Origin of the sequence: Pseudomonas sp. NPDC087358, assembly GCF_044900785.1 — a bacterium.
Classification (GTDB): domain Bacteria; phylum Pseudomonadota; class Gammaproteobacteria; order Pseudomonadales; family Pseudomonadaceae; genus Aquipseudomonas.
Window position 1 is genome coordinate 1 of sequence record NZ_JBJDOA010000021.1, and the last position, 57671, is coordinate 57671.

Genomic DNA, 57671 nt, shown 5'->3' on the forward strand with positions numbered 1-57671 from the left:
TGGACCGAGGTCTGCCTGAACTTCCCGACCCTCGATGCACTGGCGGAAGGCTACGAGGTGTACATCGTCACCGACGCCTCCGGCGGCACCACCAAAGAAGCCCACGACATGTCGGTGCAGCGGATGATTCAAGCCGGCGCCGTGCCTGTGACCTGGCAACAAGTGCTGCTCGAATTCCAGCGCGACTGGGCTCACAAAGAGACCTACGAAGCAGTGATGGAACTGGTACTGGAACACAGCGGTGCCTACGGCATGGGCGTCGACTACGCCTACACCATGGTCCACGGCGCGCCGCAGCGTAAGCTGGGTTAACCCTACGCAACGCTGGATTAACCCCGCTCGCAGGGGGTTAACCCCCTCACGCAGCTCAACCCCTGTAGCAGCACGGCTTGCCGGCGGTAGCGATCTCAACGACGCCACCGCCGGCAAGCCGTGCGGCTACAGGGGTTTTCCATGTGCTCGGTCAATAGGCTTCATCGGGCGAATGATGACCAATGGCTGGCCTCCGGAGGTCTAGACTCCACTCATACCTCACCGCCAAAAACCACCACCATGATCGGCGCCCAAGTCCTTACCCCGCACACCATGACCCTCGCCTGGCTGCTGTACGTGCCGATGCTGGTGTGGGCGCTCTGGCGCTGTCCCTGGGTTGAGTTGTTCACCGACAGTCGACGCCAGCACCTATTCTTCGGCACTGTCTTTGCGTTATTCCTGCTGTGGCTGATGCGTCGCGATTTCGATACCGGCGTGTCCTACCACTTTCTGGGCATGACCGCCGTGACGCTGCTGCTGGACTGGCCGCTGGCGATTATCGGCGGTTTGATCGCACAGCTGGGCATGCTGGCGATGGGGCGTCAGGACCTGGCTTCGCTGGGGGTCAACGGGGTGCTGTTGGTGGTGATGCCGGTGCTGATCACCGAAGCCTGCTCACTGGTCGTCGAGCGCGCCCAACCGAAGAACCCGTTCACCTACATTTTTTGCTCGGGTTTTTTTGCCGCTGCCCTGGCGGCGCTGATCTGTCTGCTGGTCGCGATGGGCTTGCTGTGGCATGACGGACTGTTTGCCATGCCCGAGTGGCTGGGGGATTTCGTCGGCTACCTGTGGCTGATCATCTTCCCCGAGGCGTTCATCAACGGGATGATCGTCACCGCGCTGGTGGTGTTTTGCCCCGAGTGGCTGGAAACCTTCAACCGCACGCGTTACCTGGCGGCGCCCTGGAAGGAGGATGGCGACGCTTGACGGGATGTTGTTACTGTTTTGAATGCCATTGATTCTGGCCGCAGGCCGTGGGCGTCCAGCTCGCTGACGATCTGCCGGGAACCGGCAGCAGACCAGGCGCATCGGCCGTATCAGGTAAAGCGTATCTGAGTGCTGCTGCGCGGCAGATCGCCCTGCGGACAAAAATCGGTAATCAATGCTGCCTTGGATCGAAATCGCCCGAGAACAACTCATCCTCAGCGTCCGGCGCCACCGGAATCGCGTGTTCCTCCGACGCCCAGGCGCCCAGGTCGATCAGTTTGCAACGGTCCGAGCAGAACGGCCGGAACTTGCTTTCCGGTTTCCATTCCACAGGGGCTCCGCAGGTTGGGCAATCGACGGTCATTGGTTGGCTCATCATTGGCCTCCACGCAAAGTTAGATAAAAGTGATGCAGTCGCTCGACTTCGCTTTTCAGCCACGCCGGATCGCGGTCATTGATGATCACGTCATCGGCTCGGTTCAGACGCTCCTGGCGAGTGGCCTGCGCCTTGAGAATCGCCCGCACCTGCTCCTCGTTGGTCTTGTCGCGCAGCACCGTACGCTGGATCTGGACTGCCTCCGGCACGTCGATTACCAGCACTCGCTTGACCATCTGATGCTGGGTGGTTTCCAGCAACAGCGGCGATACCAGAATCGCGTAGGGTGACTGCGCGCGCGCCAGGTACTGTGTGATCTCCTCGCGAATCAGCGGATGCAACAGGCCTTCGAGCCAGAGTCGCTGCGGCGGGTCCTTGAAAATCAGCTCGCGCAACGCTGCGCGGTTCAGCGTGCCGTCAGCCTGCAACACCCCCGCGCCAAACCGTTCAGCGATCTGCGCCAGGGCAGGGCGCCCCGGCTCGACGACCCAGCGAGCGGCATTATCGGCATCCACCAGATGCACGCCCAGGTCGACGAAGCACTGCGCCGCCGCGCTCTTGCCACTGCCGATGCCCCCGGTAAGGCCGAGGATCCACGGGGTTGCTGCGTGAGAAGTCATCTGAAACCGGCGATCTGCAAATACGAGGTGGTTATTTGATCACCCCAGAGCAATGCGATCCAGCCCGCGATGGCCAAATAGGGACCGAAGGGAATCGGTGTACTGGTCTCGACATTGCGCAAACGCAACAGAATCAGGCCCAACACCGCACCGACAATCGATGACAACAGAATCGTCAACGGCAGAATCTGCCAGCCACCCCAAGCCCCGAGCATCGCCAGCAGCTTGAAGTCGCCGTAACCCATGCCTTCCTTACCGGTGATCAGCTTGAACAGCCAGAACACCACCCACAACACCAGATAACCGAACACCGCGCCCCGCAGGGCATCCGTCAGCGAAGCGAACAGCCCGAACCCATTGACGATCAGCCCCAGCCACAGCAGAGGCAGCACGATCGCATCCGGTAACAGCTGATGATCGGCGTCAATCAGACTCATCGCCAACAGGCCCCAACTCAACACCAGCACAGCGCCGGCCTGCCAGCCGAAGCCGAAATGCCAGGCAATGAACGCCGACATCAAGCCACAGACCAGTTCCACCAACGGATACCGTTTGCTGATCGGCGCCTTGCAACTCGAACACTTGCCACCCAGCAACAGATAACTCACCACCGGCAAGTTCTCCCACGCGCGAATCTTGTGCGCGCAGTGCGGGCAGCGGGAATGGGGGAGGATCAGGTTGAAGGTCTCGGTTTGCGGTTCGGCTGGGAGTTCCAGCACCTCGCGAGCCTGGATCTTCCAGTCGCGGATCATCATTTTTGGCAGGCGATAAACCACCACGTTGAGGAAACTACCTACCAGCAGCCCCAGAACCAGCGAGCATAAAACGAAGGCCAGCGGGGAGCTGGCCAGAAGGTCGAGGAGGGGCATGGTTAGACGACGTTTCCGAGCTGGAATATGGGGAGGTACATGGCCAGAACAAGACCGCCTACAATTACACCAAGCACAGCCATAATCATGGGTTCCATGAGGCTGGTAAGGCTGTCGACCATGTTGTCGACCTCATCCTCATAGTAGGTTGCGACCTTGTCCAGCATTGTATCCAATGCGCCGGACTCTTCTCCGATGGAGGTCATCTGGACGGCGAGCATCGGGAACACCCCCGTGCTACGCATTGAGAAGTTCAGCTGCATGCCTGTCGAGACGTCCTGCTTCACTTTGTTAACGGCGTTTCTGAATACAACATTGCCCGTTGCGCCGGCTACTGAGTCTAATGCTTCCACCAAAGGCACGCCCGCCGCGAACGTGGTCGCCAACGTCCGAGCGTAACGGGCTACAGCAGATTTATAGGTGAGCGGACCAATGACAGGCAGTTTGAGCAAGAGTTTATCCATCCAGTCGCGAAACTTCTCAGAGGTCTTATATGCACGTCGAAAAAGGAACATGACTACAAACAGACCTGCGAGGATGTAGTACCAACTGTCCTGAACGAACTGAGAAAGCGCAACGACCATTTTCGTAAAAGCTGGCAGGTCCGCGCCGAAGCTGGTGAAAATGGCTTGAAATTGTGGGACGACCTTAATCAGAAGAATGCCGGTGACAATAAATGCCACGATCATCACCGCAATCGGATAGGTCATCGCTTTTTTGATTTTGGCTTTGAGTTGCTCGGTTTTTTCTTTGTAGGTTGCAACTCGGTCCAGCAGAGACTCCAGAGCGCCTGCTTGCTCGCCCGCATCTACGAGATTGCAGAAGAGGTCGTCGAAATATTGTGGTTTTCTCCTCAGCGCCGTAGCAAAACTATTGCCAGCTGCAACGTCTTGCTTTAGATCGTCGACCAATTTGCGCATGTTTGGATTGTCGGAGCCCTCGCTTATGATGTCGAAGGATTGAAGCAATGGTACGCCCGCTTTCATCATCGTCGCCATTTGCCGGCTGAAGAAGGCAATGTCCAACGGTTTGATCTTTTTGCCCGCGCCGAAAATCGAGATCGTTTTTTTTCTGACTTTAGTCGGGTTTATTCCTTGCTTGCGTAATTGGGCCTTGATTAGGGCCGGATTATGTCCAGACAGCTCTCCGGTTATCTTGGTACCTTTCTTGTCAAGGCCCTCCCAAGTGTAAACGCTGGCCTTTACTACTTTGGTCGCCATGTTCAGTCCTTGGTCACCCGGTTGATTTCCTCAAGACTCGTCAACCCTTGCATGGCCTTCATCAGGCCCGAGGTGCGAAGGTCATTAAACCCGTCCCTTCGCATTTGTGCGGAAATTTCAATGGAGTTGCCCTCTTCCATAATGATTCTTTCAAGAGCTGGGGTGTTTTTCACCACTTCGTAGATACCCACGCGGCCTTTATATCCTCCGTTGCAGTGTTCGCAACCTGCTGGAGAGTACAAGCTGAACGTGCCGATTTTGTCTTCCGGGAAGCCTTCCGCCAACAGTGTCTCGCGGGGTACGTCGATTTCCTTCTTGCAATGCGGACATAATTTGCGCGCAAGCCGTTGAGCAATGATCAGGTTGATAGCAGTTGCAATGTTGAATGCGGCGATGCCCATATGGTGCAAGCGGGTTAGGGTTTCCGCTGCGCTGTTGGTGTGGAGCGTTGATAAGACCATGTGGCCGGTCTGCGAGGCCTTGATGGCGATCTCGGCTGTCTCCAGGTCACGGATCTCGCCTACCATGATCACGTCAGGGTCCTGACGCAAAAATGCACGAAGCGCTTGTGAGAAGTCCATGCCTTGTCTTGGGTTTACGTTGACCTGGTTAATACCTTCCAGGTTGATCTCGACGGGATCTTCGGCAGTGGAAATGTTGATGTCCACGGTATTGAGGATATTAAGGCCTGTGTACAGGGAAACGGTTTTGCCGGAGCCAGTTGGGCCGGTGACGAGAATCATCCCTTGTGGTTGCCGAAGTGCCTGCAGGTACAGTTCTTTTTGCTCCGGCTCATAGCCTAGGGCATCGATACCCATCTGTGCGCTGGTAGGGTCGAGGATCCGCATGACAATCTTCTCGCCCCACAGGGTGGGTAAGGTATTGACTCGAAAATCAATCGCGCGTGTTTTGGAGATACGAAGTTTGATTCGGCCGTCTTGAGGTTTTCGTCGCTCTGAAATGTCCAGTCCTGCCATCACCTTCAACCGGGCCGCTATGCGTCCAGAAAGCTGTGTTGGCGGCTTGGCGACCTCATGAAGAATACCGTCGGTGCGCAGTCGTACGCGGAATGTTTTTTCATAGGGCTCGAAATGTAGATCCGAGGAGCCCAAGCGAATCGCATCCATTAGCATTTTATTGACGAATCGAACGACAGGGGCGTCTTCCGAATCCACTTCATCCAGCGTTGCTTCCTTGCTTTCGGCTGCGGACACTATCTCGAGACTGAGATCGACATCGGCCATCTCACTGAGGCCTCCGTGGGTGTCGAACAGCTTGTCGATGGCCACACTGAGTTTGTCGTCTTCTACAAGGATCGCTTCCGTGTTTAGGCCAGTGCTGAACTGAATGTCGGTGATCGCTTGATGATTCGTTGGGTCCGAAACGCCGACGAACAATTTGTTGCCACGGCGCCACAGTGGCATGGCGGAATGCTGGCGAACGAGTTTTTCGCTGACCAGCCCTTTAGGCTGGCTTTCCTTCTCAAGCGTGCTCAGGTCAAGAAACGGCAGCCCAAATTGCTCGGACGCCATTTCGGCAAGCACCAAGCTGTTTACTATTTTGTTCTGGACCAGATAGCTGACCAGCGAAACCTTGTCACGGCGTGCCTGTTGGTAAGCCTGCTGCGCAGTTTTTTCATTGAGTAGTTCAGCCACGACAAGCTGCTTAGCCAAACCAGTGAGTACAACATCAGTCATAAAGCCACCAAACGCAGACAGTGGTTGGTTTATAGCGTAGTCGGGCTTTGCTGCCAAATGCCCCAACCGCCACGTGACAAAAAATGTCAGTTTCTGCAGATTCGGGAACGGCCTAAAGAAGGCTCTTGCCGCGTCTTATCCTGTTTTCGTAAATAAAATTTTGGCACGTTCTGTGCTGTGCTCTTAGCAAGGCAAATCCTTTGACGCCTGGAGTAGTTGATAATGAATGCACAAAAAGGTTTTACGTTGATCGAACTGATGATCGTGGTAGCGATCATCGGCATCTTGGCTGCAGTGGCCATTCCGCAATACAGCGATTACACGTCGCGTGCGAAGGCATCCGCCACAATTTCCGATATCAGCGCCTACCAAAACGCTGTTAGCCTCTGCGCTCAGGAAACCGGATCTTTGACTGCCTGTGGCGCCGGCGGCACCGGTGGCGTTCCAGCTGCCGTTGACACCGCAAACGCAACCGGCTTGGCGGTTTCCGCAGCCGGTGCGATTACTGCCACCAGTACCGCTACAACAGCTGCTGGCGTGAAGCTGACCGTTATCCACACTCCTACATTCGCGGCAGGAGATGCCAACATCAAGTGGGTTGAATCAGGCACTATTTGTGATGTGAGCCGTGGTCTGAAAAAAGGTCAGGGTGGTTGCGCGCCTTAATCGGTCGACGGAAAGGCCTGACTTCGGTATAGCGCCGGCTTAAGATCTTTCCTATGCCGAAATAGCTCAGTCGGTAGAGCAGCGCACTCGTAACGCGAAGGTCGTAGGTTCGATTCCTATTTTCGGCACCAGAAACACAAAAAGCCCGGTCCTCGCGACCGGGCTTTTTCGTTTCAAGCGCTGCTGAACGTAGAAGTGAGCTTGCTGGCGATGGCGGTGTGTCAGGCTCATGTTCGCGCCTGACAGAATGAAATCGCGAGCAAGCTCACTCCTACAGGTGAAATCGCGAGCAAGCTCACTCCTACAGGTGCAATCGCGAGCAAGCTCACTCCTACAGGTGCAATCGCGAGCAAGCTCACTCCTACAGGTGCGATCGCGGGCTAGCTCATTCCTTTCAGGGAAAGGTCCTCAAACACTCAACCGCATCGACAGATCCACCGCCTTCACGTCTTTGGTCAAGGTGCCAATCGAGATGTAGTCCACTCCGGTTTCGGCAATGCTGCGCAATGTCGCGTCGGTGACGCCGCCGCTGGCTTCGAGTTTGGCGCGGCCGGCGGTGAGGCGCACGGCTTGGCGCATGTCGTCCATGCTAAGTTCGTCGAGCATGATGATGTCGGCGCCGCCGTCGAGGGCTTGTTGCAGTTCGTCCAGGCTTTCGACTTCGACTTCCACCGGTTTGCCGGGCGCGATCTTGTGCGCGGCGGTGATGGCCTGGGCGATGCCGCCGCAGGCTGCGATGTGGTTTTCCTTGATCAGGAAGGCGTCGAACAGGCCGATGCGATGGTTATGGCAGCCGCCGCAGGTGACGGCGTATTTTTGTGCCAGGCGCAGGCCGGGGAGGGTTTTGCGGGTGTCGAGCAGCTTGACCTGGGTGTCGGAGACCATGTCGGCGTAACGCTGCGCGCGGGTGGCCACGCCCGATAGCAGCTGCAGGAAGTTCAGTGCGCTGCGCTCGCCGGTGAGCAGGGAGCGGGCCGGGCCTTCCAGGTGGAACAACGGCTGGTTGGGTTTGACCCGCTGGCCGTCGGCGACCTGCCAGTGCACTGCGACGCGCTGGTCCAGCTGGCGAAAGACACTGTCGACCCAGGCGGTACCGGCGATCACTGCGTCGTCGCGGGAAATTACCGTGGCGCGGGCCAGACGCTCTGCCGGGATCAGTTGTGCGGTGATGTCGCCACTGCCAACGTCTTCAAGCAACGCACGGCGCACGTTGGCTTCGATTTCTGCAGTCAGCGCGGCAAGACATAGATTCGGCATATCGAACTCCACTTACTAAGTGGCCGGAGTATAAGGCAGGTGGCTGTACCAACCCACCCGCATTGCACCGCTCAAACGCGTGCATCTGCTGCACTCTGTCGGTTTTTTTACCGCTTGTGCGACAGAATGCGATTTTCGCGGTCTATCGGTGCACGTGCCGCTTCGTCGACTCCTATTATTCCAATCGAGACGAAGAGTCCGCTGGCGAGCGGACGATATTTGAAACATAATTCGCCTTGTATTTGACGTCATGGCTTTGACGTTCCGCCTGTACACCCAGGGACTACAAAATCGAACGCCGTTCAAGTAGAGGTCGATCCTCTGTTTGCGATCAGGTTTGGCTGTTGCAGTGGTTGTTGCGAGTGATGGTGGATGAGAGGAGTGCTTGATGCAGAACGACAGTAAAGTGGTGCCCTTGAGCAAGACGGGCCCGGACCAACCGGGATCTTCGCCTGTCGCTCGGCTGCCCGTCGTTTTGTTGCAGGTGCGTGACAAGGCCGCGCAGCAGCTCAAGGAGAGCCTGCAGACGCTGTTCGATAACGCCGACGACACCTTGTTCGAAATGGCTGACCGGGCGCACAACAACGCCGAGCAGAATATTTTCTTCGAGGCCATGCGCGATCTGCGGCTCAAGCGAAAGAGCATCGAGCGCAATTTCCTGGATAAATTCTTCGAGGCGTTTCTGCGCCTCGGTCAGTATGAGATCGCTGAGCCGATCCTCGCCGAACCCGTTTCCTTCGACAAACTCGCGCTGGTCCACAACGATGACCTGGAGCGCACGGTGGCCGTCGATGCCATGGTGACCAAGGTCGTCAACCGCGACGGTGTTGCGCTGAGTCAGTTGACCACGCGCTTGAACGAGCTGATCCCGCAGCCGCTGACCGACCAGACCAACCCGTTGGGCCCCACGCTGCTGTGCGATTTTTTCCTGCAGGCAGGTCGCAATCTGGGTGTCGAGATCAAGGTCAAGCTGATCATCCTCAAGCTCTTCGAAAAATACGCGCTGACCAATGCCGATGAGCTGTACGAAGAAGCCAACCAGTTGCTGATATCCGCTGGCGTGTTGCCCGAGCTCAAGGTCCTGCCATCGCGTCGTTCGACTGATCGCTCCGCTGCCCCGGCGCCCTCGGCTGAAGCCCTGCGTGCCGACAACGCTGCGCTGGTGCAGGCCGCCGAGAAGCTCGATACCAGCGTGCAGGAAGTGTTTGGCGCCTTGCAGGAGCTGTTGGTGCATGTGCGCGGCAACCTGACGCCGCGCCCTGATAACGCCGTTGAGGCCAGGGCGATTTCCAGCGCCGACCTGTTGCGTCTGCTGTCTCATCTGCAGCAATACGTGCCGCGGGCCGAGACGCCGGATGATTTCGATCTGCGCGCGCAGCTGGAGCAATTGATCGGCCGGGTGAGTGCGCGTAGCGGCAAGTTCCGCGTCGTCGGCACCATGGACGAGGACGTGATCAACCTGATTTCGATGCTGTTCGAGTTCATCCTCGACGACCGCAATCTACCGGCTTCCCTGCGCGCATTGATTGGCCGCTTGCAGATTCCGATGCTCAAGGTCGCGGTCATCGACAAGAGCTTCTTCAGCCGTGGCAGTCACCCGGCGCGGCGTCTGCTCAACGAGATCGCATCGGCGGCCTTGGGTTGGGGCGGGCGTGACGACAGCCAGCGCGATTCGCTGTACACCCGTATCGATCAGATCGTGCAACGCTTGCTGCATGACTTCGTCGACGACCCGGCGATTTTCACCGAGCTGCTGGTGGATTTCCTGGCCTTTACCAGCGACGAGCGCCGCCGCAGCGAGCTGCTCGAGCAGCGTACCCGTGATGCCGAGGAAGGCCGCGCACTGGCTGAGCTTGCGCGTCAGCGCGTGCAGCAGGCGCTCAATGATCGGCTGCTGGGCAAGACCCTGCCCGAGGTCGTGGTGCGCCTGCTGCAGGAGGCGTGGAGCAAGGTGCTGCTGCTGACCTGTCTCAAGCATGGCGAGCAATCCGGCGAGTGGAAGGCCGGCCTGCAAGCGATGGATGAGCTGATCTGGAGCGTCGAGTCCCATGACGAGCCGGATGCGCGTCAGCGTCTGCTGGAACTGGTGCCGGGGCTGCTCAAGTCGCTGCGTGACGGTCTGAGCAGTGCGGCGTTCGATCCGTTTGCCACCAGCGAATTCTTCAGCCAGCTCGAAGCGCTGCACGTGCAGGCTTTTAACCATGTGGCACGCGAGGCCGATGCCGAGACTACCGTTGGCGAGTCGGTCAACGGTACCTCGATGATGGCCGTGGTCGAAGAGATCGTGCTGGTCGCGCCGGGCGAACAAGTGCTCAGCGAACCCTCGCTGCACCTGCCCGAAGACGATGAAGGCTTGATGCAGGTCGATACCCTGCGCATGGGCAGCTGGGTCGAGATCCAGGAAGACGAAGACCACAAGTTGCGCTGCAAGCTGGCGGCGATTGTCGAGCCGAGCGGGCGCTATGTGTTCGTCAACCGTACCGGCATGAAGGTGCTGGAAAAAACCCGCATGGGCCTGGCCGTGGAATTTCGTCGGGGCACCATCCGCGTATTGGACGATTCGCTGCTGTTTGATCGGGCGCTGGAGTCGGTGCTCGGAAATCTGCGCAAGCTCAAAGGCTGACCCGGACAAATTTCCTGTGCCAGCCCGGTTTGCCGCGCAAAAGGTCCCCCGGACGCCAGCCCCGGCCACGCGCACTGCAGGCCGCTGCTCGCAGCAGCAAGCACAGCATTCGCGCCCCACATCCTTTCCCATCGCGGGCATACTGGCCGCTGTCGATTGATGCTCTAAGGACTTTCCATGCGATTGGACCCTGCCACGGGCTGGTGCCACGGCGCGCGCCATTGCCCCTCACCCAATTTCAATGCTCGCCCTGAAGCCGAGATTTCGCTGCTGGTGATCCATAACATCAGCCTGCCTCCCGCGCAGTTCAAGACCGGCAAGGTTCAGGCGTTTTTCCAGAACCGTCTGGATGTCACCGAGCACCCGTATTTCGAAAGCATCGCCGAGCTGCGGGTTTCTGCGCATTTTCTGATCGAACGTGATGGCGAGCTGACGCAGTTCGTCTCCTGTCTGGACCGCGCCTGGCATGCCGGGGTGTCGGTATTTGAAGGCCGTGAGACGTGCAATGACTTCTCCATCGGTATTGAGCTTGAGGGCACCGATGACCAGCCGTTCACCGACGCTCAGTACCAGGCGCTGAGCACGCTGACCCGCCAGCTGCAATCGGCGTGGCCGGCGATCACCACACAGCGCATATGCGGTCACAGCGACGTTGCCCCGGGACGCAAGACCGATCCGGGTCCATGCTTTGACTGGGCACGCTTTCGGTTGGCTTTGCAGGATTGAATCAAAGGAGCAGGTAATGAGTTTTCTGGTGTTGCTGTTGGCCGTGTGGATCGAGAAATTCTCCGCCCTGCGCCAGCGTGTTCAGCGCGATGGGCCGTGGCTGAATCAGCTCGGACGGCTTGAGTCCAACCCGCGCACGGCAAAGCGTGCGTGGTGGATTCTGACCCTGACGGTGTTGTTGCCGCTGTTGGTGCTGGCGCTGGTGCTGTGGATTGTCAGCTCGGTGGCCTATGGCTGGCTGGCGCTGCCGATTCATCTGCTGGTGTTGGTCTACAGCCTGGGGCGCGGCAACATCAAGGCTAATCTTGGCTCTTTCCGCGATGCCTGCCGACGTGGTGATCAGGAAGCCGCGGTACTGGTCGCCGATCGTGACCTGGGGGTTGAGGCCGACAATGAGGAGCAACTGCTGGGCGGTGTGCAGACGTACCTGCTGTGGCAGGTTTATCAGGGTTTTTTTGCGGTGATCTTCTGGTATTTCGTACTGGGACCTGTGGCGGCGCTGGCCTACCGCCTGTTGGCACTGGCCTCCGAACATGGCAAAACCCCGGCATTGAGCGAACGTGCCACGCAATTGCGGCATGCCTTTGACTGGGTACCGGTGCGTCTGCTGGCGGCGAGCTTTGCCCTTGTGGGCAACTTTGTCGCGGTCAGTCGGGTCATGCTCAGCGAGCTGCTGAACTGGAACATCAGCGCGTCGCTGCTGATCACCCGGGTTGGCTGCGTTGCGGGCGAGGTGCCTGCGCCGGTGGTGGGCGCAGAGGGCGTGAGCAGTCTGGACGTGCTTTGGGAGTTGCTGATCCGCGCCGCGATTGTCTGGTACGCCGGGTTTGCGTTGTGCACGTTGTTCGTCTGATTGCGTGGCCGTTGTCAGCGTTTCGTAAGCCAGCATATCGGTAGCAGCCGGCAGGCTGGCGAATGAGTCAGGTCAGAGGCATCGAGGCGCTGCTGACCCAGCGCTTTCGCCAGCCAGCTGGCTCCTACAGGTTCTACGCCGCATATCCAGCTGTTCGCCCGTGGCTTGATCTACATCAAGAGACTTCGACTAGCGAGCGTTATCCTGCTCGCGTATCAAGGGGGCATCCATCCATACGAAGTGGCAGTTTTCAGTCCGGTTTTAATAAAGTCGCTCGTTCTTTCGAAGTTATTAAGATGGCGTTTGGCTAGCTAGTCAAATGCCTGCCGTGCCTTGCTAAGTAAGAAACATTTGCTATAGCTAAAAGCCTCTCACTTCATCAACCGAGGCAACGGAATGTCAGTCGCAAAGAAAATGAGCGTGGGACAACTGACAATGTTGACAGCCGTCAACATGTTGGGATCCGGCATCGTATTGTTGCCTACCAAGCTTGCGGAAGTTGGCGGTATTTCCATCCTCTCCTGGCTGATCACGGCCACCGGCTCGCTGGCGCTGGCCTATGCCTTCGCCCGCTGCGGCATGCTCAGTCGCAAGACCGGCGGCATGGGCGGTTATGCCGAATACACCTTCGGCAAATCCGGCAACTACATCACCAACTACACCTATGGCCTGTCGCTATTGATTGCCAACGTGGCGATCAGTATTACGGCGGTGGGTTATATCCAGACGTTATTCGATATAAAACTGGGCTCCCTGCAAGTAGGCCTGGCGACCATCGCATTGTTGTGGATTACCACCTTCGCCAACTTCGGCGGGGCGAGCATCACCGGCAAGATCGGCGCCGTGACCGTCTGGGGGGTTATTGCCCCGGTGGTACTGGTGTCGACGGTTGGCTGGTTCTGGTTCGACAGCAGCATCTATTCAGCCGGCTGGAACCCGCACGACAAGACCTGGTACGAGGCGGCCGGTGCTTCGGTGGCGATTACCCTGTGGGCGTTTCTGGGCCTGGAATCGGCGTGTGCCAACGGCGATGCGGTTGAAAACCCCGAGAAGAACGTGCCCATCGCCGTGCTTGGCGGCACCCTTGGCGCGGCGGTGATCTACATCGTGTCGACCAACGTCATCGCCGGCATCGTCGACAACGCCGAACTGGTGTCCTCTACCGCGCCATTTGGCCTGGTGTTCGCCAAGATGTTCACGCCAATGATCGGCGACATCGTCATGGGGTTGATGGTGCTGGCCTGCATCGGCTCGCTGCTGGGTTGGCAGTTCACCGTCGCACAGGTGTTCAAGAGCTCGGCCGACACCGGTTACTTTCTGCCGATCTTCGCCAAGGCCAACAAGCATGGCGTACCGATCATCAGCATGCTGATCCTGCTGGCGATACAGACCGCCATGGCGTTGTTGACCATCAGCCCTGACCTGGCCAAACAGTTCGACACGCTGGTGAATCTGGCGGTGGTGACCAATCTGGTGCCGTACATCCTGTCGATGGCCACGCTGATGACCCTGCAAAAGGTTTCGAACGTTCCGGCCAACAAGGCACTCATTACCAACATCGTGGCTTACATCGCCGCCGCCTACAGCTATCTGGCCCTGTACAGCTCAGGGGAACAGGCGCTGATGCTCGGCGGTGTGGCGACCATCTTCGGCTACACCCTGTACGGCTTCGTCAATACCCGCTTGATCAGACTGGAGGCGCTGAACAACAGCGTGCCGACCCAGACCGTCGCGGCGCAGCACATCATCGGGCAACCCATCCCGGTGAATAACCTGGCACTCAATGACAAGACCACGGCCACACTGGAGATTCAATCATGACGGAATACAGACACCTGCTCGGCATGCTGGCGTTACTGGTCAGCAAGCAGCCCGACAAACGCAGCGTGTTCGGCCGGGCTCTGATCCAACTGATCGCTGATGTGGAAGAGCGCTCCATCAGCGTCTTGACCTCCGAAAGCCTGAGTGACGCCAAATCGATTCTGAGCACCGATCCGGCGGTCCAGTGCGTGTTGCTGAGCTGGGAAATGGACGACAGCCCGGACCATCAAGAATGCATCGATCTGCTCACCGCACTGCGCGAGCGCAACACCCGTGTGCCGGTGTTTCTGATCAGCGACCGCAGCACCGCGTCGAACGTGCCGCTGATTGTCATGCAGCACGCCGATGACTTCATCTGGCTGCCGGAAGACACCAGCCGGTTCTTGAGCGGGCGGATCATGGCCGCCATCGAGCGCTACCGTCAGGCGGTGTTGCCACCGATGTTCGGCGCGTTGCTAAAGTTCGCCCGCAGCTACGAATACTCCTGGCATACCCCGGGGCACGCGGGCGGTACAGCGTTTCTGAAAAGCACGGCGGGCCGGGCGTTCTATGAATTCTTCGGGGAAAACCTGCTGCGCTCCGACCTGTCGATTTCCGTCGGCGAACTGGGCTCGTTGCTCGATCACAGCGGGCCGATTGGCCAGGGCGAGCGCTACGCCGCCAAGGTGTTCGGCGCCCATCGTACCTATTACGTGACCAACGGCTCGTCGATGTCCAACCGGGTCATTCTCATGGCCAGCGTTACCCGCGACCAGATCGCCCTGTGTGACCGCAACTGCCATAAGTCCGCCGAACATGCGATGACCCTGTCCGGCGCGATTCCGACCTACCTGGTGCCGACCCGCAACCGCTTCGGCATCATTGGCCCGATCCTGCCGCAGACGCTGAGCGCCGAGGGCGTCAAAGCCGCCATCGCCAACAATCCGCTGGTCAAGAGTCATATCGATCCGACGCCGGTTCACGCCATTGTCACCAACTCCACTTACGACGGCCTGACCTACAACGTCACGCGGGTCGAGGAGCTGCTGGGGCAGAGCGTCGACCGCCTGCATTTCGACGAAGCCTGGTATGGCTACGCGCGCTTCAACCCGCTGTACAAGGATCGCTTCGCGATGCATGGCAGCCCGGACGATCACGATGCATCGCGCCCGACCGTGTTCGCCACGCAGTCGACCCACAAGCTGTTGGCCGCGCTGTCCCAGGCCTCGATGATCCACGTGCGCAACGGGCGCAACCCGATTCCGCACGGGCGCTTCAACGAGTCGTACATGATGCATGCCTCGACCTCGCCCAACTACGCGATCATGGCCTCCTGCGATGTCAGCTCGGCGATGATGGAAGCGCCCAGCGGGCACATCCTGACCAACGAATCCATCGAAGAGGCCATTGCGTTCCGGCAGGTCATCTCGCGCATGCAGAGCGACATGCTGAGCAACGACGACTGGTTTTTCTCCTGCTGGCAGCCGCCGTCGGTACAGGTCGGCGCCACGGCGATCCCGTTCCACGAAGTCGATCCGGGCAGGCTCAAGGTCGATCCCAACTGCTGGGTCCTGCACCCCAACGAAGTCTGGCACGGCTTTGGCGACATCGAAGACGGCTACTGCATGCTCGACCCGATCAAGGTGTCGATCCTCAGCCCCGGCATGGGCGACGACGGCAACCTGCTCGACTTCGGGATTCCTGCCTGCGTGCTCAGTGCGTATCTGGGGCGCCAGGGCATCGTGGTCGAGAAAACCACCGATTTCACCATCCTGTTCCTGTTCTCCATCGGCATCACCAAAGGCAAATGGGGCACGCTGGTCAATGCGCTGCTCGACTTCAAGCGTGACTACGACACTAACCTGGAACTGGAGCTGTGCCTGCCCGATCTGCTGACGGCCAACCAGCAGCGCTATGCGGGCATGGGCCTGAAGGATCTGGCCGAGGAAATCTTCGCGGCGATGAAGCAAACCAAGACCACGGCGGCCATGTCCCAGGCATTCGGCACGTTGCCCAAGGCTGAATTCAGCCCGGTGGAGGCGTACGAGAAACTGGTCAGGAACGAGGTCGAGCAGGTGACGCTGGAGGAGGCGGCCGGACGCATCGCGGCAACCGGCATCGTGCCGTATCCGCCGGGCATTCCACTGCTGATGCCGGGGGAAAACGCCGGTCCGTCCGATGGACCGCTGTTGGCTTATCTCAAGGCATTGGAGAGCTTCGACAAATCGTTCCCGGGGTTCACCCATGACACCCATGGCATCGAGAGCGAGGCAGGGGTGTATCGGATGTTGGTATTGAAATGATGTGCAGGCCGTCTGGCGTCTGATGGCTAGAGGCCGGAATCGTTTTTGATTCTGGCCGAAGGCCGTAGGAGTCCAGCTTGCTGACGATCTGCCGGCTACCGGCAGCAAAACCCTGCCACTCAAACCTTCTGGCAGATCGTCAGCAAGTTGGGCTTAAACAGCCTTTGGCCTGAATCAAAAGCAGGGCGGCGCTGAGGATCTAGTTACTCTGAATCTTCTGCAGCGCCTGCTGCGTCAACGAAACACATTCCCTTGCGCCATCTTCGTTGTGCCGCGCCAGTGCCGATTCGGCGCGGTGGACGGTGGTGTCGACGTCGCTTTTCACCGCATCGCTGAGGTCGGGTTTGGCGACTTTGGCGTCGCGCACTTTGCTCAGGTTCATCTGGCACAGGCTGTTGTCGTCGTTGGCATTGGCCGTGAAGGGCAGGGCGAATGCAGTCAGGAGCAGACCGGTGAGCAGGGCGTGTTTCATGGTGTTTTCCGCAGAAAGGTAGGTAAGTGGCTCGTGATATGTCCGAACCTGCTGTATGAGACAGCGGATTCGGGATTTCTGCCAGCGCTGGAGCATGTTTTAGCGTCGAATATCCCTCGCGCTTTTCCCGCAGAACGGCGGGCGGCTGCGCTACCATGGCGCGGCAATCCTGGAACCAGCAGCCGAGCCGTACCGAATGGATATTGACCTCGCCCGTACTTTCCTCGAAATCGTTCGCCATGGCAGCCTGATGGCCGCTGCGCACACCTTGCACGTCACCCAGACCGCCATCACCGCTCGGGTGCAGAAGCTCGAAAGCCACCTCAACTGCACGCTGTTCGTCCGCAATCGCAGCGGCGCCCGGCTGACCAGCGATGGTGAAGCCTTCGTGGTGTTTGCCAACCAGTTGGTGCAGACCTGGGACGCTGCGCGCCGGGAGTTACCGCTGCCCGACGGCTATCACCATGTCCTGCGTGTCGGCGCCGAGATGAGCCTGTGCAATCCGTTGATGCTCAGTTGGGTGCGTGAGATCAGAACCACATTCCCCGACTACGCGCTGCATTCGGAGGTCAGGGATGGCGAGGTGCTGATGAAAGACGTCGAGCGTGGCGTGCTGGATGCAGCGCTGGTTTATCAACCTGCGTATTGGCCGGGGCTGCAGGTTGAGGAGTTGCTGGAGGAGAAGCTGATTCTGATACGGGTGGTCGACAAGCCCGAGCCCTACGTCTACATCGACTGGGGGCCTGCCTTTCGTCAGGCACACGATGCCGCCATGCCGGAAAAGTCCACGGCGGCGCTGGCCTTCAACCTCGGCCCGCTCGCCTTGCAGTACATCCTCGACAATGGCGGCTCCGGCTACTTTCGCACTCGGGTGGTTCAGTCCTACCTGGACCGCGGAATCGTCGAGCGTGTGCCGTTGGCGCCGGAGTTCAGCTATCCGACGTATCTGGTGTATGCGCGGGACAATCGCTCGTCGACGTTGCAGAGGGCAATCGAGTTGCTGCGTGAGATCGCCAGAGAAAACGGCGACTGGTCCCAGCGCTGGGATCCGCTGATTTAACGACCTGTAGCAGCGCTATGGCGCACGGCGTCGTCGATGCCGGGATCTCACCCGCCACTGGCAAACGCCGCTCTACCCGGCCGGGCTTCTCCGGCGCCTTGTCAGTCGACCAGACTGATAATGCCGATCACCTTGCGCTCGGCGTCGAGCACCGGCAGGTATTTGCTGCCATGCCCGGCCAGCATTTTCATCGCGTCTGCCACAGAGTGCTCGAGCGACAGGCTTTGGGTACTGCGCGAGATGATCTGGCCCATGTCGATGTCGGTCCTGTTGCGATGCTGGGCGTTGGCTTCGGTCTTGTGCAGGATCGTTTGCAGATCCTCCCGCGACACATCGACAAACGCGCTCACGTCATCCAGCGCCTTGTCCAGATCCTGACTGTTGAAACCGCTGGGCTGGGGCGTTACAGCCTGGGTGGCGGACGATGTTTTTGCGTGGGGGCGTGGATAGCGCACCAGCGTCAGGTTGTTGTAGATCAACGCCGTGACCAGCAGACATGCCGCGTTGAGCATCACTGGAAACAGCACCTGCAACCCGAGCGCCGAAAGCTCCTGCCTGGAGGTGATGATGCTGATCGCCACCGCGGCGCCGGGTGGATGCAGGCAGCGGCATACGCACATGAGCAGGATCGCTGAACACACCGCCACACTTGCGGCGCTGACGGTATTGCCGAACAGGTGGATGCACAGCAACGCCACGAGTGTGGAGATCAGGTAGCTGCCGATGATCGACCACGGTTGGGCCAGTGCGCCGGTCGAGACCGCGAACAGCAGCACCGCCGAAGCACCCACTGGGCCGAGCAGATGCAGGGTGACGTCGATGCCGAACAGCTGGCGGCTCAGCAACGCACTGATGAAAATACCCAGGCAGGCACCCAGGGCCGCGCGGGACCATTCGGCAGGATGAGTATTGAGGGAGTGGGGGATAAAACTGCGCAAAAGCGTTTTCAAACGAGACATTTCCGGGCTGAAAAAAGGAGCTTGGTCCTGAAGACTAAGCTCCCGCACAAGGGGCATGTGCCAGGTGTTTCATGGGCAGAGCGACAGTGGCAAGCCGTTGCGGCGGCTTACCGGTCGCTTCAGAGCACGCCGATTCTGGTGACAAAGCCGCCCGCAGGCAAATTCGAAATAATGCAGTTTCAACTCAATAATGTTGAATCATGGATCGCGCCGAGGAAGGCTCGGGTCAGTGGCCCGGATTTACAGGCTCAGCGATTGGGCCGACTGCCGGGCACGTTTGGCTGGACGTGCCTGTTCTACTTCCAGCAGATGCATGGCCAGCACATCGGTCAGAAACCGAAACTGATCGTTGAAGCCGATCACTTCATTGCTGAAGTGGTTTTCCGCCGAGGGCATCATGAACGCATCGAAGCGAGTGTCTTCGACCAGGCTGTGACGGTCTTTGCGAGTGACGACATGTTGTGAGTAATAGTTATTGCCAAACTTGGGGAAACTCACGTGCAAGGTGACGTCTCGGGTCATGTCGAGTGCTCCGCATCTGACTGGAATTCGAAAGGTAAAGGTGCTGATAAGTGTCAGCTACTTGAGCCTTAGTTGGCTCGTGCCATAACACGATGGTCTTGTTCGTCGGCGGTGACAGGCACCGAACTCAGATCGAAAAGTTTGAGGGCGACGACGTAGCTGGTGAAAGCCGTCAGCGTCAAGCAAGTCAGAAGATGAATAACCATTTTTCCTGCCCTCGGGTCGTGTTTGGGTGTGAGGTGATGGTACGCCCATGAGTTTTGAGCGGAAGGCATTCGAGGGAATGTTGGATATCGACAGGAATGATGGTTGGGGCCGGAACTTGCGATGCAAGCAGTTGATGCCGAGAGCCGTTTGCCGGCCCCCGGGTCAGGAAGGTGCTCAGGCGCGAAGGGTTTCGCCATAGCGATAGGTCGCAAGGCAGGCCAGCAGCAGGCCGCTGATCGCCACCAGGCCGCCCACCAGGCCGATGTTGGCGATGCCCAGCTGGCTGATGACCATGCTGCCGAGCAGTGCGCCGCCGCCGATGCCAATGTTGTAGATGCCCGAGTGCAGCGACATGGCAACGTCGGTGGCGTCCGGCGCCATGGCCAGCACCTTGGCCTGCATCACCAAGCCGAAACACATGATCGCCATGCCCCAGACCACGCTGAGCGTGCCGATCCAGGAAGCCTTGCCGGACAGCGGCAGCAACAGAATCAGGCAGGCGGCCAGCGCGCCGATAGCGGTGATCAGCAAACCACGGGGATACCGATTGTTGTAACGGCTGAACACCACCGAGCCGAGGATGCCAGCGCCGCCGAACAGCAACAGCACAATGGTGGTCATCTCGCCGCTCATCTTCGCCACCACCTCGGCGAATGGCTCGATGTAGCTGTAGGCGGTGAACTGGGCAGTGATGACCAGCGCCGTCAGTACGTACAAGGAGACCAGCGCCGGGCGCTTGAACAGGATCGGCAAGCTGCGCAGCGAACCGGAATTCTGGCTGGGCAGCAACGGCAGTGACTTGATCAGCACCAGCACGGTCAGCCCTGACGCGATGGCAATGGCCAGGAAGGTGGTGCGCCAGCCCAAAGCCTCACCCAGCACGCGACCCAGCGGAATGCCCAGCACCATGGCCAGCGAAGTCCCGGTGGCCAGAAGGCCCAGCGCCTGCACCTGCTTGCCGGCCGGCGCCACGCGCACGGCCAGCGATGCGGTGATCGACCAGAACACGGCGTGGGCCAGTGCGATGCCGACACGGCTGACCAGCAACATGCTGAAGCTCGACGCCATGCTCGACATCACGTGGCTGGCAATGAACAGGATGAACACGAACGTCAGCAACTTGCGGCGCTCGATGTTGCGCGTCATCAGCATCATCGGCAACGACGTCAGCGATACGATCCACGCATAGACCGTCAACATCAGGCCGACTTGCGCGGTCGTCATGTCGAAGCTGTGGCCGATGGCGCTCAGCAGTCCGACCGGCACGAATTCGGTGGTGTTGAAGATAAAGGCCGCCAGGGCCAGCGCGATTACGCTGAGCCAACTTCCAGTGCGAGCATCGGTGCTGTTCATTGATTGACGCGTCAGCCTCAAGGGGAGCGGAATGCAGGGTTTGCCGAGCTCGCATACAAAGCGCCGACAAGCAGAAACGCCGCACCAGGCTCAAAGCCGGGGCGGTGCATGCAGTCAGCAAAATATTATGAGTATGGGAGGGTACGACCAGATGAGGCGGATTCTACGCAGTTGTTAACGTTGTCACAAGCGGCCGGCGGTGCGTCAAAATGGCTCACGAGGTGCAGCCCGGACGGTGGATTCAGGTCCGGGAAAATTCAGCTCATTGCAGTTTGAATAACCGGATTCACCGACGCTTGAGTTTGACACCATTGCCGGTAATGTCCGGTTTGGTCCGGGTGCCGATCAGGTCCTGATGGACTCCGGCACTATTCAAGGAGCAGTGAATCAGGGCGACGGCCTCAACACCTTTCGCATCAGTGCCGGCACCGTCGCCGGCGCTGTGAGGCAGGGCCCGGGTATCGACAATTTCCAGATGACCGGCGGCACGATCCAGTCACTGGCGCAGGGCGATAGTCATGATGTGTTCAGCATGAGCGGCGGCACCATCGTGGGAGCATTCGAAGACGGCGACGTGGCAACCATGACGGGCGGCACCATCGGCCGAGTCGACATGAAGCTCGATAACAATATCTTCGACATTTCAGGCGGGCGGATCATCGGCAATCTGGTGACCGGCTTCGGCCGCGATACGGTCATCGTCTCCGGCGGCAGCATCGGTGGCAACATCAGCGTCAGCGGTGGTGACGACAGCGTCACGGTGACCGGCGGGGTGATTTCCGGAGAGATACGCACCAGCTTCGGCAACGACACATTCACTTGGGACGGCGGCGGCGAAATTCATTCGCAAGTGCTCATGGGCGACGGTGACGACATCGCCAGCATCAGTCACCTCACCGAAGCCACCCTTGAAAAAACGCCGCGGCTCGATGGCGGCCTGGGCAATGACCAGCTGACCTTCGCCAACACCACCTCCGGCGGCGCCGGGCGATACCTGGGCTGGGAAACCGTCAACCTTACCGAGCAATCGCGGTTCGACCTGAACGGTGATTTCTTTGTGGGCGACAGCGGTAGCGGGACCGGTGCTTTCAACATCGACAACAGCAGCACGCTGGCGGTGACCCAGGGATCGATACGTCCCTATACGGCGGGTCAGCTGGCCACGCTGAACAACGCCGGGACCATCGATCTGACCGCAGGCGGACCGGTCGCTGGCGACACACTCAGCGTCTATGGCAACTATGTGGGCAGTGGCGGCCGCTTGCTGCTGCAGACCGTCCTGGGCGATGACACCTCGGCCAGCGACAAACTGGTGGTGTCGCAGGGCGCGATCAGTGGCAACACCCAGCTGGGCGTCAGCAATCTCGGCGGTGTGGGTGGCTTGACCCGCAACAACGGTATCGAAGTGGTCCAGGCGCTCAATGGCGCGACCAGCACTGCCAACGCCTTCGCGCTCAAGGGTTCGCTTTCGGCGGGTGCCTATCAGTACTACCTGTTCAAGGGCGGAGTCACGGCGGGTACGGAGAACAACTGGTACTTGCGCTCCTCGGTGGTCGCGACCAATGCGCCGGCGTCTGCGCCTCTGGCAGTGCCGCCACAGATTCCACCGCCTACCCAGCCGCTAGCGGTGACAGCGCCGACCGTCGGCGCCGACGAACCTGCGGTCGAGCCGCCCACTGCTGTCCCGGTCGCGCCCGCCACACCGACGCCTGCCACACCGGCAGTCGATGTCGCTGCCACTTCGCCAACGCCGGCAGCGACGACCCCGGCGTTGCCGCAAGCAGTGGCCGGGGCTGATCCGATTGCGTTGTATCGACTCGAGGTGCCGGTCTATTCGGTCATCGTCCCAGCGGCACAACTGATGACGCTCAACGCCTTGGGCACCTTTCACGAGCGTCAGGGCGAGCAGAGTCTGTTGACCGAAACGGGCGTTGTCCCTGCAGGATGGGCGCGCATCTACGGCAGTGATCTGCGCAAAAGCTGGTCCGGCACGGCTTCGCCACGCATGGATGGCTCCAATGAGGGCTACCAGATCGGCCACGACCTATACGCGGCGACGGGCGAGTCCGGGCAGAGTCAGCGCTTTGGCTTCTTTGTTGGGCAGAGCCGGCTGCGCGGCGATGTCGATGGTTTCGCCGAGGGGTTCGAGCATCGCCTGGCGGCGAAGTTATCAGCCAACGTCAGCCTGTATCTGGCGGCTGATTACACCACCAATCTGGACAGCGAGGCGCTGGAAGGGGCGAGCGCAACCGCCGGCGTCAGAGTCAGTTGGTAGCTGGGAGACCGGCATTCGCGTCGCCCGGCGCGGGCTGATGCTTATTGCGCTTCGGCGACGGTGGCGGGTAATGCCTGCGCGACAAAGGGCAGCGGTTGCGGCCCGGTGAGAATCAGGCGAAAGGTTTCCACCAGCGGCCGCAGGTTGACCCGGTGCCAGGCCGCCCACAACGGCATGGTGAAGGTCAGCCACGGCAGTTCTCTGAAGACCACGCCGGGGTGAGCAGCCTGATTGAGGCTCTTTTGCGTCATGGCGATGCCCAGTCCGGCAGCCACCAGGCCGAGTGCGGTGTAGGGTTCGGCTGCCTCCAGGCGGATCTGCGGGGTGAAGCCCGCTCGAATGCAGGCCGCGACGAAATCATCGTGGTGGTTCTGGCCCTGACTGGATTTCACACCAATCCAGTCAAGCTCCTGCAGATCGACAGGCGAAAGCCGTTCGACGCCGGTCAGCGGATGATTGGCTGGCAGCGCCAGAAGCATCGGATCCTCCAAAAGCTGACAGTGAGCCAGGTCCGGGTCATCGTCACCGGGCGGCTCGCTGACCAACGCCACATCCAGGCTGCGCTGACGCAAACCCTCCAGCTGATCGGTAGAACTCAGGTTATACAGCGCGACATGCACGCCGGGACGAATCTCCCGCACGGCGCTCAACGCCGTCGGCAGCACGTTGGCGTGCATGGCGTTTTCGATATAGCCGATACACAACCCGCCTTCTTCACCACGGCCCAAGCGCTTGCCAAGGGACTCCAGTCGATTGGCGTGAGTCAGCAGGGCCTTCGCCTCGGTCAGAAACGTACGGCCGTCCGTGGTCAGGCGAATGCGCTGTTGACTGCGCTCGAACAGATTCAAGCCAAGGCGCTCCTCCAGCTGGGCGATCTGCCGGCTGAGGGGCGACTGCGAGATATGCAGGCGCTCCGCCGCACGGCCAACGTGCTCCTCTTCGGCCACGACGACAAAATAACGGAGCTGACGCAAATCGATCATGTGCTGCTCTCAGGGTCTCAAGTGTGTCCCATTGTGTCTTGGACGGTCTCGGCTTGGCAATCTAGGATCGGCTCAACGGTCACAGCAGTGACCACCACGATCTGGAGATTGAACCATGAGCTTGAAAGACAAATTGCCCGGCGTATTGGGTTTGGGCACCGCCCCACTGGGCAACATGTTCCGCAATATTCCTGAGGACGAAGCACTGGCCACCGTCGATGCCGCCTGGGCAGCCGGCGTTCGCTATTTCGACACCGCGCCTTTCTACGGCGCTGGCCTCTCGGAAATCCGCTTGGGCAACGCGCTCGATAAATACAAGCGCGATGACTACGTCTTGAGCACCAAGGTCGGTCGCGTAATTCTCGACGAGGTCGACGACAGCGCCCGCGATCTGGGCGAAAAAAGCGGCGTCTTCGAACACGGTCTGCGCAACAAAATCGTCAACGACTACAGCGCCGACGCCACCCTGCGCTCCATCGAAGACAGCCTCAAGCGCCTGAAAACCGATCGGCTGGACCTCGTCTGGATTCACGACATCGCCCAGGACTTTTACGGCGATCAATGGCTGCAATACTTCGAACAAGCCCGCACCGGCGCCTTCAAAGTGCTGACGCGCCTGCGCGATGAGGGGGTGATCAAGGCCTGGGGCCTGGGTGTGAACCGCGTCGAACCCATCGAACTGACCCTGGACCTCAGCGAAGCCCAGCCCGACGGCTTCCTGCTGGCCGGCCGCTACTCGTTGCTCGACCACGAACGCGCCCTGCAACGCCTGATGGCCTCGGCCAAGGCCCACAACACCGACATCGTAGTCGGCGGCCCCTACAGCTCCGGTATCCTCGCCGGCGGCGCGCACTTCGAGTACCAGAAAGCCAGCCCGCACATCATCGCCAAGGTCGAACACATCAAGCGCATCGCCCAGGCCCACGGCGTCGACATCAAAGCCGCAGCCCTGCAATTCGCCCTGGCCAACCCGGCGGTCGCTGCGGTAATCCCAGGGGCAAGTCGCCCGGAGCGGATTGCCGAGGATGTCGCGGCGTTGCAGGCGGTTATTCCGGTAGGGTTTTGGGATGCGTTGCGGGAGGAGGGGTTGATTGCGGTGAATGCGCCAGTGCCGGGTTAAGATTCTGCAGGCATTAAAAAAAGACGTCTGTGGACGTCTTTTTTGTTGGTGACTGCATACGCGCCGTTTCGACGCGGCGTCATAACGGAATATAGCGGGAGGACGGATGTACCCTGACGACTTCAATTATGTTGGCTATCTCAAGTTCAGAGTCCAGACCGGAGATATCGATTTTTCGGCCCTTGTCGAAGCGCTCAGCGAGCAAGGCTACCTCACCGAAATCGAATTTCCTGAGCGCGCGGGGATGTCCTCCAGCCACATGGAACGGCTTACTCAGGAGGAGTTCGACGAGCTTTTCGCCTTCTTCTACCCCGACCGCGTGAGCTCGATCAGTCTGGAATGCATCGCCACCAACGAAGGCGTGACCCATCCGACTGGCGCTTACTCGTACGCGCTGATCAACAGGGCCGTGCTCTCTCATCAAGAGGGTATCGACATTCTGGAGCGCGAGAACTACGCGAGCGAATTCACCGAATTCGACCTCGTGCAGGCCAAAGAAGACTTGCTCGAATTCATCAAGGTTTCAATCGGAAGACTGTCCGAGCAGCGCGTCCAAGATGAGCTAAAGCGGCATCAAGACCACTTGCTGGTCATCGAAACCAGGCTCAAATCGCTTGGGCTTTTACCGTTGAGCGAGGAAGAACAGACGTGGCAAACGCTCGATAATCAATTCCCCTTTGCCCGCAGCAAGGAAATAGTCGAGTTGGATGGCCTACGCTACGTCAGGGCTTTTACACCTGCAGAAAAGGACGAAAACGGGAACGTCACCCGGTGGGCAAAGCACTGGCACAGGTTGGGGCCCGAGTGAGGTTGAGTGGTGCCGAGCGCTTTCTACGTGAGGGAAAATCGCAGCATTGTGCAGAGCTTCTTTTGGGCCAGCTCAGGTTCGGGGGCAGGGCGACGGCTTGGTCTCGAAGGCAATCTCCGATGTGGTGACGCCGTGAGGGGTGGGGTGGCGGAGGGTCCCTGATTCACCTCTTGGGTAATCCTTTTGAGTGGATTCCAGCCACAAAAAAAGACGCCTGTGGACGTCTTTAGATGTGTATTTGGTGGCTGGGGTAAGTTGAAAAGATACGGCATGTATATGATTTTAAAAGATAATGCGGATGTTATTTTTCTTATGGAATATCAATTGGAATGCCACTGATTTGAAGTTTCACCGTTCCGAAATTTTCAAAGGCGCTAGTTGCTTGCCTCTGCTCCCTCGCAGCGTCGCCGCCTAATTGGATCAACCTCCGAACTCTAGCATCAAACACGATGATGGCTGCGAGTTGAACTGCGCCACCATAGTGCTGATGCGAATCATGTGGAACGTCTGTTTGCCCGTCTCTCAAGACCGCCTGTTGCGACGGATCAGGCTTATGCGATGACCGGGGCATGCCTGACTGTCAGTCAGGTGCAGCCTATCCATCGGCTGCGGCACCATTATCGGCATCGCTATGGCGAGTGAGCATTCGGTGCTTGTCACGCCGATTGTCACGAGGGGGAACGCCGCAAAGCCCCATGCGAGCGGGGCTGCAGCAGTGTGATATGCGCCCGTCTCTTTAGGGGGCAAAGAGACGGGCAACAGGTCGGCGCAAGAAATGGCCAAGCGGATAAGTTGCTGCAGAGCAGCCAGGAGAAGGCCTGAGTTGCTGCAGTGGGCAAAGTTGAGAAGTAGGCATCCATCACATCGCTGTGACTGTGCGAGCCGTCGGACGCTAATCGCACTTGGGGTGAACCACCACGATGTGGCGTAGCCTCAAAGTTTCTGGCTACCTGGGTGCTGTCGAGGACAGCGCTTTGAAACTACGTTCTAGCGCTTGGTGTGGCTGGGTCAAGCGCGGGCCACCGGTGGATAGCGCCAATTCCTGGTGTTGGACCAGGTTGGAAGTGGGTGGCATCGAGTAGCCGAATGGCCGTTCGTCGCCTTTGTGGAGTGAGCCCCTGACCATGGGAATGCAGAGCCTTCCCATGCTCAGGGGCTTGGCCGGTAAAGCTGAGAGGGAGGCGGACGCATTAGTCACATGGTCACTATCGAGCATTAGCGCCCAAAGATAGTGGCTTTTAGCCCTGTTACGTGTTGAAACCTTTTTGCACTTTGGCGACGATAGGAGTTTTCCTACAACGCTCGACGACAAAGGGCAGGGCTCGTGGCGATAAAAGCGGTTCCGAAGGAACGAATAGACAAAGCCTTGCTGGAATTTGACAGTAAATACCGAAGTAAGCGTGAGTGGCAGAGCTGGGAAAATAACCAGGCCCACCGCTACGCGGTTCACTCCGGTGGTGAGTTGTATCCAGCAAAGAAAATCGTCTCCCTGGCTACCGGCATTGCCGTAGGTGAGTTTTCCGGTGGGCACCCGACCAACAGTTACCTAGAAAAGCGAGGCTTCACCATTGTGGAGTTACCGCGGGCGGAGGGCGAGCTAGCGCTGCAGTTCACGTCGGGGGCAGTATACGACCGCAAAACTGAGATCAACGGGCCGTTCGGCGGAAGCCTGCAGAGCGGCATTGCAGCGTCCGCTGCCTACCCCGCGATTTTTTTGTTTACAGGCGATAGCGGTGAGCAATATGGGTATGCCGACCATTGGGAGGCGGGCGCTTATTTTTACACCGGCGAAGGGCAGCGCGGGCCAATGACCTTGACCCGCGGCAACCGGGCCATTGCTGAGCATGCCGAGGATGGCCGCGCGCTGTATTTGTTTAAGTCTCTCGGTAAAGGGAATGGCTACGCCTACGTGGGCGAGTTTTCATGCGCCGACATGTTTACGCGAACCCAGCCGGATGTTGAGGGACGGGAGCGTGCGGCGCTTGTTTTTCGGTTAGTGCCTGTGAGTATTCCTAGTGGGATCATTGAGGCTGAAGTAGAGGACGAGGCGGACCTTCCCGGCTCTCTGGCTGCCGCTCGGTTGGCTGCGCTGGCTGCATGTAAGCCCGGTGGCGATGAGGTAGGCCAATCCGCGCCGCGTAAGCTTTACCAGCGAAGCCGAAAGGTCGCCCACTATGTGCTGATGCGCGCCCAGGGGGCGTGCGAAAGCTGTGAGAAACCGGCGCCATTTGTGAAAAAGGACGGCACGCCCTACTTAGAGCCACATCATGTAAATCGGCTCTCGGATGGGGGATTAGATCACCCGCGTTATGTGGGGGCTGTGTGCCCGAGTTGCCATCGGGAGATTCATTCTGGGGTACACGGAGCGTTGGTGAATGCGCGGCTGAAGCAACGGTTGGAAGCAATTGAAGGCTGATTGAGTCGTTCTGCCAAGCGAATTTGGCGACAGTCGCCACTTCTGTCGCCGTGCAGCAGACCAGGCATTAAGCGGGTTGTGGCCGCTGTCGCCAAATCAACCATCACTCCATCTGAGGAGTCATTTTTGGTAACCGGCGGCGTCCGGTGAGCACTCACTGTATCGGCACGACGTTGTGGTCCCTGGTTTGATTGATCGCAGACGCCGATAGGTTGCCGGTGGCCGCTGTAGGGCTTGAGTGTCTCTAGCAGCGCGAGCGTCTGGTCGCTTAGGGAGATGGGGTGCGCACGGCGTTTTTTCATGCGCTCCTTTGGGATGGTCCAGATGCGTTTCTCAAAATCTATTTTCTGCCCAGGTCGTCCCAGCAGCCTCGGCAGGGCGGGTCATAGTGTGCAGTTGCCATTCGATCAGGCAGCGGGTGATGCGTTTGATGCTGGCGTTGGCAATCGCAGCATCAGGTCGGGTAGTTCTTCGGGAGGAGGTGCCGCCATGTTTTGTTTTTGCGGTTTCTTGAAGGCTGCCCGAATGCCACTGAGCGGGTTCGCAAAGATCAGCCCGCAGTTGACGCCGTAGGCCATGATTTCGTTGAGACGTTGGGATAGTCGCTTGACCGTCTCCAGGCTGCCTTTGGCCTCGATTGGGCGTAGGAGCTTGATGATCATGGGGGCGGTGATGTCTGCGAGGGGTGTGGCTTTGAGTCTGGGGAAAACATGCAGCGTGAGTGAGCGCCAGATGTCTTCGGCGTGGCCGTTGTGACGGAGTGTTTTTTCAGTTCGAACCAGGCGGTGGCCACCTTCTCGAAGGTGTGTTCGGTCTTCGCCAGCTTGGCTTGCCTGAGCTCATCGCGGTGAGCCTTGGGATCAATGCCTAGCACCAGTAGTTCACGTGCTTCCTGAGCTTTCTTTCTGGCGTTCGCCAACGAGAGAGTCGGGTAAGGGCCCAGCGCCATTAGTAGGCATGAGAGCTACCTCCGGCACCGTTTTGGTATCCCAAAAATAGCACCGGTGGGGCCGGGATACCAAATAGGATACTAAAACGGCTGAAACTCGAAGTACCTCTACGGAAGCCAATGGCCCTGAAACCCTTGTATTCACTGGATTTCAGGCACAAAAAAAGACGTCCGTGGACGTCTTTAGTTGATCAAGTGGTGGGCCGGGGTAATCTGAAACAAATCGGTATCTATCTGTTTTTGCTGGTTAATAATTGACTGGTTAACTTGCTTGGAATACCAATTGGAACGCTGCGTGGTCTGGATTCCGGTGGACGGTGCTTTTTCAGCTCCACCCCCTAAAACGAATCGGAGCCGAATCTATCAAGCAGATGGTCGCGCGGTTCATTGTTGCCCACGGGCTAGAGAATCGGCGGCGTGACCATTCATTTACCTCTGCTCAGTGGTACAGCCAAGGCTGCAGCTCATCCAGGTTGGCGACGACGATCTGCTGCGCTGCCGCCTTGGCATGCACTTTAGTTGGGTCGATCTGATAGCGCTGCAGCACGTATTGCACTAGTGAGCCGCGGGTTTCGATTGGCAATCGGCCATCCCGCATGCCGTAGTCGGCCTCGATGATAGCGCGTTGTTCCGGTTTCAGACGCGAGTCGGGTTCGATGATCACCTGCAGCAAGGTGGTCCAGCCCGGATCACTCTCGCGGCCGTGGTCTGTAGGATCATCCATCAGATCCGGTATGCCGCGGAATCGGCTCAGAACGAAGTCGCGATAATCCCGATTCTTCTCGCAATAGGCCCGCACGTGCCAGCGCATTCCGGTGTAAACCAAGGTGTGCGGGGCGATCAGGCGAGTTTCGCCACCGGGGCTGGTGAAGGACACATACTCGCACTCCAGGCGCAGACCATCCCGGCAGGCTTTTAGCAGCGGACGTAGTACTTCCGGCCGTACCGAGCGATCCGGCACTGCCAATACTTCTGTGTGTGCATAAGCAAGTGCCAGACCCTCGATGTGTGGGGCGCGCTCATGGTTCTGGTTCAGAAGGTGCAGATAGGCACTGGCGCTGTCGTCGATGAAAAGCGGTTGGAAGCGGCGGCTTGGGACGTACCCCTTCAAATGCTTGTCATATTCGAGGTTCTTTGACGCGTGTTCGTTGATGTAGGTGTTGATGTCCTTCGACGCTTGTTGACGGCTGATGCCGAAGCTCTGCATCAGGTGATTGGTGGTCAGGCGGCCCTCCCACCAGACGACTGTCTCGATCAGACGATAGCGCAGTGCTAGATCCCAACGTATGGACTCGATCGACTGCTTGCGTTTCATGGTCCCTCCATCTGTTCGAAAACTTTACCTGTACAGGTAAACACTCTAGATGAGTCGCAAAATATTACATATCGTGTTTGCCGAACTCAATCAAAAGCTTGCATAGTGCGGAGTGGCCGCGTGATCGCAGCAGCACGGGCGTTTGATCAGAATGGAACGGGAGGCCTAGCGGATGCATCCTCACGAAGAAGGGCATTTTTCAGTGAGCCTAGCCGTGATTTCTTGAATGCTTACAGCTCTACAAGGAAGTCCAATGTCATCTGTAATTTATCGCTACCTTGACAAGATTCAATCCAGGCAGCCCATCAATTTTGATGCACTGATTGCTAAGCTTTTGGCTGCTGGCGTTGCACGTGTAGATATCAGTCGAATATTTTTTTCCAAGAAGATTAGAAAAAATAGTTATCACGTCGAAGTGCTTCTTTCGGCTGAATTCGATGAACTCTTGATGAGGTTCAGGCCATCTGATGTTGGGGGGCGAGTCGGTGCTGCTATAGAGGGTAACAGTCATCGAATTGGTGTCTCCGAGTCGCTACTGATGTTTCGCTCTTTTCAATACCGGCATCCGGCTGTGGCGGTGACTGAGGCTGGGGCTTGGGTGCTGCCGCGAGTATTGGGCAAAGTGGGGGTTATTGTCGAGAATCTGGAAAACTTCCTTCGAGTCGATGAGACGCTGCCATTCATTGCTGAAATTTTGGCTGTTACTATTAGTGATATTGAATTGATTTCCGGTTCGGGCAACCAGGTGACTAACAGACTGAATGCAAAAATGTTAGGTCTGTTCGATAGACTGTATTGCTTGTTTGATGTGGACATTGGGGGGCTACGGATGTTCGCTTCCTTGACTATCTTGCTGCACGACAAGCCCCCCATATTCCTTGTGCCGCCTGACGTGAGAGAGCGCTTGGCTCAGTCAAAGTACGCGTTGACTGATCAGCAACGCCAAGAGGTGATTAAGTATCAGGGGTTATCACCTGAAACAGATCAATTGATCCAGTTTATGCGTGAGACTAGCAAAGTACTTGAGCAAGAAACCTACTTGGGTCAGTAGTATTTGGGGAGCGGCCATGAGCATTGAATCTATGTTTCACGAAATCTTTAAAATGAAGCAGATCGTTTTGATAAATAGCGGGGCATACTGCTATACGAAGGTTCGTATCGACCAACACACAGCCTTGCTCGGCGATAATAATAAGGGTAAGACTTCAATGCTCAATGTATTGAAGTTCTTTCTTTTGCCCGAGGAAAACCTCCACGATTGTGAGAGAAAGTTTGGATTCAAAAGCACAAAAGGCTATTACGGTCGAGATGCGACTTTTGGATTTTATTTTCCCGAGCGAAACTCCTTCATGGTTCTTGAAGCGGAAAACCCGCATGGTCCGTTTTGTATCATACTTAACGTGGGAACCAAGCAATACAGCTATGAGCGTACTGCTGTTCCAGTGCAATATTCGGAAATCGAGCACCTGTTCTGGAATCATGAATCTAGCCTCAATGGAGGGATGGGTGCACCAATTGAAGAGTTGTCGAGATTACAGATTGAACTTCCCCTGAAAAGGCTAGGCGCTGTTGTGATCAAGGATGTAGCTAATATCAAGGAGCGAATTTACAAGCACCAGCCGACACGCCCTGATGCCGGACGCTTTTGTCTGCTGCCGCTCAAGAGTGGGGGGGGGCAGGCTCGCGAGATTGATGCCTGGAAGCGCCTGATCCACCTGGCCTTTGACATTGCAGCCAAAGACAAACGTACTCTGCCGGACACCATCGCCACGATTATTGAAGGCAGAAAGGATCGTACTGAGGCTGAGCTGAACGTCAACCTCATCGAAATTCTGTCGCGCTATGAAACCCTGAGCTCGGTAAAAAATCGGCTCCAGATGATTCGTAACGGACAGCCGTACTGGGACCGTTTCAATCAAGGCTTCGCAGATTTTTATGCTCAAAGTTCGGATCTGATGAATTTATTGTGTGACGTTGAGCAGAGCATCAACGAGCAGGGCTCTGCCTACCTCGACGTTCGCATGCAGTGCTCTGCGAACTACAGTACGGTCAAAGAAGGTGCTGACCATCAGCGTGAGCAGGCAATTAGCAAAAATACCCAGCTCAAGGAGCTGAAAGGCGCAATCGGCGAGATTAGGAAGAACTACGACCGGATCAAGAAGGATTCCATCGACCTCTCAACGGCAATGCATGGCTACGCGTCTATGACCCCGGAAGAGATTGCTGCGGCACTGGCGGCGCAGGTCGAGGAGGATCGAGCCGACATCAAGGCTCTGAAGGACGATGGCGAGTTTCTCCGTGAGTTCGAGCAGTTAACGCGCGAGATCAACAAAGGCAGCCAGAAGGTCAAAGACCTTGAAATCCTTATTGAAGGTGCGAGGCCATCACTCCTGGATCTGGATCAGATCCCCAGCCGCACAGCGGACATCCTCTACTCGCTGAACCAGGAGGTCTTCACCGGCGAGTGCCCGCCATTGCTCGAGGGCAATATTGAGACGATCAGTGATTTCACCGCGCTGTTTAATGAGCTGGATGGCTCGCTCACGTTTCTGAGCAGTCCGACTCCAGTCCCGGTTACGCACTACGATGCTGGAAAGCTGCTACAGAGCCGTAAGGACGAATTGGCATCTGTTGGAAAGCGCCTTACCCAGCAAAAGCGCCGCGCCAATGATCTTGCCAATAAGACAAAAATGTCAGTCGAGCAGATCGAAGCCACTATTGCTGCTAAGCAGGCTCAGATCGAGAAGGATGAACGCAACATTGCTCTTCTGAAACGCCATGAGTTCATTGAACAGGAGTTCGTGCGGCTTGGGCAGGAGCACGGCGAGGGCACCGAGCAGTACGCAATTCTTGAGGCTCGTTGTCTTGAGCTCAACCAGCAGCTCGACGAGGCCAACCGTCTGGTTGATCAGGCCAGGACGGCATTAGAGGCCGCCAAGGAGCGTGAACAATCCATGCTCCGCTGGGGTAGGACAGTCAACGACATCCTGCATTCCCGTCTGGAGTACTTGAATACCGGTTACCAGCGTGCAGAGCGGCAGGAGATCGTGGTCACTCAGGATTTGATGGATACCATCGAAAGTCGCAGCCAAGCCACCAGCCGTAGTTTTAACCAGATCAAGTTGCTGGTATCCGATCTTTTGGATGTGGTGGCTCTTGACGATGATGCCGAGCATGCCCATCGCAGCGCCATCAGCCTAGAAACGCTAACCAATTTGCATGAGAAGTACCGGGTTCTTTACGGTCGTCTCGATATGGAGGAGAGCAACCATTTCAACCAAGTGGTTCAGCATAACGACGACACGATGATCCAGATTCAGTCGATCAGGCACGCGCGCACCCTGATCAGCACCTTTATCAAGGAGATCGAGAATCACCTGTCGTCAATCAAGGTATCCAACCTCACGGCTGTGGCTATCGACTGCAAGCTTCATCCCCAGTTTGATGAGTTGCTGAAGACCGTAGATTCGGTGAATCTGACCGGTGGTGAGCTACCACCACAAGTCCTCTACGACCGTCTGGGAAGTTTCTGCACTCAGTTCGTCGAGTCCGATCAGCGTCGCGATGCCACCCTAAACATGGCTCGCCTGATTGTCAGCGTCGATTACCGCGTCAAGCTTCACGGCAGTGACGACTTCACTGTAGAAGCGCAATCAACCGGCACTTCAGTGATGATTAACTGCCGCCTGCTGGCTTTCCTGCTCAAAGAGTTGCTGCAAGCTGACACCAAGGTCAGCTTGCCGCTGTTCATCGATGAGCTATCCAATCTTGATGATAAGAATCTGCGCTCTGCCCGCGACATTGCCGACGCGGATGGCTTCTGTGTGTTCGGGGCCACGCCTGGCCTGACCTCCGGTATCAGCAAAGTGCTGGGCAACTATATGAATCTCGACTACTTCAACGCAACTGACCAGTCCTACAGCCCGAACCGGACGATTCTTTACACCGGAGTAAGTGAGTCATTGATCGCCCTGGAGTGTCTTGAGGCTGTCGAGCCGGGTCTTGCTGCCGAAATGGAAGAGTAGAGGATCTGATGGTCGTCAAAACAGACGTTGCACTGATCAACATGATCCAGAACAAGGGGGTTTTCCTTGATCTGATTGACCACATGGATAAAGTTGGTGAAGGCGAGGAAGTACGCATTGTCATGTACCAGCAAAAGTTACGCGCCCTGCTGGACTCCGTAGCACCGTTACCTAATACGCGGGTTTTGCGTGAGTTGCCGGCCGAGCGGCGCAAACTAGAAAGTGCTCTTTGTGTTGAAAACCTTGAGCGTGTTGGGCTTGTCATTCAGGTAGACAGCGCTCGTGGCGTGATGGTTTTTGCCCCCTTCGTGATCGAGATGTTCCGTCACTTCGACGGAGCGCGTCTGCGTCATTTGAACAGTGCTGATTATGAGTTGATCCGGGCCTCGTTCAATCGACTATACGAAGTGTTTGTCACTCTGCCCTCCCTGAGCAATGAAGATATCGGTTTTCAGGAGCAGGTGAGCGTGCTGCGCAAGGAGATACGCGCTGCAACCGCCAAGATGAAGGAGTGTGTGGATGCGCTACAGGGCCGGCTCCAACGACTCGGTGAGATCGTCGATCGGATGCGCTTTGACGTAATTGATGAGGTGGCTAAGGCTCAGGAAGCCTTGGGGGAGATCAACAACATCTATCTACGCAACATCCTGCCTGCTTTGCAGTTTCTAGGGGAGCACACTGACCTGAAGGGGACTAAGCCTGCTCTTACAGCACTGACCTGCATCGGCGATCAACTGGCTCACTATGGTCACGACAATCTGGCCAGCTCGGTTTATTACTCCGTCGAGTCGATTCGCTCATACCGGCATGACATTTCGATCATCAGCGGTTCGTTGATGCGCTATGTCCAGCAGAGTGAGGCGCACCGTCGTGCCTATGACAAGATCGAACAGGCTTGGAATCGTCTCTATGGCAGCGTGCGTGATCTGCATGATGGGAGTTTGAAGGACAATATTTTGCCCAGCACGCACCCCGTCTTCGCCCATCTGAACACTTACTCCGGGCTGAAAATGCGAGTGTTCGAGGCAAAAGTTGAGTGGCCAGACGCTAATCAGCGCTTGGCGCTGGCAGAGCATCTGCGCGCAACGCTGCCCAACGTCAAGATCAGCACCGGGAAGATTCACCAGCTCAGCGGGCAGGCCAACGAGTCGGGCGAGCTCAAGCGTCGGCGCGATGCTCGCTTGTTGGCCATCGGTAATCTGGTCGAGGAGTGGGAGCCACGGCTTACCGATGACGCCCATGCCGCCATGCATGAACACCTGAAAGGCCGACTTAAAGGGTACGAGTTGACTGATCTTTTAATGTCGGTGGGCTGGCTGCGCAAGCGAGAAGGAATTCGCCTCGTCCCGCACTACCATATCGGCAACCTCGCAACTGACAGCGAGAGCCTGAGGTACTACAAGCTACAAGTGGAGACTGAACATGTTTGACCACGAACCTTCCCTGCCGATTGCACAGGCCAAAGTGATTAATCGAAAGCTGTCTGTAGAGCTCTATGGTCAGCTCATGTACGGAAAGATGATCAACCGCACCGTCTTAATTGATGGTGGCTTGAAGTCAAATCCGCACTTCGAGGAGGTACTGAATAATTTCGATCACTACCGCAGTCTGTACGATCTGATTGGTTACGAGCTGGTCATGCGTGATGGCTTTGCCTACATCCGCACCAGTGATGGCACTGATGTCAGGGATGATCTAGCACGCAACATCCAAGGCCTGCTACTGGTGCTGTTTCGGGGAGTATTGGAGTTGGGGTTTACAATGGACGTGTTGCTGAAAGACTCGGCGGGTCTGTCAAACATCCATATCGAGGAAATCGGTAAGGCGGAGGATAAGGTTGAGGTTCTGATAGCGTGTGGGATGAAAAGCGGTGTGTTGATGGAGCACATTAAGAAGCTCGAAACACGCGCCGTTGCTTACCGTAACGGGAAGGGGAATTTAGTCTTATCTGAATCAGGCGCTGCTTTTTTTGATGATCTCCTCGGTGAAGGCGATCTCGACGTTTAGGGGGGGCTGACCCTAGAGATGTACGTATGACAGGGAAATTGAGCGCAACTCAATCCTTGGGAATATAGCCATGCCTACATTGCTGACGCATCAGTGGGTGCCGACCTGACTTACTCAAGGCGAGTTGGGTGGACGCTTACGATTGTCGCCCCTGTGCGTACGATGTCCCCACTCGCATGAACAGAGGCTCCTAGCAAACGATACCGTCAATGATTGCCGTGTTGGCTAAGCCGACTCTCGAAGTACTGCGCAGTCTCTTTGTCGGTGCAGTACAGGTAGCAACCCTTCATCCCGCGAGTCATCAGGGTCCGGTACGTATTTTTGATGATCAGGTCTGTTTCAATTTTCGCGAGGGTAGGTTGCTCTTTCATCATTTTTTTCCAGCCGCGAATCGATTTATCGTGCCTGTCGCGCTCATCTGGGGATGTCACGACCTTACCGTCACGTACGACCAGATCTGGTCCGATAATCACCCCGACGTAGTCGACTTCCAAACCTTGGCAGGTATGAATGCAGCCAACCTGCTCAATGGAGTTTTCAGCGATGATCCATAGGCTGCCATCCTGATCCAGATTCCATTGGCGTTTGTAGTCACCAATCACGATATCAGCAGCGGCGGGGCCTTTCTTGCTCAACCAGGGCCAGCAATAGCCCGCGACCACACGAGCTTTGTTCCCGTGGTTTTTCTCGTTGATTGCTTCATGCATCGCCTCAGGTGAGTCGAACACTTTAAACTCGTACTCTTGAGTCTCAAGCGTCGGATTTGCCGTCGAGCGAATGCCCAGCGTGTCATCCAGCCATGCCAGGTAACCGTCAGAACCACTGCAGCGAAACTGCGAAGACAGCGCGTGTTCTTCAATCACAGCCCCCTTAGCTTTCGCAAAGGCGCGAATCGCCTGCTTACTGCCGATATCGCTCAAGGTTACACGCTGGTCCTCATCAATGAAAAAATGGAGCATTTCGCTGAGTCAATCAGCTCCTTGATCTGGTTTTCCCCAAGGTTTCCATAAAGCCCGCTTTTCTCATTCAGCCGATGAGCTTCGTCCACGATGAGCGCATCGAATGTGTTGGGCTCAGTGTCGATGAATGCCCCAGAGCCTGAGAAGAAATTCGAGAAATGGCTACGCTTGATGGTGCCAACCAGTTTGCTCTCGTAGACCTTGCGCGGGGCTGCGTTCTTGGAGACGTATTTGCTCATCAGCTTCAATTCAGTGAGCCTCACCAGCAGATTGATAGCCAGAACGGTCTTCCCGGTGCCCGGTCCACCTTCTATGATCATCACCTTGGGGGCTTGGTCCGAGGCCTCGTTTGCCGCCGCCAGCGCCGACTCAAAAATTGCTTTCTGATCGTCAATCAATACGAACTCGGGTTTGCCTTTCATCAACCCCCCGAGGGCTTCGGCTAGCGCCTTGGACGGGCGAATTTTTCCTTCGGACAGCTCGTAAAGAACCTCTTTGTTGTCGCCATGACTTATATGTTCTTTCAGAAAGCTTCTGAGTTTACTGAGCTCTTCCGGGCCTTTCAGAAACAGCGGAGCCTTGCTGATGTGGGACTCGTAGTGAGCTGAATCTATAACGCCATCGCTGACGTAGTTATGGAGGTAGGCACACGGACGGATTTCGATGCTTTTGTCATACACCGCCTCGTTGAAGCCTTCCAGCAGCGCTGCATATGACCATACCTGATAGGACGGGTGAATGGTCTCAATGAGGCCGCCACCCAACGCCGTTTTGACGATGGCATCCTTGGTTGTGGCGTTGGCCTTACTCCATTGCTTCAGCTCGATCAGTACGGCCTTTTTTGCCTGGTTTTCGTCGCGACCGGTGAGTAGAAAGTCGATTCGCTTCGACGACTGCGGAATGTGCAATTCAATGGCCAAGCCTGCATCGCTCGGGAGGCCCTCATCTCTAAGGACCTTGGCCATGTCCGTCAGGGACCCTTGCCACGACCTGATTTCCGAGGAGCCAACGTTCTTGCCGGTAGCTTCCTTGTAATGCCTGAGGATCACCTCCTCGATGTCATCGTTATCGTTGTCTTTAAGAAATTGCTGTTTGGTCGCAGCGTAAACGATCACGGGTTGTCCTTAGATTCGGGTTGGTCAGAGTCGGTCGTACTTCTTGCTGTTGCTTCTGGCTTTATCCACGGGATATTTCTGGCCGTTCGAGACAAGTTTCCGTGTCACCGCTTCGTTGAGGTCAATGCCGAGTACGCTGCTCAGGCGAACCAGGTACATCAATACGTCCGCCAATTCGTCCTTAACGGCTTGGCCGATTTCGGGATCTGTTGCGGCGGAAATCGAATCGGCATCACTCATCCATTGGAAAATCTCGCACAGCTCTCCTACCTCGCCAGTGAGAGCCAGGATGAGATTTTTAGGGGAATGGAACTGCTGCCAGTCGCGATCATCTGCAAACCGCTGGAGGGATGCGGCAAGCTTCACTACGTCAACCAGTGGCGCGAATGAGCTGTCTGAGTCGCTCACGGGGTTATCTCTTGGGCATCGGTGGGGAAAATGTGTAGGAAATCCGGCTTTGGATTGTAAGAGTTTTTACTGCTTTCGCAGATTTTTTTGTATTTTTTCTCACCTGTTGGCTGCCGGCCGGATTGCTTGCCATTGTTCGCTATCTGCATTGAGCGTGGCAGCGATTCGTACTTGCAAGATAGGTGGGCGGTCCAATTATGGTGATCGACTGAGTAATTGCATGGACTTGACCAACAGACCGGGTGGCCATCGACAGAAATCGACCCAGGCTGTGTGAAAACGCTTATCGAAAACTGAAGTGCGCGCTTCTACGCAAAATCTGAAAATGGTCGGCTGGTTAGCAGAGTCAGATTTCACGTAGAGGCACGGTTTCCGCCCTCGTTCTTGGCGGTCTCTACGACCAAAAACGTTTTCACACAGCCTGGACCCAAAGCAGCCATTCGCCGAGGTCGGCTGACGGCCATGAGCAGGCGTTTAGAGTAGAGAAAATAAATCTGTCCCCTTTTTAGTCCCCTTTTTAATCGGTGACAGGCAGGAAGGCCGCGTGGGTCGGCGCTCTGGTGCTGCCTTCACAGGACTTTGCTCCGCGGTCACCGAAGCATACGAAAGGCGACCGTCCTCATTTATCGAAGCCCCGTAAGGCTGGTAGCGGGACCTCGGCTTGAGGCGAGTTAGATGAAGCCACTGGCGAGGGCACTAGCGACCGGGTTTGAACGCCAGGAAGTCCTCCATGGCGTGGAACTCCAACTGCTTGGCCTTGCGCGTGGGAGACAAGTACGCCGCAATGTCGTCAAAGATGGCATCGGGATCCTTCAGATCTGTATCTGTGTAGACAATGATGGGGATGCCACGCTTGCGGAAATATGCCTTGAGCTTGCGCATCTCCTTCTCGAAGTTTGCCTGAGCCTCTTCATTGATTTGCTTTTGGGTCTTGTCACGGGTGCCCTCGAGCCTGCCATGGGTTGACCAGGGCGAAAGCTCGAACCCGACCTTCGACAGGGTAAAAGGATCAATGATGGTGAAGTCGAGGCGATGCTCATGGCGCGCCACCTTTCCACCATAGCGCAGTTCTGGAATCAACAGCGGCACTTCCAGTGGGTTCTCGCTATTGAGCACGAAATTGCAGTAGCGCCTGGCAATCGCCATTTCATGTTCGGAGCCGGAGTTGCGCACCAAGGTCTGGCGGAAAAATTTCAGGTAGTGATCGACGGAGGGAAACTCGATGCGGTCATCTTCATCGGGTATCACGAATCCAGTCTGCAGGATGTGCCCGATGGTCCAGTAGTTCGGTTTGAAATGTCGAATTTCACTCTTATCGTTCTCCCAGGCTCCGTTCTTGAACCGGGGGGTCACCAGGATGCCGTAGGACGCATTCTTTTGACCTATCCATATCTCTGCATCCTCCACTTCCGGACGCTTGCGGGCCAGAGCATCGAACTGACGCAGGTAGGTTCGAGTGAGAAATAGCTTGAACCAGCGACGCACCTTCTTGAAGTTCTTGATATGCGCGTGGGCCTCGTAATAGGGGTTGCCAGGCCGCGCGGCAGGTCCGAGGTTCTCCAGAGCCTCGAGGAACCCGCGGAGATAAAGCGCGATGAACTGCTCGGGCGAATCGATGACTTCATTCTTGATGTCGATGTACTCGGCGTGCTTCCCGCCATAAGTGGCGTTCAACGAATGTTCGCTGGGATAGCCGGTGATATCTAGGACGTCCTCCTTGAGTTCATTTATCTGCACCGTGAGTTCGTTAATCTGGCGATTGCGCTGCGTTTTTACCGGGTCTCTGGGTGCCACCATAACTGTCCCTTTCCTTGGTCGTCACGCCGCAGGGTGTTCCTAGCGCGGAGCTGGAGTGCGGCGATTCGCGGTTTAAAATCCATGGATTTTCGCACGCACGGGCCAATGTCACCACAGCAGCGTAAGGGCAAGGAGCGCCGAGTTAGACTGGAAAGGGCATCACTGGTCGACAGGCTGCAGGGCGGGCACGACTTGCACTAGGTACAATCAGCACAAGACGCCGCAGGTCCAATCCATAGCCACTCCCAGTCGGCCAATAAGGCTCTTTTACGCGCTGAGCACAGCGCGCGCATAGAAGGCGGGGGCTTCGCGCTGCGCATAGTGGAGGCTTGCGTCCGCGACTGTTCGGTAATACGCAGCATGGCGTCCAGGTTCGGAGGAGAAATGTTTGTTGGCTACGAGGATGGCTCAATTGACTATCAAGACGCCTATTCTGAGTTCCATAGTCAGGCCTGTGGAACAGCGGGGCAGACGATTCATCACAACCTCTACGGATTGATCGACTTGAAACCTCAGCTCTCCTCTCTATCACCGATCTTGTTGCCGAGCTTGATGTCCAGTTGGTACAAGATTCGGTCTGCCAGGTGGAACGGCAAACGGTCGGAAACGATGGCGTGCATCGCATCGAGGTATTCGAAATAGATGCGGATCGAATTTTTCAGATACCCAGCAAGATTGTTTCCATTGGCTGGTTTGCTTGGGTATAGGGGTTCGCTTGGGCGGAGCATACGGTAAGCCCTGTCATCGATGATTTGGAAAACCTCGGGATTTAGAAATCGGAGGATGGTCGATGCCATTGGCAGGCGGATACCTGGGGAGGCCAGGAGCTTGCGCAGCAATTCTTCTGCTTGCCGGTGCGTCTTTGGTTTGAAGTCAGCGACGACTTTAAGCTCTTCCAGTAGCGCCGGTTCAACACGCGGAAACCTGTTGAGCTTCCATAATACGATTTCAAGTAGCGTTTCTTGGTCGAAATCTTTAGGGATCAGAGCGTCGAGCTTAGCCGTTAGCTGAAGCTGGTACCGGTAATCTTCGATCAGGCTGGTGGGGTCATCACCCCAAACATTGCTGTACTGCTTGATGATGCCATCCATGGAGCTCTCTCTCATTTCAAGTTCTTCAGTCGTTGTCCCGGGGAGTCCGTTGGCTGTGGGGGAAATTCAAAGTTCCATGCAAGAGCTTGGCTGTGCGGATTGGTGCAGGCCATCGACTAAGCCACTACCCTTTGGGTACGGGTAGCAAGCTGACGAAGCCAGTAATCCCACGTTGTAGAGCTCCTAGGCATGCGGTTCCGCAGTCCTCGCAGCCGCTCATAATCAAGGCGCGTAGCTACATTACCTCGACTTCATCCTCTCGTAGCCAGCCACCACTTACAAGCTTACGGCGTGTTGTTTCTGGATCTTGGGTGTAGAAGACTAGCGCCAAGCTTTCTTGCGCTCGACTGCATGTTACGTAGAGCAGTCGACGTGTTCGTGTCGAAGAGTTGTCCGCACCTGCGGCCACCTTTTTAAGGTCATCAGGGGAGGGAGGTTTAACGCCCAGCGCTTTCTCGTAGTTCCAGCCGAACCCTCCAGCCTCCTCGTCATCGATGATGACCATGACCCTTGGGAACTCTAGTCCTTTCACACCTTGATGCGTGCCGTAGGGTGATAAGTCATTGCAGTACTTCGCGTAGGCACGAACCTGCGAGAAGGGGCTTCCCATCATCATTCTGTAGGCATGGATTTCCAATTCCTCGCGATCAGTGCTTTCCGGCAAACCGTCGGTGGTAATTCCCAATTCAAATGCTGCCCGAAGTCTGTCCGGTACGGGAAGCAGGCGGGTGCGTACCAAAACGCCAAGAACGTCGTAAATCAGCGGGTCATCTTCAGCAAGGGTCGTTAGGAGTTCGTGGGTGCCGTTGCGTGCTTGTTCTATGGCCGATCCTTGGTCAGGTGCCGCCGCTAGCCAATCTCGCGCTAGTAGCGGCGAGCGTAGCCTTACAGCCTCCATAAGCTTGAAGCCGTCTTCCCGAGCAGCATCAATGATCGGGATGACGCCTTCGACGAATACCTTCAATGCAGGGAGATCGCCATCCAACAGCGCAGTCCGGAGATGTTCAACTTTGTAGAGTGGTGGGAACAGATCGTTGAACCCCATTCGGCGGCTCGCCATCTTGTGTTCCAAAATTAGGGTTTTCCTGCCTTCAATCCCGTTTGCCCAAGCGTCGTCACCCGTAATGTCGGCCATACGGCGGGCCACCTGATCTTCCAGCTCGAAGGTCGAAGCAGGTTGGCTTCGGACGCAGTACATCCGGACGGTACCTTCGGGGGCACCTGGTAGCGGTATCTGCTGGTGTGTGTCGACTTCTGACCTGATGGCGTTAATCAGCTCGATGACCCGTACAGGGCAGCGACGATTCACAATCTTTTCAGGCTTTGCCCAGTCGCTCGGAACCGCAGCGTCGAGACGCCCCATTCCATGGCCGTAGATGCTCTGCATCGTGTCACCCAACAAGCCCAAGCAAAACCGGTCGGATGCCTGGGCCTGAACATTCAAGAATGCCTGCATTAGTGGCGCCATGGTGTCTTGGCTTTCATCGATCAGAAGCACCGGGTGCTTATCCACCAATACATCCAACAGTGGGCTCCGTTGGATGAAGGCTGCCGCAAGCTTAATTACATCTTCGTGCGGGAGCGCTTGGTGGCCGCTCCTTTCACCTGTCGGGCTGTAGGTAAAGTCTAGGACGTGCTCAATATTTGCGAGCCGTTTGATCTTCCGATCCCGCTTGGCCTTATTCTCTCTAAAAGTCTTGTTTTCTCCGCGGGCCTTCGACAGCGCCACGTCAAGCGCCTCGATATCCGCCGCAAGCTTAGTCCTCAGCCAGGCCCGAATGTCATCGTTGAATCCCTTGATCATCTCCCAGGCAAAGGAATGGATAGTCGAGACCCAAATCAACGGATCATGTTCCAACCGATGCATGACCTCTTCGGCGGCGGCATTAGTGTACGTGATGATCGCAATCTGACGTCCCTCGACAGTTAGCCGCTCGTGCGCTCGTTTTTTGAAGCCGCGCACGGCTTCCACCAAGGAGTAGGTTTTTCCTGATCCAGCGCCCGCGTAGAGGAAAAAGCTCTGGGGGTTGTCCAGGTCGAGGCATTGTTGGATAACTTCATCCGCATCTGGCAGCGAGCTCATGGCTGCACCTCATCGGGTGTAGCTGCTACGAGCACCAGTTCCGATTGCTTTTTACGCAGCTTCGACTCAAGCCATTCCAGGCCCTCCCGGATGTACTTGGGCACAGTCAACGCAGCAAATTTGGGGTTACCTAACACTTCGAGCGAGAACTCTCCCTTATTGCCATCACGCAGTGCATCGAACAAGTCGTCGGCCAGCTTGTCTGCGGTCTTGGCGGCCTGAAGTGCCCTAGCAAAACGTCCCAACAATCCGCGGCCGGCATTCTCAGAAAAGAGGGCAGCATTGCTGAGTACCAGGCTGTCCTCGAACGTATTGGCAAGAACCTCAACCGGGACTGGCCCAAGGCTTGGAAGCTGGACTGAGATCGGTGTCTGGTACGCCACGCGGATGGCAAACAGCTCATCAATTTCTTCCCACTTCTGGTCTTCAGGTAGCCGAAGCAAGTTGTCTACTTTCACCGACGCGTTCTTTGTCCTTAACCAGTGTTTGAGCGTGGGGTTCGTGGTCGATAGATCTGCGCCCCAGCGCGCTGGATGCGCAGCTTTTGCTTTCCCGGCATCCAGATCGGTGATCACCAGGGTCACGATGCCCAGTGCATCAATCAGTGGTCTGAGGCGATGCGCGTGGCTGCCTCCTATGTCAAGGATGGAGATGTAGCACTGGTCTAGGAACTTGAAATGCGTGCGCAGGAACTGGGGGAGCATCATGCGCTCTGCAGCTCCCTCCACAAGTATTACAGCGTCAGCAAAGAAGAGCTCGGCGTGATGGGCGCGTAGATATCGGGTCACGAATTGTTTGGTGTGGGAGCCATCGCCAAACACGTTTGACAAGTTGGCGACCGTGGACACTGGCACCTGCACATTGTCCATACCGGCCGGCAGGCGGCGGAAATAGCGAAGGTGCTCGTACTCGACTTCATGCGTGACATGGCTGGAGTGCGTGCTGACTAGGAGCTGAGTCTTCAAGTTGGGGAATCGTTTGATCAGTTCGTCTTCGCAGAGCACCTCATAGGCGTGCCGAACAAAGACCTGCTGAACTTGGACGTGCAAGTGCGCTTCTGGCTCCTCGATCAATACCAGGTGGATGGGCTCTAAGCCTGTGGTGGTCTGCTCGTCGGGATTTCGATGTTTCTTGAGCCAATCGTCACGAAAGCTCATGAGCCTGAAAATCATCCAGATCAGGTTTTGGTAACCCAGCCCGTTTGAGGTTTCCGGAAGCCTTAATACAGATGCGCCTGGAGATGTGTCTTTGGTATCCACCTGAAATTGGACGGCTGCTTCGTGAGTGAGCCCGTCAGTGGCGGCCAGTTTGGCTTGGAGGGTGATCATAGGATCACTTCGTCCGGGATATCCTAATGTTTGAACCTGCAGCAGCGCCGGCCCGAAGCTGGTGCTGAGTCGAGAGTTAAAAGCGGATTGAGCCACTTCAATAGCGCGCATGGCTTCAAGATCAGACACCTCTGGCGTATCGCCTGGATCGAGGTGCTTGTCGTAGTAGGCGCGAAGTTGCTCAGAAAGCTTCTTGCCGCCGGTAGGCTTGCCGTCGGTTTGGCCTTCATCTCCGTGGTCGCCAAACCCTCGTTGAGCGTTGATCTCATGGATCTTGATCAAGCCTTCCAGAGGGTTCTTTTCGAGGGGGAGGGCGGTGGCCGATAATTTCTGCGGCACTGCTCTACGCTTCAACAGAGTAGGCGAATGGAGCTTCGCAGGATCCAGCCGATAAGACCGCACCTTGAACATCTTCCACAATCGCCGGCTCAGGTAGTCCGTGAAGCTCTGGGGCCAAAGGCTGAGCTTGATTTGAGATGACTGTTCGGCTTTTTTGGGTGATTCAGGATCGATTACGATGGATTGAATGCTTGCAGCTGAATCTGCTGCCAGCACAGCCTCAAGTGTTGCAACGCGCTCACGCTGCTTGCGGTAGTCATTGAAAAGCTCCGCGATGTCTTCCGGCTCAACACGGAACCGCATCCCTACGAGGCCACCGTTCCACTCGAAGTTAGGAATTAGGTCGCGCACATGATGGTATTCACCTGGATCGGCTGAGAGCCAGATATCGAGGTGGGGAAGCCAGTCGTCCCAGTCATTTACCACTGGGAGATCCTCTGTAGTGGTACCAGCTTCCCACAGGCGGCCGATCTGATCGATTCGATCAAAATGGCAGAGCGTTAAGTCTTGCAGGCGGATACCAGAGGATTTACTGCTCAGGAATTTGCGCAAGGCAAGCATCGCTGAGGACTTCCCGCTGTTGTTGGCGCCCACCAGCAGCGTCGTTTTTTCGGAAAGGTCTATCCGTACGGCGTGAAGCTTGCGGAAGTTGGCGATTTCCAGATGCTTGATCTGCATGTGTCATCCCTGAGCTTGAGTGGTGTCACGATGCTACCTCATGGCGTGATCTGTGGACGAGTGTCTTTCGGGTTGTGAGACTTGAGGGTTGAACCCTGAATCCTCTAGCGCTAACCGCAATGACTGAATCGAAACGGAGAGTTGCGCAGTGGATCGTCACTGGGTGTTCCACGGGGCCGTTGGTAGTGGTCGATTTTGGAGCCCCGAGTGCTTCAAACACTTCGCTCTGGCGCTTCCGCGCCACACTAGCCCCCAGAACAGAAATGACCTCTGCTAGGCCATTCGCCGGCTTCGTCGATGTGTCGTCACTTCGCCCTCTAGGCAAAAGCGTCATGCGTCGACCGTCCAAGTACATAGATTCGCCCTGGACAGTGTGCGGTCTAGCCGGTAGGTCTGCGGCAATCCTCCCCACGGTACCTTACTGAATGCGGTTTCCTTCTATCTTGGATCCCGTATGATGGCGATTCGCCATGCGCGGCCTGCCAGGTCAGCCCCCGGATCATCGACTAAGCCAAAGGAACACACATGCCTAACGAGGCGTTGTCCGCTGCCCAGCTTAAGGAGCTGGTAAAGCGAGTTGTTGTTGCTCAAGGCAACACTTTCATCAAAGACCTGTTGCGCTCTACCGAGAGCCGAATCGGTAGCACAAAGCAGGAGTTCGCTCAAAATCTGGATGATGCTATCGATGAAGGGCGTTTGACTCAAACAGGTCTTGAAACGTGGCTGGCGGAGGTTGAGGGGTGGGGTGACCAGTATGTTTATGTGTTGTCGGCACCGGCGATCGAGGTTGAAGAACTGACGAGGGGCGTTGCTGGGAGCCGCGTTGCGCATCTTCAGGATGCCGCGGCCAGTGCTGAATTTCCTGATGACCTGCAGCTAAAGCAGATTGCGGTAAATGAAAATGGTTTGTCGATGGTTTGGCACCAAGGCAAAGAAGGTTGGAATCGTTGGCCGCGGAAGGATTTTGAGGAGGAGGAGGGGGTTGAGAGATATCGGTACGAGGCTAAACGGCAGCGCCTTGACCGTAGCGTTGTTCGGTTTGAATGGCAGTTTGGTAACGAGTATTGCCTCGCCCTGATTCACCGGAATCCAGACATCGAGCATAACGAGGTTTTTGAGGCTATAGGGGAGATGCTTGCACATTTCGGATGTGGTGGCCTACCTCTGCAACTGGTACCGCTCACGCAAGCCATCCGGACGTCAGCGCAAAGAGTCAATGGCGTGCAGTCGACCCGGTTTGAGTTGGATAGCGGTTACGTGGAGCTGGCCTCTACCTTGCCTGGGATGGGTATTGAAGGGGTTGGCCCCGTACGAATGGTGCTGCAGGCGGTGAACACTGATCAGTTCGAAAGGGCCCAAGGAATACTAAATTTCGTTGCGCATGAGCACGGCACAAGTCGAGATATTTCCATCGAGGTTTTCGGTTCTGAAGCGAAATTGCGGATCTGGGCACAGTGCAAGCGCGATGATGTTTTGATCATTCTCCATCAAATATGGGGGTACAACGCGTCGTGACTATCGACGATGTTTCACCACTAGAGCGGTGGGTCGATGCCTTAAACCGAAAGGTGGAGCTTGGAGAAGGCCTTGAGTTTTCGGCTGTACAGCTTGCTCGCCAGCTGAACGAGCCCGACATCGCTAGCCTGACAGCATTTCTCGCCAAACTTGTGGCATTGGGATCCGCGACCGAGTTCACGGCTTACACCTGTCCAATGAGCAGTTGCCGAAAAACACTTCCTAGCGGAGTCGATCCGGTTGCTTGCCCATTCTGCAGGGTGACCTTCATCGAAGAAGGTGTAACACCTACATCGGAACAGTTTTTTCGCCTGACCGGGGAGATCAGTCGAGACATTCGGTGGATGGTGGTGATTCACGGGATGAACAGCCGTGCTCCGTGGCAAGAGGCGTTCAGTTGGGAGATAGCAAACCTTCTGAAATACTCCGCGCCAGTGCTGATCTACAAATACGGTTGGGCAACGTATGAAGTCTTGTTCCCGGGTATACATAGACGGATGGCGAAGAGTCTGGGGCGGCGTATTCGTATTGCCATTGGGCGAGCTAGGGCCGCTAATCTGCCAGATCGCCCTGACGTCATTGCACACAGCTTCGGTACTCGCTTGTTCTCGTTAGTGTTGCAGGATCCTGAATTCGCGGATCTCAGATTCGGACGAGTAATTACTGCTGGTAGCATCATTCGACCGGATTTTGATTGGAAACGTCATTTTCGAGATGGAAGAGTTGAGGCCGTTTTGAATCATGTAGCTGCTAAGGACGGTGCTGTTCCCTTTGCTGTTTGGGCTATTCCCGGAACGGGCCCTGGTGGGAAGGTCGGGTACATGGCTCAGCAGGTTTTGAATGTTCGTAACCTGCAATACGGGCATTCGAGCTTTTTTGAAGATCAACATCTGCCCGCGCTTATTGGCGAGAATGGCCTGTGGCGCAGCTTTTTCACGCGGCCACTGAAGCCATTGAGGGATGATGGTGTGTTCGTGCAAAAGGATGCCTGGCAACCACCGGCGAGGTGGCGGATTATCACGGCTCGTGCCGGAGGGTGTATTGCAATCGCTGCGGTAGTACTGGCGTCTCTATGGTTACTGAAGCTGAGTTTGTGCTGGTAGGAAAATCCGCCTCGACCTTGGATGATCAGGCGGCCTGTGAACTCCGATACGTCCCACGATGACCTTGAAGCGATTCGTGTTTCAATCAGATGAACTCGGCAGTCATTCGTGAGCGGCTGCTATCGGCTAGACGCGACCGCTCGAAGTGTCTACAAATTAAAAGGCTATTCCGTGGTGATCAGGGGGCGTCCTCACTGACCTCTGTGGCCGACTCTGTATTAATTCGGGGGCGAAGATCCAGTATTTTCACAAGAATTCGGACTTCGTGGCCCACCTCCTCCATAATTTGATCGGCTTCTTCTTCCAGCATGGCCCTTAACTCTCCAAGGTCGATCCTTGCGCCAGTGTCAGGGTGCTCCCATTGTCGCGAAGACGCTACGGTCACCATCAAACAACCAGTTTTGCAGCTGTCAGCCGCCATATATTTAGTCAACAGCTGATCCCGCAAGGTGCGTTTCAACACTGCGCCGGACCAGCCGTTCTCACCTACTTTTAATTCAATTGTCGCTTGCTGGCCGGACGTTGAACGCATTCGTACGTCCGTCTCTTTCTCATCAGCAGTCACAGCCTCTTGATCAACTGTATAAAGTTCGTTCGCTGTCTCCCTCAACCGCCGCGCTATTTCCCGGCGCATGAGCTTTTCTGATTTTATATTCGCCCAATTTTCACGAGGGGACACATCCTGCAGCAGCAGGTCATCGATATCGTCCAACCTATCCTGCATCAAGCCAAACATTTCATCGCGGGTCTTGGGGGGGGCTTCGCCGATGTCGTCCAGAAGTGAGATTTCGTCCTCAGTCATCTCGGCCTTATCCATTTCCTCCGCTGCCTTTTGCTTCGCCAAGAGTGCAAGCCTATCGCTAAAATGCGCAAAGAGCGGATCGACAACCAACTCCATCTTGGCAGCCCAGGCTTCGGGTCCCGTCAGCGCGAGCACAGCACTTAGGAGCGTATTACGCGCCTGCTCCGCATCGTCTCGCGCTGTAGGCGTAAACGAACCCTCCCTGTGCAGATCATCGCTGGGACGGACATGCTGGTAGGCGAGTCGCAAGAGCCGTACGCGCTGGCTGACGGTGAAACGTTCGAAACCCAGATCAAAAGGCCACCCGCTCCATCGGCCACCAAACACACTGGAAAAGAGGTCGATTCCGGCCCCCTCGGCCGACGGGTCTATTTGTAGAAGAAGTCGTGTCAATTCGAGAGTAGCTGCTTCAGGGTCCAAGGCAAAAAGCGCAGACAGCCACAGGTGGACGAACGCTGGTTTGGCGGCCACTCCTAGCTTTTCGAATACGGTATCGCGAAGTATGATTCGATCGCCCTCGACGTTTTGGCCCATGAGTATTGCCAAAACCGACTTTGGCCGCTCCCAGATAGCAGGGCCACTGTCGTCAGTCTGAGCGGGCTCGATAAAAGTGCTCAACCAGCTTTGCAAATCGACAATGAAAAGCTGTGCGACGAATTGCGGTGAATTTTTGATGACGTTTAATGCGTTGAGATAATCACCGTGCCCACTAACCTTTTCGAGCTCCCATCGCAACTGCCTGCCAAGGACGCTCTGAACAACGCCAGGAAACGCTTTTGCGAGCTGCTCTATCCACCCGGGACAGCCCAGATACTCTAATGGAATGTAATGTGCAGCTGTTCGAGCCTGTGTTTCGCTGATATTTGTTGCCCAAAGGGGATCTTCGGCTTCCGCCCATAGCGATGTCAGTCCAAGTTGCCAACGAACCTGAACAACATTGATTTGGTCTTGCGGTCGATCCATGGGCAAGGTAGGGCATTGTGTCGGCCATAGCGTACGCATCCTGGCGTGCAAATGATTGGTGACCGAGATGCCAAAGTGCTGCTCCAGGAAACGTCTGTTCCAGCCGGACGCCTGGTTCGATCCAGGTGCCCTCTCCATGATTTCCCAGAGCGCTCCCAACGTACGCTCGCCAACAGGGGAGTTCAGCACTCCCACTGGGTCGTCGTTCAGCCGCTGCCAGAAATCCACCCAGTACTGGATCTCGTCGCTGGCACGGCGCGCAGCCACACGTTTACGCTCCGCATCACGCCTCTCATACTCCACCATCTGCGCAGACTCGGGACGTGGCTGCAACGCTGCATCTATCCTCGCCAACAATATCGAATCGTCACTGACCAGTGGCCTGAGCGTCTCCACGTAGCTCGCCCATTCCTGAGAATGGTCAGCCGCGTGCGTGAGTGATGCTTCTAACATCAGTTGGCGCAGGTCGAGGGAGTGCTGACGGTCGGCTAGGACCGCATGAATCCATTCAGAATCCTGAGCATGATTCAGGTATATCGCTCCGCTAGAATTCGATGCGTATAACCGCAGCCAAGGATCGCTTTCAGGTTTAAGTCGTTGCCGTAGGCTGTCCTCGCAGGAAAACACAAGCATTCTTAACTGCGAGGGCGCATTGGCAAACATCGCCTTGATCGATTTGAAGTGTTCGCCGCGAAGGTGAAGTGATGAGGCTATCGCCAAGGCGAGAACAAGGCCTTCCACCACCTTTTCCGTAATCAGATCCGCAATAGCGAGGCGCAGCCCCGCGATCGCGAGCAACGGTACAAGATCAGGACGAGATACGCAGATGTGCGGCCAATCTTCTGACCAAGACACGCTTTCATTATGCACTGTCGAGATCGTATCAAACAGTCGATGAAGTTCAGCGTCGCTGATGTTGGCGTCCCGTACGACTCGTACTAAATATCCCATTCGCCCGCTGTCCGGCTTGGGAACCACCGGTAGCAAAGCCAGCAACTGCACCAGCAATTCGGGCCCCAAATAGGCCGGGAAAAGCTCGTTTATAGCCCCACGAATGAGCCGCTCTGACCAATTCTCAGAAGGCTCCAGCATCTCTTGTACGAGCGTTGATAACCGTGAATCAGTCAATTGCACGAGGGCATCGATAGCAGTCAGACGCTCGTCATCTTCAACTGACGGATCTATGGCGATCGCATACACGAGGTCACTGCAATCACGCATCTCTGCGTACGCAACGAGCTGAAGCAGTAGCTGTCGAACTTCCGTATTCTCAATTCCCCGCTCCAGCATCTCTCTGACCGTTGAAGACAAATCTTGCGAAGCGAAACGGCTAACCTGCAACGACGGTATTTTCAGCCCGCGCCAGCCCCCATTGCCGTACCGAGAGACAAAAGCTTGAAGCGCCTCGACTCGCTGTCGTGGGCTTAGTGACTCCGGATCACCCTCAGAGAGCAAAGCTTCGGGTTCACGATTTCGGACTTCTTCGAAAATGCTGGGGTTCAACCGCGCTAACCACGCTGCGATTGGTCGCATGGATGGTTTGATGACTTTGATGTTGTGCGATGTCTCTGCGAACAATAAGCGCTTAACGGCTTTGAGCGACATGCCCGCGGACAATCGATCCTCGAGCCGGTGAGCCGCCAGGTACTCGACCACCGAACGGTGGTGAAACCGAACACGACCATAGCTTGCGAATCCAAAAATGCTGCGTTCCAAAAGAGTCTGGATTTCTTTGGCGTTCCAGTTCCTCAGTACGCGACCAGGATCTAATGCGATTGACTGTGGGTTGGCCTCCAAATCGGATTCCGTGTTATGACGGATCGTCAACTTACGGGCCAGCAGCGCTGCGAGGGCCAGTCGGCTAGCGCCCTCCATCGCACGTGCAGGCGATATCTCGCCAGGTTCAGGTCGATCAGTGCGCGCTTTGAGCTTCACCTGGACGTTTTGCAGAACCTGTTCCCGGTGGGTCCGAATGCTTCTTGAAGCCTGCCAGTCAGCGCAGAGTTCGATCAGGTCTTGCGGGCGTCTCGCAAAATCCTGAGCGTTCTTCTCACGAATTGAGGCGACAAAACCATCGATATCCGTCACGCGTTGAGTGGCAGCCATTTCTCGAATTTGCGCGTCAGACAGCGGTTGTAACCTGACGATTAGAAGCTCTGCTACGCGATCCCCCTCGTCTTTTGAATCTTTCTGTTTCCCTTGGCCGGATGCGATCTCAGCAAATCGTTCGGCGCTTGGCAAAGCGACATCTTCGAGGCTGATCTGGTACGGGAAATACTGTCGAATCAGATGTTGGTCCACGGGAATCGGACGGGTTGTAATGACGATACGTACCCTGTCCAGGTTCCCCTGAAGCTTTTTGCTTAGCTTGTTTAAAGCGAGCCTGAATGAACCCAGCGTGAGCTGTAGCTCATCGATTGAATCCAAAAAAAATGTTGCGACATCCGACTGGCTTGTCTGCCAAGCAACAAACCGGGCTTCTTCCTCGTAAGACAGGAGGTCCTCGAATGGAGACTGCGCCAGATCTGATAATTCCAGGAAAAGCGCCGGCTCGCCTTCTTCCCAAAGCTGCTGGTGTTGAGTCCTACACTCAAAAGTCTTGCCCGTCCCGGCCTCAGAAACAATCAACACGCGCATAGATTTCTGTAGCTCATCCCAGTCGATGGTTGGAGTCAAACCAAGCTGGTCGCGCAGCATCAGATTCACGATGTCTGCGGCTTTTTCTTGAGAGAGCGTGCCAAAGGTGCGTCGGATGCGTGAGGACTGCGTACTTACTAAGCTCATAGAGAGAACGCCGAGAGACGAAATAGCGCCTTTGTAGTTCATTTCTCAAAGGTTGTCTGCAGAATTGCAGGCTGAATCGCCCCTAGCTTGATGGATAGGCGGAATGACCGCTTGTGGCTGTGGATTCAACCGGTCGATAGCAGCCGATCTCACTCAGAAATTGAAAATCCATGTTTTTTGTAAACGATGAGCGAGCAGCCGCACGGTCAGCAAATAGTAATATCGCGTCGCCTCGCTGCGTCGATTTAGGCGATGCTCAAGAAACCAAACCACGTGCTTTTTCTGCCAAGCCCAAGGCGTCTGCAGCTGCCAGCGCTCTGAGATTTCAGACTGGATGATTCTCGCCTGTCGCAAATGGCGTTGCCGCGTGACGTGCGATCCGGTCAGCACTCCAGCCAGGAACAGCTCCATGTCGAATACTCTACTCATCTGCGACCCCCTATGTAGGCAGCGACCACATCGATCCGATCGTGCCCTAGCTCATTGCTGATTTGCCTCCGGGCCTCGCGATCAAGGCGCCGATCTATCTGGCAACATTGGCCAGCGTTGATAGGTGCGCGGTGTTGGGTGATTTGTTCATACCGCTCACATGCGTACGCCGCTCGTAGCTCATGGAAACCTTTGAGGTGGTGTGCATGCAGGATGTCCCGCGCAGGGCGGATGATTTCTTGCAGAACATTCAGGTAGCTCTCATGTGGCGCAATCAGGTTGCGGCTACCTCCGGGCGACACCCGCCGCGCAAATCCAAGCGCGCTTTGAACATGTTCGTTCACCGCAATCCAGCGAGGTGCCGAGGCCCCGGCGCGGCCACCTTTGGTGCCATCCTGAATGTTAATTCTGCCTAGGTCGTTAGCCTCACGGCTTAGCCGTGGCAGATCAGCCAAGATGGCTTCACGCAAGCGCATGCCGGCGGCGCGCGCCAACAGAACGATCGCAGCGGCTCGTAGCTGATGACGGCTGCAAAGTGCGTCGACGATCTGCTTAACCTGTTCGCGGTCTTGGCCCTGCGGCACTGAATGTCGAACCCCGGTGCGCTGCATACCCAGCGCCTTGCTCGGACTGGGCAATTTCACGCACTGATCACCGCGAAGCGCCGCCATGGTCCTGTTAACGCTGGATAGGCGGTTTTGTGCGGTGCTGACGGCGAGATCACCGCGCCTAACCGTGTCGCGTAGATACGCCGCGTAGTCGGCCAACACCTTTCGATCAATCTGCCGCGCATCATTGATACCGGGCCCCTGTTCAGAGCGGCACCATTTCACGAATGCCTGCCACCGATCACAGTGTGCCTTCACCGTGCCGTAGTGGCCGCCGCCGAACATGTCTTTCAGCGCTTGCGGACCTGCGTAGCTCAATTGCCTGCCGTAGCCGAAATTACGGCCATCGCGTTTACCCACCAATGCCATGTCGGTCACCTCATCGTCCGCTCTTCGATCCTCGCTCCACGTCATCCCGCCAAGAATGTTGAGTGTTATCAGGGATCAAGGCCCCTGCGACCTGTGGGGAATGTCCTCTTCGCGGGACTGGCGGCTCCTTACGTCCGGGAGCAAGGGCATCTCATGATCTGGCCTCCTGTACACCGTTGCCGGTGGGCGGGTGGAGGCAGCACTGGCTGACGAGGCCAGCGCCTGAAGATCCTGAGCCATGTGCAAGCAGCAATGCGATGACCGGGGCATACCTGACTGTCAGTCAGGTGCAGTCCATTCCGTGGTCTGCGGCACCATCATCTACAGCGCTGTTGCTGGTGACATCGGCGTTTGTCACGCCGATTGTCACGAGGGGGAATGCCGCAAAGCCTTGTGCGATCAGGGCTGCAGCAGTGGTAGAAGTGCCCGTCTCTTTCCAGAAGAAAGAGACGGGCACAGGTTGGCGCAAGATTTGGCCAAGCGGATAGGTTGCTGCAGGGCAGCGAGGAACGGTGTATCTGGCGCACGAGCGCTATAGGTGTAAGAGCATCCATCACCTTGGAGGTGACCGGGCGAGCTGCCGGATGCGAATCGCCTTTGGGGAGAACCACCGCGGGAGCGGCGTGACCTTTAAGGTTCGGGTCACCTGGGGTGCTGTCATCGACAGCCTTTGCACGGCCAGTTCTACGCCTGTGGATAAACCCGGTCAAGGGCAGAAATTCAGCGCTCTTGGGGACGTGAAAAGCGGTTATCCACCGGTGGAATTCCGTGGTAAATCCCGGACAACGTCGTGGCTTTTAGCTCTTCGAAATGAGGTCCATCCAAACAGGGCGGCTTTGCAGCCCTGTTTGGATGGACCCGCGCTGACAAGCGGATAAACGAGGCTGCTTGCCCTGAATCTTGAGCATTCAGTTGCTGTCGCCGTCGTCATGCGCCTGTACAGCGCTAGCGAATCGGCACCACGTTTTTGTCTCTGACTTGGCCGTATGCTGAGGCGAGCAGGCTGCCGGTGGCGGCTTTCTGGATGTACTCACTCCACCAGGCCATCATAGGTCGACGGCGCTCTATGTAGTCGGCCCGGTTGTAAGCGCTGCGCACCTCATCCTTGTCAACATGCGCCAGTGCGACCTCAATGAGTTCGGGGTCCCACCCATGTTCATTCAAGATGGTGCTGGCCATTGAGCGCATTCCGTGGCTGACCAAGCGATCCTGAAACCCCATGCGTTTCAACGCCATGTTGGCCGTTTGGCTATTGGCGTGGGTGCGCGGATTTCTGTCTGCCGGGAAGATGTATTCGCGATGGCCGCTGTGAGTCTTCAGTGACTCCAACAGTGCGACAGCGTGATCACTCAACGGGATGCTGTGTGGGCGGCGCTTCTTCATCCGTTCCGGTGGGATAGTCCAGACACGCCTTTCAAAATCGATGTCTGCCCAGCGAGTAGTCGCCGCCTCGGCGGGGCGAGTCATGGTGTGCAACTGCCATTCGATCAGGCAGCGGGTCGTGCGCTTGATGCTGGCATTTGCGATTTCCAGCATGAGCTCGGGGAGCTCTTCGGGCGGGAGGGCCGCCATGTTTTCTTTCTTGGGCTTTTTGAAAACCGCTCGGATGCCACTGAGCGGGTTGGCGAAGATCAGGCCGGAGTTCACGCCGTAGGTCATGATCTCGTTTAGCCGCTGGCTAAGACGCTTGACCGTTTCCAGGCTGCCTTTCGCTTCGATTGGACGAAGCAGAGCGATCACCATCGGCGCGGTGATTTTCGCGAGTGGCGTCGTCTTCAAGTCCGGGAGCACATGCAGCGTGAGCGACCGCCAAATGTCCTCGGCGTAGGCCGGGGTGACCGAGTCTTTCTTTAACTCGAACCAGGCGGTGGCCACGTTCTCGAAGGTGTGTTCCGTTTCTGCGCGTTTGAATTCATTCAGCGTATTGCGTTGTACCTTGGGATCGATGCCCTGGGCGAGCAGCTCGCGGGATTCGACTGCCAGCTTCCGTGCATTCGCCAGCGACAGTTCGGGATAGGTCCCAAAGCCAATGTTGATGCGCTTCTTGGTCACCGGCTCGCGGTAGTTGAAATTCCACAGCAACGAGCCGTTGCTGCGTACGCGGAGCTGCAAACCGTCACCGTCTGTGAGGACGTAATCCTTGGACGCGGGTTTGACTCCCTTGAGCTGTCGATCGGAGAGGCGGAGGGTTTGGGCAGGCATGAGATTCTCCTCAGGCACTGATTCGGTATTCCAAAGATTAGCACCGGATGAGCTGGAATACCGTCTGGAATACCCGAATGGCTGGAACTCAGAAAATCTCAAAAGACCGCAAAAGCGCTGGAAGCCGCGTATTTACTGGATCACAGGCACAAAAAAAGACGTCCGTGGACGTCTTTTTTTGATCATTTGGTGGAGCCGGGGGGATTTGAACCCCCGTCCGCCAGTACTCCGCTTTCGGGCCTACATGCTTAGCCGTGTCTATTAAGTTAACCCTCAGCGACCCGACGGGCAGGGTGCTTTGGGCGAGCTGTGTAAGTTTTAGCCGATTCGTCCACAGCGTACTGCACGGCGATCCTGTTCTATATGACAATCACTTCG

The 57671-nt window shown here is 56.6% G+C and carries 40 protein-coding genes, 1 tRNA gene, 1 other RNA gene and 2 pseudogenes (1 of these 44 running past the window's edge); 20 read left to right on the forward strand and 24 right to left on the reverse strand.

Annotation, left to right across the window (positions count from 1 at the left end):
- Both ACI2KS_RS28615 and ACI2KS_RS28620 read left to right on the forward strand, forming a co-directional pair.
- On the forward strand, positions 1–312 hold a 312-nt coding region (locus ACI2KS_RS28615; RefSeq protein WP_404624398.1), incomplete at its 5' end, for an isochorismatase family protein.
- 240 nt (positions 313–552) lie between these two features.
- Complete coding sequence (locus ACI2KS_RS28620) at positions 553–1239, forward strand: energy-coupling factor ABC transporter permease (protein WP_404624399.1); 687 nt, start codon at positions 553–555, stop codon at positions 1237–1239.
- 172 nt (positions 1240–1411) lie between these two features.
- On the opposite strand, the gene yacG is transcribed toward ACI2KS_RS28620, so the two are convergent.
- The 5 genes from yacG to pilB are packed head-to-tail and all read right to left on the reverse strand — an operon-like array spanning position 1412 to position 6021.
- Positions 1412–1615 (reverse strand): DNA gyrase inhibitor YacG, encoded by a 204-nt coding sequence (yacG, locus tag ACI2KS_RS28625; protein WP_369318921.1) that lies wholly within the window; start codon positions 1613–1615, stop codon positions 1412–1414.
- Positions 1615–2235, reverse strand: a complete 621-nt coding sequence (gene coaE / locus ACI2KS_RS28630; RefSeq protein ID WP_404624400.1) for a dephospho-CoA kinase — start codon at positions 2233–2235, stop codon at positions 1615–1617. The genes yacG and coaE overlap by 1 nt, the downstream gene beginning before the upstream one ends.
- A complete protein-coding gene (locus tag ACI2KS_RS28635; RefSeq protein WP_404624401.1) occupies positions 2232–3104 on the reverse strand; it encodes a prepilin peptidase in 873 nt (290 codons plus the stop codon). The genes coaE and ACI2KS_RS28635 overlap by 4 nt, the downstream gene beginning before the upstream one ends.
- Before the next feature lie 2 nt (positions 3105–3106).
- The gene (locus tag ACI2KS_RS28640; RefSeq protein ID WP_404624402.1) at positions 3107–4324 is read right to left on the reverse strand and encodes a type II secretion system F family protein; all 1218 of its coding nucleotides are present in this window, start codon (positions 4322–4324) and stop codon (positions 3107–3109) included.
- 2 nt (positions 4325–4326) lie between these two features.
- The gene (gene pilB / locus ACI2KS_RS28645; protein WP_404624403.1) at positions 4327–6021 is read right to left on the reverse strand and encodes a type IV-A pilus assembly ATPase PilB; all 1695 of its coding nucleotides are present in this window, start codon (positions 6019–6021) and stop codon (positions 4327–4329) included.
- A gap of 222 nt (positions 6022–6243) precedes the next feature.
- Here pilB and ACI2KS_RS28650 point away from each other — a divergent pair, with 222 nt between their 5' ends.
- Positions 6244–6687 carry a prepilin-type N-terminal cleavage/methylation domain-containing protein gene (locus tag ACI2KS_RS28650; protein WP_404624404.1) on the forward strand — a complete coding sequence of 148 codons (444 nt, stop codon included), beginning with the start codon at positions 6244–6246 and terminating at the stop codon, positions 6685–6687.
- 55 nt (positions 6688–6742) lie between these two features.
- Positions 6743–6818, forward strand: a tRNA-Thr gene (locus tag ACI2KS_RS28655).
- 277 nt (positions 6819–7095) lie between these two features.
- On the opposite strand, the gene nadC is transcribed toward ACI2KS_RS28655, so the two are convergent.
- Positions 7096–7944: a carboxylating nicotinate-nucleotide diphosphorylase gene (nadC, locus tag ACI2KS_RS28660; protein ID WP_404624405.1), complete on the reverse strand. Its 849-nt coding sequence runs from the start codon at positions 7942–7944 to the stop codon at positions 7096–7098.
- A 388-nt stretch (positions 7945–8332) separates the two neighbouring features.
- On the opposite strand from nadC, the gene ACI2KS_RS28665 reads away from it, so the two are divergent.
- The 5 genes from ACI2KS_RS28665 to ACI2KS_RS28685 all read left to right on the forward strand — a co-directional run bounded on the left by ACI2KS_RS28665 (position 8333) and on the right by ACI2KS_RS28685 (position 16249).
- Positions 8333–10567: a DUF1631 domain-containing protein gene (locus tag ACI2KS_RS28665; protein WP_404624406.1), complete on the forward strand. Its 2235-nt coding sequence runs from the start codon at positions 8333–8335 to the stop codon at positions 10565–10567.
- 177 nt (positions 10568–10744) lie between these two features.
- The gene (ampD, locus tag ACI2KS_RS28670; RefSeq protein ID WP_404624407.1) at positions 10745–11293 is read left to right on the forward strand and encodes a 1,6-anhydro-N-acetylmuramyl-L-alanine amidase AmpD; all 549 of its coding nucleotides are present in this window, start codon (positions 10745–10747) and stop codon (positions 11291–11293) included.
- Between the two features lie 16 nt (positions 11294–11309).
- Positions 11310–12146: a regulatory signaling modulator protein AmpE gene (ampE, locus tag ACI2KS_RS28675; RefSeq protein WP_404624408.1), complete on the forward strand. Its 837-nt coding sequence runs from the start codon at positions 11310–11312 to the stop codon at positions 12144–12146.
- A gap of 396 nt (positions 12147–12542) precedes the next feature.
- Positions 12543–13967 carry a putrescine-ornithine antiporter gene (potE, locus tag ACI2KS_RS28680; protein WP_404624409.1) on the forward strand — a complete coding sequence of 475 codons (1425 nt, stop codon included), beginning with the start codon at positions 12543–12545 and terminating at the stop codon, positions 13965–13967.
- Positions 13964–16249, forward strand: a complete 2286-nt coding sequence (locus ACI2KS_RS28685) for an Orn/Lys/Arg decarboxylase N-terminal domain-containing protein (protein WP_404624410.1) — start codon at positions 13964–13966, stop codon at positions 16247–16249. Before potE ends, ACI2KS_RS28685 begins: the two co-directional genes overlap by 4 nt.
- A gap of 199 nt (positions 16250–16448) precedes the next feature.
- Here the strand turns inward: ACI2KS_RS28685 and ACI2KS_RS28690 are convergent, their stop codons facing one another.
- Positions 16449–16721, reverse strand: coding sequence for a hypothetical protein (locus tag ACI2KS_RS28690; protein ID WP_404624411.1), 273 nt, complete (start codon positions 16719–16721; stop codon positions 16449–16451).
- A gap of 196 nt (positions 16722–16917) precedes the next feature.
- Between ACI2KS_RS28690 and ACI2KS_RS28695 the strand changes: the two genes are divergently transcribed.
- Entirely contained in the window at positions 16918–17781 is an 864-nt protein-coding gene (locus ACI2KS_RS28695; protein WP_404624412.1) for a LysR family transcriptional regulator, read from the forward strand.
- Positions 17782–17882: 101 nt separating this feature from the next.
- Here the strand turns inward: ACI2KS_RS28695 and ACI2KS_RS28700 are convergent, their stop codons facing one another.
- From ACI2KS_RS28700 to ACI2KS_RS28710, 3 genes are all read right to left on the reverse strand, one after another.
- On the reverse strand, positions 17883–18731 hold the full coding sequence (locus tag ACI2KS_RS28700; RefSeq protein WP_404624413.1) for an HPP family protein: 849 nt from the start codon (positions 18729–18731) through the stop codon (positions 17883–17885).
- 249 nt (positions 18732–18980) lie between these two features.
- Positions 18981–19262, reverse strand: a complete 282-nt coding sequence (locus tag ACI2KS_RS28705; protein WP_404624414.1) for a hypothetical protein — start codon at positions 19260–19262, stop codon at positions 18981–18983.
- Positions 19263–19643: 381 nt separating this feature from the next.
- Positions 19644–20822 carry a sugar transporter gene (locus tag ACI2KS_RS28710; protein ID WP_404624415.1) on the reverse strand — a complete coding sequence of 393 codons (1179 nt, stop codon included), beginning with the start codon at positions 20820–20822 and terminating at the stop codon, positions 19644–19646.
- A gap of 355 nt (positions 20823–21177) precedes the next feature.
- Between ACI2KS_RS28710 and ACI2KS_RS28715 the strand changes: the two genes are divergently transcribed.
- The gene (locus ACI2KS_RS28715) at positions 21178–23097 is read left to right on the forward strand and encodes an autotransporter outer membrane beta-barrel domain-containing protein (protein ID WP_404624416.1); all 1920 of its coding nucleotides are present in this window, start codon (positions 21178–21180) and stop codon (positions 23095–23097) included.
- A gap of 41 nt (positions 23098–23138) precedes the next feature.
- Here ACI2KS_RS28715 and ACI2KS_RS28720 read toward each other — a convergent pair whose 3' ends face one another.
- Positions 23139–24080 (reverse strand): LysR substrate-binding domain-containing protein, encoded by a 942-nt coding sequence (locus ACI2KS_RS28720; protein ID WP_404624417.1) that lies wholly within the window; start codon positions 24078–24080, stop codon positions 23139–23141.
- 115 nt (positions 24081–24195) lie between these two features.
- Here ACI2KS_RS28720 and ACI2KS_RS28725 point away from each other — a divergent pair, with 115 nt between their 5' ends.
- The 3 genes from ACI2KS_RS28725 (at position 24196) to ACI2KS_RS28735 (ending at position 28424) form a co-directional block, all read left to right on the forward strand.
- Positions 24196–25200 carry an aldo/keto reductase gene (locus ACI2KS_RS28725; RefSeq protein WP_404624418.1) on the forward strand — a complete coding sequence of 335 codons (1005 nt, stop codon included), beginning with the start codon at positions 24196–24198 and terminating at the stop codon, positions 25198–25200.
- Between the two features lie 106 nt (positions 25201–25306).
- The gene (locus ACI2KS_RS28730; protein ID WP_404624419.1) at positions 25307–26008 is read left to right on the forward strand and encodes a hypothetical protein; all 702 of its coding nucleotides are present in this window, start codon (positions 25307–25309) and stop codon (positions 26006–26008) included.
- Between the two features lie 1324 nt (positions 26009–27332).
- Positions 27333–28424, forward strand: coding sequence for an HNH endonuclease (locus ACI2KS_RS28735; RefSeq protein WP_404624420.1), 1092 nt, complete (start codon positions 27333–27335; stop codon positions 28422–28424).
- A 211-nt stretch (positions 28425–28635) separates the two neighbouring features.
- Here ACI2KS_RS28735 and ACI2KS_RS28740 read toward each other — a convergent pair.
- Together ACI2KS_RS28740 and ACI2KS_RS28745 are read right to left on the reverse strand one after the other, a co-directional pair.
- Positions 28636–29373: pseudogene (locus ACI2KS_RS28740) on the reverse strand (tyrosine-type recombinase/integrase); the annotation flags it as partial.
- A gap of 439 nt (positions 29374–29812) precedes the next feature.
- Entirely contained in the window at positions 29813–30688 is an 876-nt protein-coding gene (locus tag ACI2KS_RS28745; protein ID WP_404624421.1) for a helix-turn-helix transcriptional regulator, read from the reverse strand.
- Between the two features lie 253 nt (positions 30689–30941).
- On the opposite strand from ACI2KS_RS28745, the gene ACI2KS_RS28750 reads away from it, so the two are divergent.
- Genes ACI2KS_RS28750 through ACI2KS_RS28765 form a run of 4 tightly spaced genes read left to right on the forward strand, consistent with a single transcriptional unit; the run spans position 30942 to position 36720 of the window.
- Complete coding sequence (locus ACI2KS_RS28750; RefSeq protein WP_404624422.1) at positions 30942–31739, forward strand: hypothetical protein; 798 nt, start codon at positions 30942–30944, stop codon at positions 31737–31739.
- 16 nt (positions 31740–31755) lie between these two features.
- Positions 31756–34713 carry a hypothetical protein gene (locus ACI2KS_RS28755; RefSeq protein WP_404624423.1) on the forward strand — a complete coding sequence of 986 codons (2958 nt, stop codon included), beginning with the start codon at positions 31756–31758 and terminating at the stop codon, positions 34711–34713.
- 8 nt (positions 34714–34721) lie between these two features.
- Positions 34722–36143, forward strand: a complete 1422-nt coding sequence (locus tag ACI2KS_RS28760) for a hypothetical protein (protein WP_404624424.1) — start codon at positions 34722–34724, stop codon at positions 36141–36143.
- A complete protein-coding gene (locus ACI2KS_RS28765; RefSeq protein ID WP_255881549.1) occupies positions 36136–36720 on the forward strand; it encodes a condensin complex protein MksE in 585 nt (194 codons plus the stop codon). Before ACI2KS_RS28760 ends, ACI2KS_RS28765 begins: the two co-directional genes overlap by 8 nt.
- Positions 36721–36926: 206 nt before the next feature.
- On the opposite strand, the pseudogene ACI2KS_RS28770 reads toward ACI2KS_RS28765, so the two are convergent.
- From ACI2KS_RS28770 to ACI2KS_RS28795, 6 genes and pseudogenes are all read right to left on the reverse strand, one after another.
- Positions 36927–38794, reverse strand: a pseudogene (locus tag ACI2KS_RS28770) (DNA/RNA helicase domain-containing protein).
- 24 nt (positions 38795–38818) lie between these two features.
- A complete protein-coding gene (locus ACI2KS_RS28775) occupies positions 38819–39202 on the reverse strand; it encodes a nucleotide pyrophosphohydrolase (protein ID WP_077570996.1) in 384 nt (127 codons plus the stop codon).
- A gap of 696 nt (positions 39203–39898) precedes the next feature.
- Positions 39899–40999, reverse strand: coding sequence for a topoisomerase (locus tag ACI2KS_RS28780; RefSeq protein WP_404624425.1), 1101 nt, complete (start codon positions 40997–40999; stop codon positions 39899–39901).
- 512 nt (positions 41000–41511) lie between these two features.
- Positions 41512–42090 (reverse strand): hypothetical protein, encoded by a 579-nt coding sequence (locus tag ACI2KS_RS28785; RefSeq protein WP_404624426.1) that lies wholly within the window; start codon positions 42088–42090, stop codon positions 41512–41514.
- A gap of 235 nt (positions 42091–42325) precedes the next feature.
- Entirely contained in the window at positions 42326–44173 is a 1848-nt protein-coding gene (locus tag ACI2KS_RS28790; RefSeq protein WP_123375795.1) for a UvrD-helicase domain-containing protein, read from the reverse strand.
- The gene (locus tag ACI2KS_RS28795) at positions 44170–46518 is read right to left on the reverse strand and encodes an AAA family ATPase (protein WP_404624427.1); all 2349 of its coding nucleotides are present in this window, start codon (positions 46516–46518) and stop codon (positions 44170–44172) included. The genes ACI2KS_RS28790 and ACI2KS_RS28795 overlap by 4 nt, the downstream gene beginning before the upstream one ends.
- A 525-nt stretch (positions 46519–47043) precedes the next feature.
- On the opposite strand from ACI2KS_RS28795, the gene ACI2KS_RS28800 reads away from it, so the two are divergent.
- Complete coding sequence (locus ACI2KS_RS28800) at positions 47044–48033, forward strand: hypothetical protein (RefSeq protein ID WP_123375793.1); 990 nt, start codon at positions 47044–47046, stop codon at positions 48031–48033.
- Positions 48030–49136: a hypothetical protein gene (locus ACI2KS_RS28805; protein ID WP_404624428.1), complete on the forward strand. Its 1107-nt coding sequence runs from the start codon at positions 48030–48032 to the stop codon at positions 49134–49136. The genes ACI2KS_RS28800 and ACI2KS_RS28805 overlap by 4 nt, the downstream gene beginning before the upstream one ends.
- 178 nt (positions 49137–49314) lie before the next feature.
- Here ACI2KS_RS28805 and ACI2KS_RS28810 read toward each other — a convergent pair whose 3' ends face one another.
- The 5 genes from ACI2KS_RS28810 to ssrA all read right to left on the reverse strand — a co-directional run.
- Positions 49315–53727: a hypothetical protein gene (locus ACI2KS_RS28810; RefSeq protein ID WP_404624429.1), complete on the reverse strand. Its 4413-nt coding sequence runs from the start codon at positions 53725–53727 to the stop codon at positions 49315–49317.
- A gap of 111 nt (positions 53728–53838) precedes the next feature.
- A complete protein-coding gene (locus tag ACI2KS_RS28815) occupies positions 53839–54114 on the reverse strand; it encodes a hypothetical protein (protein WP_404624430.1) in 276 nt (91 codons plus the stop codon).
- Positions 54111–55091, reverse strand: a complete 981-nt coding sequence (locus ACI2KS_RS28820) for an integrase domain-containing protein (RefSeq protein ID WP_404624431.1) — start codon at positions 55089–55091, stop codon at positions 54111–54113. Before ACI2KS_RS28820 ends, ACI2KS_RS28815 begins: the two co-directional genes overlap by 4 nt.
- 945 nt (positions 55092–56036) lie before the next feature.
- The gene (locus ACI2KS_RS28825; RefSeq protein ID WP_282390802.1) at positions 56037–57293 is read right to left on the reverse strand and encodes an integrase domain-containing protein; all 1257 of its coding nucleotides are present in this window, start codon (positions 57291–57293) and stop codon (positions 56037–56039) included.
- A gap of 187 nt (positions 57294–57480) precedes the next feature.
- Positions 57481–57671: a transfer-messenger RNA gene (ssrA, locus tag ACI2KS_RS28830) on the reverse strand; it runs 201 nt beyond the window's last position.

Excerpts from the sequence above, each read along its gene's own strand:
- ACI2KS_RS28620 (WP_404624399.1), top strand. The coding sequence starts at position 553 with ATGATCGGCGCCCAAGTCCTTACCCCGCACACCATGACCCTCGCCTGG.
- yacG (WP_369318921.1), bottom strand. The coding sequence starts at position 1,615 with ATGAGCCAACCAATGACCGTCGATTGCCCAACCTGCGGAGCCCCTGTG.
- coaE (WP_404624400.1), bottom strand. The coding sequence starts at position 2,235 with ATGACTTCTCACGCAGCAACCCCGTGGATCCTCGGCCTTACCGGGGGC.
- ACI2KS_RS28635 (WP_404624401.1), bottom strand. The coding sequence starts at position 3,104 with ATGCCCCTCCTCGACCTTCTGGCCAGCTCCCCGCTGGCCTTCGTTTTA.
- ACI2KS_RS28640 (WP_404624402.1), bottom strand. The coding sequence starts at position 4,324 with ATGGCGACCAAAGTAGTAAAGGCCAGCGTTTACACTTGGGAGGGCCTT.
- pilB (WP_404624403.1), bottom strand. The coding sequence starts at position 6,021 with ATGACTGATGTTGTACTCACTGGTTTGGCTAAGCAGCTTGTCGTGGCT.
- ACI2KS_RS28650 (WP_404624404.1), top strand. The coding sequence starts at position 6,244 with ATGAATGCACAAAAAGGTTTTACGTTGATCGAACTGATGATCGTGGTA.
- nadC (WP_404624405.1), bottom strand. The coding sequence starts at position 7,944 with ATGCCGAATCTATGTCTTGCCGCGCTGACTGCAGAAATCGAAGCCAAC.
- ACI2KS_RS28665 (WP_404624406.1), top strand. The coding sequence starts at position 8,333 with ATGCAGAACGACAGTAAAGTGGTGCCCTTGAGCAAGACGGGCCCGGAC.
- ampD (WP_404624407.1), top strand. The coding sequence starts at position 10,745 with ATGCGATTGGACCCTGCCACGGGCTGGTGCCACGGCGCGCGCCATTGC.
- ampE (WP_404624408.1), top strand. The coding sequence starts at position 11,310 with ATGAGTTTTCTGGTGTTGCTGTTGGCCGTGTGGATCGAGAAATTCTCC.
- potE (WP_404624409.1), top strand. The coding sequence starts at position 12,543 with ATGTCAGTCGCAAAGAAAATGAGCGTGGGACAACTGACAATGTTGACA.
- ACI2KS_RS28685 (WP_404624410.1), top strand. The coding sequence starts at position 13,964 with ATGACGGAATACAGACACCTGCTCGGCATGCTGGCGTTACTGGTCAGC.
- ACI2KS_RS28690 (WP_404624411.1), bottom strand. The coding sequence starts at position 16,721 with ATGAAACACGCCCTGCTCACCGGTCTGCTCCTGACTGCATTCGCCCTG.
- ACI2KS_RS28695 (WP_404624412.1), top strand. The coding sequence starts at position 16,918 with ATGGATATTGACCTCGCCCGTACTTTCCTCGAAATCGTTCGCCATGGC.
- ACI2KS_RS28705 (WP_404624414.1), bottom strand. The coding sequence starts at position 19,262 with ATGACCCGAGACGTCACCTTGCACGTGAGTTTCCCCAAGTTTGGCAAT.
- ACI2KS_RS28710 (WP_404624415.1), bottom strand. The coding sequence starts at position 20,822 with ATGAACAGCACCGATGCTCGCACTGGAAGTTGGCTCAGCGTAATCGCG.
- ACI2KS_RS28715 (WP_404624416.1), top strand. The coding sequence starts at position 21,178 with ATGGACTCCGGCACTATTCAAGGAGCAGTGAATCAGGGCGACGGCCTC.
- ACI2KS_RS28720 (WP_404624417.1), bottom strand. The coding sequence starts at position 24,080 with ATGATCGATTTGCGTCAGCTCCGTTATTTTGTCGTCGTGGCCGAAGAG.
- ACI2KS_RS28725 (WP_404624418.1), top strand. The coding sequence starts at position 24,196 with ATGAGCTTGAAAGACAAATTGCCCGGCGTATTGGGTTTGGGCACCGCC.
- ACI2KS_RS28730 (WP_404624419.1), top strand. The coding sequence starts at position 25,307 with ATGTACCCTGACGACTTCAATTATGTTGGCTATCTCAAGTTCAGAGTC.
- ACI2KS_RS28745 (WP_404624421.1), bottom strand. The coding sequence starts at position 30,688 with ATGAAACGCAAGCAGTCGATCGAGTCCATACGTTGGGATCTAGCACTG.
- ACI2KS_RS28750 (WP_404624422.1), top strand. The coding sequence starts at position 30,942 with ATGTCATCTGTAATTTATCGCTACCTTGACAAGATTCAATCCAGGCAG.
- ACI2KS_RS28755 (WP_404624423.1), top strand. The coding sequence starts at position 31,756 with ATGAGCATTGAATCTATGTTTCACGAAATCTTTAAAATGAAGCAGATC.
- ACI2KS_RS28760 (WP_404624424.1), top strand. The coding sequence starts at position 34,722 with ATGGTCGTCAAAACAGACGTTGCACTGATCAACATGATCCAGAACAAG.
- ACI2KS_RS28765 (WP_255881549.1), top strand. The coding sequence starts at position 36,136 with ATGTTTGACCACGAACCTTCCCTGCCGATTGCACAGGCCAAAGTGATT.
- ACI2KS_RS28780 (WP_404624425.1), bottom strand. The coding sequence starts at position 40,999 with ATGGTGGCACCCAGAGACCCGGTAAAAACGCAGCGCAATCGCCAGATT.
- ACI2KS_RS28785 (WP_404624426.1), bottom strand. The coding sequence starts at position 42,090 with ATGGATGGCATCATCAAGCAGTACAGCAATGTTTGGGGTGATGACCCC.
- ACI2KS_RS28790 (WP_123375795.1), bottom strand. The coding sequence starts at position 44,173 with ATGAGCTCGCTGCCAGATGCGGATGAAGTTATCCAACAATGCCTCGAC.
- ACI2KS_RS28795 (WP_404624427.1), bottom strand. The coding sequence starts at position 46,518 with ATGCAGATCAAGCATCTGGAAATCGCCAACTTCCGCAAGCTTCACGCC.
- ACI2KS_RS28800 (WP_123375793.1), top strand. The coding sequence starts at position 47,044 with ATGCCTAACGAGGCGTTGTCCGCTGCCCAGCTTAAGGAGCTGGTAAAG.
- ACI2KS_RS28810 (WP_404624429.1), bottom strand. The coding sequence starts at position 53,727 with ATGAACTACAAAGGCGCTATTTCGTCTCTCGGCGTTCTCTCTATGAGC.
- ACI2KS_RS28815 (WP_404624430.1), bottom strand. The coding sequence starts at position 54,114 with ATGAGTAGAGTATTCGACATGGAGCTGTTCCTGGCTGGAGTGCTGACC.
- ACI2KS_RS28820 (WP_404624431.1), bottom strand. The coding sequence starts at position 55,091 with ATGGCATTGGTGGGTAAACGCGATGGCCGTAATTTCGGCTACGGCAGG.
- ACI2KS_RS28825 (WP_282390802.1), bottom strand. The coding sequence starts at position 57,293 with ATGCCTGCCCAAACCCTCCGCCTCTCCGATCGACAGCTCAAGGGAGTC.